Below are 57671 nucleotides of genomic sequence, written 5' to 3' on the forward strand. Positions count from 1 at the left end.
GGCAGAGAGGCTCATATCTCCAATCTCATCTAAAAATAAAGTTCCACCGTTAGCCAGTTCAAATTTACCTATACGTTGCTTAACCGCCGAGGTAAAAGAACCTTTCTCATGTCCGAATAATTCACTTTCAATGAGTTCTGATGGGATCGCTGCACAGTTTACCTCAATTAAAGGGCTATCGGCACGGTTAGATTTTTCGTGTAACCAACGGGCTACGAGTTCCTTACCACTACCATTTGCACCAGTAATCAATACGCGTGCTTCAGTAGGTGCAACTCGCTCAATGGTCTCCTTAATTTTGGAAATGCTTTCCGATTCGCCTAAAATCTCACGGGTTTTGCTGGCTTTACGTTTTAAAACTTTAGTTTCAGTAACTAAATTTCCACGGTCTAAACCATTACGTACGGTAATTAATAAGCGATTCAAATCTGGTGGTTTCGAAATAAAATCGAAAGCTCCTTTTTTGCTGGCTTCAATGGCAGTTTCAACTGTGCCATGGCCGGATATCATAATGAATGGTAAGTCAGGTTTGATAATCTGTGCCTGCTCCAGCACTTCCATACCATCCATTTTATTCATCTTGATATCGCAAAGAACCAAATCGAAATTTCCTTTTTTGATCATTTCGAGGCCGTCGATACCATTATCTATATCTTCAACATCATAATTTTCATACTCCAGAATTTCGCGTAAGGTACTCCTTATCGCACGTTCGTCATCAATTATTAATAATTTAGCCATTAGAGATGTATTCCTTTAATTTTGAAATGCGAATATATTATTTTTTAATTAATGTATAGTTTTTTATACAATAATACGCTATAAACCCTAAATGATGCTAAAGGTTTTAATAAGTATACACTAATTTAAACTTACTTAAATTTGGCTTATGCTTTTTTGGCCTGCTCATCTCAAACTCGTAAATCGTACGCCCCAGGTTTTTCATAAATGGAAAACAAACTGTTTCGTACTCATACTTATTATCGTTAAAAATGCCATCTTCATTGCTTTGTACTACAGCGGTTAAGAAATACTCCATTCCATTCGTGAAATCAACGAAATAAGAATTATCAATGATGTAGCCATAGCTATCACCATATTTATTAAAGATTCTGATGTGGGGTTCTGGTGTTACCTTTTCTCTTCCGTAATACAGCATTTTCGCGTAGGTTGCCCAGAATTCTTTAGGATCATATTTGGGATAATCACTTTCGGTAGGATATTTACTCATGTAAGTATAAATAAGTTTATAATCTTCATGAGTGAGATTAAACCGGTCTTTAGCCGAAAATGCCTCAGGAAAAATCAACTTCTGTATCAGCTTTTGTTGGTCGTTAATGGGGAAAGCGTTTTTGCCGGCTAAGTTAAATGGTTTGTTTACTAACTTATCCGTACTGTCCATATATCCGGTGCCCATCACCACATGGTTCAATTTCAATTCATATTCTTTTGAATCGTACTGAGCAGGCTGCTCATAAACTAATTGATTGCCATTGTAAAAATGAATGGGATTGGTATGTCTGGCAGATTCACCGGCATCACCAATGGCGAGGCGATTTAAAATGCGACTATGATTTAGTCCGTTCGCTTTCAGTTTTTCATTAATTTCTGCCCGGCCAATAAATTCGAATATACGATTGAAGGCATCATTATCACTGGTAAGCAAAATCTTTTTGATGTAGTGTGCTATGGATGGAAGTCCGTTTTTAGCACTTGTATCTGTTGAAACTTTCGTTTGTCCTTTATAAGCACTATCAGTAATCATGGTGCTTTGGGCTGTTAAACCGGTATTTTTTAAGCGGTTTACCTTTTCCAGCGCAAAAATCACTGCGGCAAGTTTAACCGTGCTTGCCGGATAAAAATAATGACTTGGATCTAAATGATAACTAAAGGTTTTAAAGGCAGGCCTATTTTTTACATCGCGGTTAATCTGGGTATAAAGAATCTGAATCTGGTTTTTATCCGGATGGCTGAGCACCGAAGAAAAAAGTTCAGCTTTACTTTCCATTAGCTTCCTAAGGAAAACAGTATCTGTTTTTTGTGCCATTGCGGATAAACTGATTGACATAAATGCTGTAATTAAAATCCTTTTCATGAGCAAAATTTAATTTCTAATTTAGCTTTTTCTGTTAAAATCGCCATTTTCCATCATCCATTTTACATGTTGCTTAATTTTGTTACTTTTGCAGCGCTTTTGGTTTCCGGTTTTACACCCGGAATTAAAAGGGAATACAGTGTAAATCTGTAACTGTCCCGCAGCTGTAAGCTCTATAATGTTTTTTCAATCTATAAGTCACTGCCTAATTAACTACAGGGTGGGAAGGCAGAAAAAACAGGAGCAAGTCAGAAGACCTGCCTTTAGCATTTAATTTCATAGCTTTCGGGGATTGAAGCTAGGATTGAGATATTAACGTTGTTCATATTTTCATTTCCTTTTCTTATCTGTTGGCTGTGGGCAAAACTCACAATCAAATGAACAAAAAAAGTATGCTAACTGTAGCAGGGCTGGGGCTCGCACAGTTAATGATTAGCCAGGTGGCTAATGCGCAAACTCAAGACAGTTTGCAGCTCAAAGATGTTGTCATTTCTGCAACCAAAAATGACCAGAAACAATCACAGACCGGAAAAGTGGTTACCATTATCAGTCGCGAAGTATTGGAACGCAGTAACGGTAAATCATTACCAGAACTTATTAGCGAGCAGGCCGGAATTATCGTGGCAGGTGCAAGCAGCAATCCAGGATTAAACAAATCAGTGTTTTTTAGGGGTGCAGGAAGTGCTTATTCAATAGTATTAATTGATGGTATTGTGCAAAACGATCCTTCAGGAAACGGAGGTGCATTCGACTTAAGATTGATTTCTATTGATCAGATTGATCACATTGAGATTTTAAGAGGCGGACAGTCTACCATTTATGGCTCTGATGCAGTTGCAGGGGTAATCAATATCATCACTAAAAAAGGCGGGCCAAATGGGAATACCATATATGGCGTGGCCAGTGCAGGTAGCTACGAAACATACAAAGGAACCATTGGTTTAAACGGTGGAGTTGAAGGATTTTCTTATAATATTAACTATACGCATCATAAAACGGATGGGATTTCTGAAGCTGCTAATCCAGTGGGAAATGCATCCGTATTTGATAAAGATGGCTTCAAAACCGATGCCTTGAATGCAAACTTCGGAATTAAGCTGGATAATCATTTCTCGGTAAATCCATTTGTACGTTACTATTACGGTAATTACCAGTTCGATGGTGGTGCATTTACCGATGCCAACAATTATTCTATTTTGAAAAACTTTGCCGCCGGTACCAATGCCAAATATGAATTTGCTACCGGTAAAGTAACGTTAAATTATAGCTTCGAAAGTACCCGGAATGACGCACACAGCCAATATCCTAGCGTTAATGAAGGTAGGGTATCGGTATTGGATTTGTTCTACAATCAGAAATTGGGCAATAAACTGGATCTATTGATTGGTATCGATAACCGTGTGATGAAATTATCATCAGCTACTAATAAACCTGAAACCAATATCTTCGCTGCTTATAGTTCATTATTCTTACACGATTTAAGTGTATTTAATCTGGAAGTTGGCGGACGTTACAATAAACACGAACAATATGGCGAAAACTATACTTATTCAATTACTCCAAGTATCAACATCATTAAGGAAATAAAACTGTTCGGAACGGTTTCAACAGCATTCAAGGTGCCAACTTTAAACATGCTTTTTGGTCAGTTTGGTGCTAACTTAGATTTAAAACCAGAAAAATCTCAGAATTATGAAGCAGGTGTTAATTTTAGCTTCGCTGATGATCAATTTAGCTTGCGTTTAGCAGGTTACAAACGTGATTTAACCGATGCCATCATTTATGCTTACCCTAACGGATACATTAATCAGGTAAGTCAAAAAACCAAAGGTTTCGAAGTTGAGCCTGCCGCTAAATTCAGTGTGTTTAACATCAATGGTTATTATGCTTATGTGGAAGGTAACGAATTCAATTTTGTAGATAATGCCATTGCCAATTACCTTTTCCGCAGGCCAAAGCATACATTTGGAATTACTGCAGGTGCACAGGCTACCAGTAATTTATATTTGAGTGCAAATTACCGTTATTTTGGCAAACGCACCGATGGTAATTTTACAACTTACACCGTAGATAATTTACCTGCTTATCAATTGTTAAACGCTTATGCTGAATATGCTTTAGCTAAAAAACGTGTAAAGTTGTTCTTCGATGCTAAAAATATCCTGAATAAAAAATACAATGAGATAATTGGTTATAATAGCCTAGGTTTCAACTTTAATACAGGTGTAATTTTTAATATACACTAATAAAATTTAACTTTGCAGTATATATATTAACCCAAATAAAATGTCTCATTTAAAATTTAATCCACGCACCTTAATATTGCTTTTAATGATATTGGCCTTAACGGCTTTCCGTTTGCTGGTCACTTTCAATTCCGATGAATTACAGTTTGCTAATTTTTCATCGATCGGAGCTGTTGCTTTGTTTGGTGGTGCCTATTTTAAAGATCATCTTAAAGCTTTCGCTTTTCCTATATTGAGTTTGTTTTTAAGCGATTTCATTTTGTCTGTTACTATTTTCAGTAAATACAGCAGTGGCTTTCTTTATGAGGGCTGGTATTGGACTTACATTGCTTTTGCTTTAATGGTATTAGTAGGTAGGGTATTGCTTAAAAAAGTAAATGTGGTAAATTTATTGGCTTCAACATTAAGCATTGTGCTAATTCACTGGTTGGTTACCGACTTAGGCGTTTGGATTAACAACCCGGCATATACCCAGGATTTAGCTGGTTATTGGAGCTGCCTCGTAAAAGCCATTCCGTTTGAAATTAGATTCTTAGAAGGAACCATAATTTATGGCGCATTGCTTTTTGGTGCTTTTGAAATCTTAAAAGCGAAATACCCGGTATTAAAACTGCAAATGCAAAAATTATAATTATTGAGTTGGTGGTTCAGCAACCAGTGGGAAAATAAACAGAAATCCTCTTTTGATTGAATTCAGAAGGGGATTTTTTCTTAAAATTGGTCTTTACACTGAGTAGACGTCTATGATGATCATCAAGAAAATAGTTCACATAAAGATGTTCAAGCTATCGATATTTCATCATATTAAGAAATATAAGACCATATTAGCCTGTATGTTCTTAAATGGCTTAAATGGTCAAAAAGTAATATTGATTACCTGATGCTTTAATCCGCTACTATAAAATAAATATAAACCAGAAAAGGATTTTTTCTAACTTAGAACGTCAATTACATTTTACCTTTACATCAAATGAAAGTTGTTTCCTTTTTACCTGCCGCTACCAAAATGATATACGATATGGGCCTTCAGGATTACCTGCATGGCGTAACCTTCGAATGTCCGAAAGAAGCAGCCGATCAACCAAAAGTTGTGCGCTGTATCCTGGAAGGTAAAAACTATTCGAGTGTAGAAATAGACCGGATTTTTTCGGCTTCCAAAGCCCAGGGTAAAAGCTTGTATTGGGTTGATGATGCACTTTTAGAAAGCATTGCGCCTGATGTGGTTTTCACACAGGACATTTGCGAAGTTTGCAACATTGATACCGTTTGTACCGAAACCGCTGTAATGAAACTGAGTAAGCAGCCAACTTTGGTTCCGCTTTCGCCCAATAATCTGCAGGATGTTTTTGAATGTGCCATTACCATTGCAAAAGCTTTGGGAAAAGAAGAAGTAGCTTTTAGTTACCTGGTAGGCTTACAGCAGAAAACCGATCATATTTTAGATAAACTACGTCAAAATAAATCACCATTGAAGCGGGTGATGCTTATGGAATGGATAGAACCGATCTACAATTGTGGACATTGGATTCCTTTTCAGATTGCTGCTGCCGGTGGGGTAGATATGCTTTCCAACCCTGCAGGCGATTCCATTGTTACCCCATGGGAAAAGATAATTAAGTATAATCCAGAGGTATTGGTTATTGCGCCATGTGGTTTCGACCAAAAAAGAAGCCTGGAAGAAATGGAACTCCTTACATCAAAACCAGGTTGGAATAATTTGGAGGCAGTAAAAAACAACCAGGTTTACATTGCCGATTTTGACATGTTCACACAGCCAAGTATTGGTACTTTGGTAGAAGGTATTGAAGCTTTAGCTTGCATGTTCCATCCCAGTATTTTTAAGGCTGATGAAAATATTGCAAAGAAGTTTATTAATCATGATCAGTTCGTTCAATCATTCCAATCGGTGTAGTATTTATGAAGTTAGTCGTATTAACAGGAGCAGGGATCAGTGCCGAAAGTGGGTTAAAAACATTTAGGGATTCGGATGGTTTGTGGGAAGGTTACAATATACATGATGTAGCCACACCCGAAGCCTGGGAAAGGAATCCGGAATTGGTACAAGGGTTTTATAACGAAAGAAGAAAGCAGGTTTTAGCGGCAAAACCTAACCGGGCACACCAATTATTGGCAGAACTTGAAAACGATTTTGATGTTGAAATCATCACCCAGAATATCGACGATTTGCACGAAAGAGCAGGTTCTACCAAAGTTACCCATCTCCATGGCATAATTATCCGGTCACAATCCGACATTAGGCCTCATTTAACTTATCCCATTACTGGTTCAGAAATAAAAATGGGAGAGCTGTGCGAGTTCGGTTCACAGCTGCGCCCACATGTAGTTTGGTTTGGTGAGGCAGTACCGATGATTGAAGTTGCGGCCAACATTTGCGGAAAAGCTGATTTATTTGTACTGATTGGCACTTCGTTAGCCGTTTATCCGGCAGCCGGACTTATCGATTTCGTGCCTCGTGAAGTGAATAAATACATCATTGATCCAAAAACCCCAGACGTTAAGCGCTACCAAAATGTAATTACGATTGAACAAAATGCTGTGAATGGAATGGCGCAACTGAAAAGTATCTTATTGAATGGATAAAAGAAACTGCATTTTTAACTGGAGTGGTGGTAAAGATAGTACCCTCGCATTACATTATGCTCTTCTGGATCCAACGATTGAAATCCGCTATCTGGTGACTACAGTCACAGAGCAATATAATCGTGTCTCGATGCACGGGGTAAGGGAAGCTTTGCTGATTAAGCAGGCCGAAAGTATTGGTATCCCATTATATCAGATCCGTTTGGGCGAAATGCCCGATATGGAAACATACGACAATACGATGCGTACCCATCTGAATAAATTTAAAGCAGAAGGTATTACCCATTCTATTTTTGGTGATATTTTTCTGGAAGACCTGCGCAAATACCGCGAAAGTAAGCTGGATGAAATCGGTTTGAAAGCCATATTTCCACTCTGGCTTAAAGATACTAGAGATTTAATCAGTGAATTTATTAATCTGCACTATAAAACCATCATTGTATGTACACAAGAGAATCTGAAAGATATTTGTGGAAAAGTAATCAGCGAAGACTTAATTAATCAGCTTCCGCCAGAAATTGATCCCTGTGGTGAAAACGGTGAGTTTCATACTTTTGCCTTCGAAGGGCCGGTTTTTAAAGAGAAAATTGCTTTTTCGGTAGGTGAACAGGTATTCAGAACTTATCATTCACCCTTAAAAACGACATCAATTAATGATGATCCTTGTGCTAAACCTGTGCTTACAGGTTTTTGGTATACTGATTTAATTGAATAATTTTTTGATTCTCAAAACATTTTGGCATCATTTTTTCTTTAGTAGTGATAATTAACTAAATCATATCACAAATGAAACCGTTTAGTGAGGTTAGGTAGCTAAACCGGAAACATATTAAAATTAAAAATTATGAAAAAGATATTGGTAGTAATCGCATTAAGTTCTTCAGTTTTATTTGCTTGTAATAATAAAGCAAAAGAAGAGGCTGCATTAAAACAACAACAAGCTGAAAAGGAATTAGCCATTAAAGCCGTAAAAGATAGTTTACGCTTAGATAGCTTTAAAAAAGCTGAAGTAGCTAAAGTAGAACAAGAGAAAGAAGCTAAACACCAGGCAGAATTGGCAGCTGCAAGAAGATCAAGTACGAGTACCGGTAGCAGAAGATCATATGCCAGCTCTGGTGGAAGTTCAAGCAGTGCATACGGAGGTACTCAACCAACGGCTAAGAAAAAAGGCTGGAGTGATGCAGCTAAAGGTGCTGTAATTGGGGGTGCTGCCGGTGCAGTTGGTGGCGCTTTAATTGATAAGAAAAAAGGAAGAGGTGCTATTATTGGTGGATTGGTTGGAGCCGGTGGCGGTTATTTAATCGGTAGAGGCGAAGATAGAAAATCTGGTCGGGTACAGCCTAAAAACTAATTTTTTTCAAAACATCGAAAAGTCCTGGTTTACATCAGGACTTTTTTTATGTCTAATAAAAAATGATTGATATATTTAAAGAAAAAAGAACCCATGACAGAAATCACTACCGCTGATAAAGGACAGATTCAACACTTTGTAATGTTTTGGTTAAAACCACAATTAACCAGGAACGAAATAGCCGATTTTACCAATTTTTTCGAAAGCTTAAAACCAATTAAATATATTAAAACTTTAAGTTATGGATTGGCTGCGAATACGCCAGTACGACCGGTTACCGATAACTCTTTTACCTATTCGCTAACCATTACATTTGCCAACATAGAAGATCATAATGCTTACCAGGAGGATAAAACGCATTTAGATGCTGTAGAAAAGTTCTCCAAAAACTGGTATAGGGTAGTGGTACACGATACGGTGGTTTCTGTTTAAAACCCATTTGGTTCAGTTCAGTCCCCAACCTATATTTACTGTTTAACCACAGATGCGCACAGATATGGTATATAGCGCTGCTATACCGAGAGGTCAGATTTAGAAAAACAATGAAGATACAATGACTGGTACGGATGGATCATCATGTTGACTGACGCGCAGTCCCTAACATTCGGGAGAGAAATCTTTAAACTGTGGTAAAGATTTTTCCCCGCCTGTGCTGGTAGGCACTGCGGTCGAAATGACGACCTAGGTATGGAATTTTGTTTAAAGATATTAGTTTACAAAGTAAGTCTTCTCAATCTAAAATCACTAAACCTCCCATTTATTTGGCCAAATCAAGCACCAAAATTATATTTTTTGTAAAAATTCAAAAGTCAAAATATCAATCATTTACGGTTACTTATCTTAATAAAAACTATAGGTACCAAATCGGTTTAGCCCCTAAAGCATAAATAAATTCAAAATATAATTTTGAATGTAAAAATAACACCTTGTAAATCAGATTGTTGAAGTAATTATTTTTAATATTGATGCCTGTTATAAGCTAAAGTAAAGTCTGAACGCATCACCTTGAAACGCGAAATAACGGTCTGGATAAATTCTTCGTCGATAATTTCAAAAACATCATTTACGCCACCACCACTTAGGTCTAGTTCTGCAAGCTTATAACTTTGCTCAAAAGTACCCTGTTCAAATTTTACAATGTATTTTTGGTTCATCGAAAAAATGGTAATCTTACATTCCGGATGTGGAAGTTCTGCTACTACTCTCATTTATTATATTTTAATTACAATTCTGTAGATATGCCGTTAAGTGTTCCCCAACTGTCGATGATGGAGAAACGGGCAAAAAGTTCTTCTTTGTACCATTCTCGCGCTCTGGTGAGCTTAATCACATCAGCATGGTCGAAAGTTTTGTAGGCATAGTTTTTTACGCTATCTGCATCTTCCCATATAGAAAAGGTCGCCTGGTCAAAAAATGGATTTTCTCCCATGCCTGCTGATAGAATAAATCCTGGTGAAATGCGCATCGCATCAGCCGCCCGTTTAATGTTATGCCTGAATTCTTTTAGTCGGTTAAATTTAATTGCGGCCCTGGTAATTACAGCGATTTTACCAGAGGATGTTATGATCTTTTTATCAACTTTAAATGGCTGTTCTTTTGACCATAAGCCATGACTGGATAAAGGGTTTAGTAAGATCGTAAAACTTTCAATTCCAAAAAAATTAAACCATTTCATCACTAAAGAATCTCGGTCAAAATGATCATAATCTTTACGGTCATCCCAGGTGGTGAGAATTGCCCAATGTTTATAATCTGGAGGTAAATCAACACTGGCATCTTTGCCGCTACCCATTAATTTCCAAAATTTACACTTTTTATCTAACCATAAAGGCAGCCTTAAAACAGCCATCCCCATAAAAGCAAAAGGAATGGTAAGTCCACGAAATTTAGTAATGGTTAAGGCTACAATCATAAGTACACAATAAAAGATCAAAACTAAGGATTTTAAAGATAGGTTATCATTCAAATTTTTGTCATTATAAACCAATAGGGGCTTGCATTTCGCAATTCATTATTAACTTTGATCAAATAATCAAAAAGAAATGGCAGAAGATTTAGTGATCACAAAAGATGCATCCAAGGAATCACAGTACCAATCCATCATTCCTCAAATTGAAGCTTTATTGTATGGTGAAACAGATTTTGTGGCTAATATGGCAAATGTAGCTGCAGCACTTAAAGAGCAGTTTGGCTGGTTTTGGGTCGGCTTTTACCTGGTAAAGCAAGATGAGCTGGTGCTTGGTCCTTTTCAGGGACCAGTGGCTTGTACAAGAATAAAAAAAGGAAAAGGTGTTTGCGGTACTTCATGGGCACAGGCTAAAACGATCATTGTACCAGATGTGGAGGAATTTCCCGGCCACATTGCCTGTGCATCAGCTTCAAAGTCCGAAATCGTTCTGCCTCTGGTTGTTAATGACGAAGTTATTGGTGTGCTTGATGTTGATAGTGAAATGTTGAACACATTTGACGAAACAGATCTGATTTATTTAGAGCAGGTTATTGCTGTTTTGTTAAACAGGTAATTTAAACAAAATATTGAAATTAAAAGCTGAATATTACCAGAATGAAGATGTTGTAAGTCTCGCAAAAGATTTACTTGGCAAGGTTCTGTATACGAAAATTGGCGATGAAATTACTGCCGGTATTATCGTCGAAACAGAAGCTTATTTTGGAATAAAAGATAAAGCCTCTCATGCTTATGGAGGTCGCCGTACCAATCGTACCGAAATTATGTATAGTGCAGGTGGCATTGCTTATGTTTATCTCTGTTACGGCATGCATCACCTTTTTAATGTGGTCACCTCGGTTAAAGACGATCCTCATGCTGTTCTGATCAGAGGAGTAGAGCCGCTTGTTGGAATAGACATTATTGAGCAGCGGCGGAATATGCTCCATACAAAAGGTGCTATTTCGGCTGGACCTGGTTCAGCAGCAAAGGCATTAGGGATAGATAAAACCTTCAATGCAAAAAATCTTTCCGATGATGAGATTTGGATCGAAGATCATGGAATTCGGTATGCTGAAAAAAATATTGCGGCTACACCACGTGTTGGCATCGCCTACGCTAAAGAGCATGCATTATTGCCCTGGCGCTTCTTTGTTAAGGGCAGCAAATATGTGAGTAAACCAAATAAGGTTTAATTTATAGAAACCTTTTTGAGCGCTTTCTGTTTTTCTCTATAAATAATCAAAAACATGAAAAACGAGAAAAATATAGCTATTTTAAAAGAGATGGCAGAAAGCGTAAGAACCTGTATGTTTACTACATTTTCTTCAGATGATGAACTTGGAAGCAGACCTATGGGAACTGCAAAAATCGAAGATGATGGCAGTTTGTGGTTTTACACCAATGAATATTCTTTAAAATCGAAAGAGATTTCAAAAGAAAATAATGTGCTGCTAGCTTATAGCGATCCATCGAAAAATACGTATTTAACGGTTAAAGGTAAAGCAGAGCTGGTAGATGATAAAGTACGTAAAGAAGCCTATTTTTCTCCATTTATAAAGGCCTGGTTTCCTGATGGAGTGGAGGATCCAAGATTGATCTTGATAAAAGTAACCCCAGAGGAAGCTGAGTACTGGGATTCATCATCATCAAAAATCGTGGTGTTGTTCAGTGTATTGAAAGCAGTTGTAACTGGTGATACGCCAGATCTGGGTAAACACGATACGATGAAATTCTAATAAATTTTAAATAATCGAAAAGCAGGATTGGAAACAATACCTGCTTTTTTTGTAATATTGGCCTGATGAATTTCGAAAATACCCTATCATTTGCTCGGCTACAGGATGAGGCTGATCAGCTCCATCACTTCAGGTCTCAATTCTTATTTCCACAACACAATGGGAGAGATTTTATCTATCTGTGTGGCAATTCGTTAGGTCTTCAGCCTAAAGTGGCAGCAGAAGTTGTGCAAGGGCAGCTTAACAACTGGGCCAACTATGCTGTGGAAGGTTGGTTTGATGGAGACGAACCATGGATGTTCTATCATAAAGCGCTGAAAAAGTTAATGGCTCCAATTGTTGGTGCATTTCCGTCGGAGGTTTGTCCGATGAATACGTTGACTGTAAACCTTCATTTATTAATGGTAAGCTTTTATCAGCCGAAAGGCAGGCGCTTCAAAATCATTATGGAAGGTGGGGCTTTTCCATCCGATCAATATGCAATAGAAAGTCAGGTGAGGTTTCACGGATTCGATCCAAAAGAAGCCATTATAGAGGTTTTTCCAAAGGAGGGTGAGGAAATACTGCATACGGAAGATATTCTAGCTAAAATCAACGAAAATGCCAATGAAATCGCCCTGGTTTTATTTGGGGGAATAAATTATTACACCGGGCAATGGTATGATATGGAAACCATTACCAAAGCAGGACATGAAATAGGTGCAGTAGTAGGCTGGGACCTGGCGCATGCAGCCGGAAATGTTCCTGTAAAACTGCACGATTGGGATGTTGATTTTGCCTGTTGGTGTTCATACAAGTACCAAAATTCAGGTCCGGGTGGAATAAGCGGAATCTTTGTTCATGAAAAACATTTCGGCAACTCCGAACTGAACCGGTTTGCGGGATGGTGGGGTTATCAGGAAAGTAAGCGTTTTAAAATGGAAAAAGGCTTTGTTCCGGAAGCCGGGGCAGACGGTTGGCAGGTAAGTTGTACGCAGGTAATGCCGATGGCACTATATCATGCTTCGCTTCAGATTTTTGAACAAGCAGGTTTTATAGCGCCATTGAGAGAAAAAAGTATCACTTTAACAGCTTATTTAGAATTCATTGTAAACGAAATAAATAAAGAATTAGGGGTAGCGCAATATCAAATTATCACACCGCAATTTTCGAAAGACAGAGGCGCGCAGTTATCCATCATTGCACAGCGTAATGGTAAACAGATTTTCGATGGTTTAGTGGCTAACTACGTTCTGGGCGATTGGCGTGAACCTGATGTAATCCGCCTGAGTGCTGTACCGCTGTATAATTCTTTTGAAGATGTTTATCTGGCCGGACAAGCGCTCTTAAAAGTCAGTAAAGCAGTTTTGCAGTCATAAAGAAAAAGTACCTAATAAATATAAAATTCATTAAATGATCAATTACAATCCCAAAGACTGGAGTACTTTCATTTTTCATATCGATAAAAGCGACACTTTTAGAAAGCTTTGGCCTTTAATGCTTGGGGTAGCTGCATTTTCGGGGCTGGTTGCTTATGCTGAATTAAATTACTTTCAGCTTTCTAAAACGAGCAATGTAACTAATATTGGGATGATGCATAGTTTATTGGGCTTTGTATTGTCGCTTTTATTGGTTTTCAGAACGAATACCGCTTACGACAGGTGGTGGGAAGGCCGGAAATTGCTTGGGTCATTAACTAATGTAAGCCGTAACCTGGCCATAAAGATTAAATCGCTTAAACTGACAGATGAGGATGTCCGCTTTTTTGAATACGGCATCCCTAAATATGCTTTTGCATTAAAAGAACATTTAAGAGAAAAGATGTATTTTGGTAAGAATAGTTTGCTGATAGAAGTGGAGGAAGGTAAACACGTTCCGAACCAGATAGCAGGTAGTTTAACCAACAGATTTTATGGATTGTTAGAAAAAGGTTCGATTTCGCAGGAGCAGTTTATTGTTCTTTCCAGTGACTTTAATCAGTTTACTGATATCTGTGGCGCCTGCGAAAGGATTAAAAACACGCCAATCCCGTTTTCTTACAGCGCATTTATTAAAAAGTTTATTTTTGTTTATGTAATTACTTTACCCTTTGGCTGGGTATTCAGTTTGGGTTATTTTGTGGTACCGATTGTTCCTTTTATCCTCTATGTATTAGCGAGTTTGGAGCTGATAGCTGAAGAAATAGAAAACCCATTTGGTTATGACGCGAATGATCTTCCGGTTGATCAGATCTGTACCAATATCGAAAAACACGTGGGAGAAATTTTAGGCTGATGATCAAAATTGCCTGGCATCCGCTTTACGCGCACCCTTTACCCGAGGGGCACCGTTTTCCGATGCTGAAATATGAATTGATCCCTGAACAGCTTTTGCATGAGGGAACAATAACGCCGCAGAATTTATTTAGTCCAGAGCCTGTTTCAGAAGATATTATTCTTCTTGCTCACCAAAAGGCATATTGGGAACAGCTTAGAGATTTAACACTTCCTGCTAAAGAACAGAGACGGATCGGTTTCCCGCTAAATGCGCAGCTTGTAGAACGTGAACTAAGAATTACCCAGGGCACAATTGATGCAGCTCATTTTGCCATAAAAAATGGTATTGCCTTTAATGTTGCAGGAGGTACACACCATGCAGGTAGTAATTGGGGTGAAGGTTTTTGTTTGTTGAACGATCAGGCAATTACTGCTAATTATTTGTTAAATAAAAATTTAGCTAATCGTATCTTAATTATTGATTTAGATGTTCACCAGGGAAATGGTACTGCAGAAATCTTTCGAAATGAGGCGCGGGTATTTACTTTCTCCATGCATGGCGATAAAAATTTCCCTTTCAGAAAAGAAATTTCCAGTTTGGATGTTCCTTTAGATGATGGCGTAAAGGATGATGCATATCTGTCGGTTTTAAATGTTAATTTGAAAAGAGCTTTCGAAAGCGCCAAACCTGATTTTGTATTTTATTTAGCGGGAGTGGATGTACTTTCTACCGATAAATTGGGTAAACTGGCGTTAAGCAAAACGGCATGTAAGGAACGTGACCGGATAGTGCTGCAGGCCTGCAAAGATAAAAACTTACCCTTACAGGTGAGTATGGGCGGCGGTTATTCTATTGATATCAGGGATATTGTGGATGCACACTGCAATACCTACCGCCTGGCTTTTGATTTATTTGAATGAGCACTTTGCAAAGCCATAATATCCTTATCTTCGCCGCTATATGTTGGAGATCATTTATCAGGACGAAAATCTAATTGCCATTAACAAACCTCATGGATTACTGGTGCATCAGTCTTCTATCGCCAGAGATGCAACGGAGTTCGCCCTTCAGTTGTTAAGAGATCAGGTAGGGAAGCACGTTAGTCCGGTACATAGGTTAGATAGGAAAACAAGCGGAATATTATTGTTTGCTTTTGATAAGATTTCTGAAGTTGCTATGCATCAGCAGTTTATGAATGCAGAAACTGATAAAAAATATTTATCCATTTTACGCGGTTTTACACCAGATGCAATGGATATTGATTATCCCCTGGCTAAAGAAAATGGAACCATGCAAGATGCTTTCACCTCATTTATTACGCTTCAGCGGGCAGAAGTAGCCGTGGCTTTTGGTAAACATCCAACGTCCAGATATTCACTGGTAGAAGCCACGCCTAAAACTGGCAGGATGCATCAATTAAGGAGACACTTCAGTCATATCTTACATCCAATTATTGGTGACAGGACACATGGCTGTAATAAACAAAACAAATTTTTTAAAGAACAATGGGACATGACGACTATGTTGCTCCATGCTTCTGAATTAGCATTTGTCCATCCCATTACAAAAGAAAGAATCCACTTGAAAGCCGGTTTACATGATGAGTTTAAAAGGGTGATGGATTTCATGAAAATGGATCTTTAGCACAATTTTTACCACCAAAATCTGTTTATATAAAATCTATGATTAAATACTTACGTTTTACACTCCCACTTTTAGCACTTTTTGCAGTCGGTTGTTCCTCAGTTTATATGCCAAATGTTCCAAATACACCCATGTTAAGTAAACAGGGTGAATTTAGTGGCGGTGCACACATCTCTTTAAAAGGTAATGCCAGCGTTAATGGCGCTTATGCCGTTTCAGACCATATCGGTGTACTGTTTAGCGGTTCGAGGATGAATAGCGAAAGACGAAGCAAAGATTTCGGTCATAAACTCATTGAAATTGGAGGAGGTTATTTTGACACTTTTGGACCGGATAATAACCGGATAATAGAAGTTTATGCAGGTGTAGGCAAAGGTTGTAGCGATATCACTTACCGTGATTATAAAAATGATATCCTGATCAGTTCTGAACTACAGGAGGTAGATTACAGAAAAACATTCTTGCAGGTAAACTACAGTTCGAAAAAGAAAAATAATTTGCGTTTGTTTGGAACTGATTTTCCCATTAACTATGGTACTGCCTTAAGGATCAGCCATGTTAAAATGGATCGTTTCTTTTTAAATGGTGTAGTGCAGCCTAAAGAAGATAATATTTTCTTTGAGCCGGTATTCTTTACACGCATGGCACTCAGTAAAACTTTCCAGCTTCAATATACCACAAGCAGTAATATTGGCTTAAAAAGCCGTAAATATATGTCTGCCGGAAATTCTATCTTCACCATAGGTGTTGTGGTTAATGTAGGAGGAAAATAATTTAGTTATTCCTCTCTTCTAAAGTCACTTGGTATGACATCGAAGAAACGTCGTTATTGCGAAGAACGACGTAGCAATCTTCCCTTGGATAATTTCTTAGGATAAAGGTTGTTTTGTCGGCTGAAAAGCCTTCTCGCAATGACGGTTTTATCTGAATAAGAAACTACTTAGCCATTAAACTCCTCGTCTTATTCTGAAACCTGAAAAACAGCAGGATAGAGGCCGTTAACAATCCTAATGTTAATCCATACCAAATTCCGTTCACACCTAAGTTGAAATGAAAGCCCAATACATAACCAATGGGGATTCCGACTACCCAATAGGCTAAAAAGGTAATTAAGGTTGGCATGTTAACATCGCCCATGCCACGCAATACGCCTAAGCCAACTACCTGGGTGCCATCAAATAATTGGAAAAATCCGGCTATGATTAATAATTGTGCAGCGATAGGGATAACGGTTGCATCTTCAGTATAGATAAAAGGCATGAGGTTGTTAGCTAAGACGAAAATAACCGCCGTGCAAGACATAAAAAGCAATATTACATGATAGCTGGCGATGGCAGATTTACGTAAGTCGTTAAAATTACTTTTACCAAAGTTATTTCCGGTTTTGATGGTCGCTGCCGAGGCCACGCCACTGGCAATCATGTAGGTCATGGCAGCTAAACTAATTGCAATTTGGTGCGCGGCCTGTTCTACCGCACCAATGGTTCCGATTAATACCGCAGCACCGCTAAAAGCACTGATTTCAAAAGAATACTGCATGGCTACGGGCATTCCGATTTTGGCAATCTTAATTGCCCTCATTTTATCGAAAAATGTTGCCTTAAAACTGGTCAGGTACTTTTTAAAATGCTGAGAACGCAAAACGTAAAAACACATTACCGTAGCCATTAAAATCCTGTCTATCAGCGTGCTTAAACCCACACCGCTAACCCCCATCGATTTGATGCCGAACATGCCTTTCACGAAAATAATTCCCAGGATGATATTGAGTGCATTTCCCCAGATCGAAACAAACATCGCTTGTTTGGTAAAGCCTAAACCTTCGGCAAATTGCTTAAACGTCTGGAAAATCAATAATGGAATAATCGAAACAGATAACAGGTTGAGATAAGGTTTTGCGTAACGTACTACTTCAGGTGTTTGCTCCAGCCGATCGATAACAAAAAATATTCCCAATTGAACCAGAACATATAACAATATGCCGATACAGATATTGATCATTAAACTGTTTGATAAAAGCTTTCCGCATTCATCATGGTTCTGGCGACCATTTTCCTGTGCAATCAATGGTGTTAAACCATAGGAAATGCCCAACCCGATTACGAGGATAAGCATAAATATACTGTTCACTAATGATACAGCCGCCAACTGAATGGTATCGGTAAAATGCCCAACAATAATACTATCAGCCATGTGTACCAGAGTATGCCCCACCTGTGAGCCTACAATTGGCAGTGCCAAATGAAGATTTTCTTTATAATAAGGTTTATACCTGGTGTAAATTTTAGAAAACATAAGTTTGCAAAGATCGGCTTTTTAAACCTCAAAAAATAGGGATGTAGAAAAGTTAATATATAATGGCCAACCTTGTGACTGAAGCACTGTGAATTGGGAAATTTAGAGAGATAGATTTTTCTTCCGAATTTTCTGGATTGTGCTCAGTTAGAATACTTAGCAAGCGGAATCGTCATTCCCAACTCGATTGGGAATCTTAATGCAATAAGCCTAAAGATTAAGATTCCCGCCTGCGCGGGAATGACGACTAACCTAATTAAATCAACCTATAACCATACTTAACTACCATACTTAGCAAGCGGAATCGTCATTCCCAACTCGATTGGGAATCTTAAGGCAATAAGCCTAAAGATTAAGATTCCCGCCTGCGCGGGAATGACGACTAACTTAATTAAATCAACCTATAACCATACTTAACTACCTCACCGCTGTATAATATTCTTCCTTTTCGGTAGTATGCGATTTAATTACATTGGTTAAAATTAAATTAACCAATACTTTTTGGGCTTTGCGGTACGAACTGCGCAACAGTTTGCTAAATTCTTTTAAGGTAATCCTTCCGTTTTGCTCGAGGTATTCGAGCAGTTTTTTTTCATTGTCAGAGTAGGAGATCAGTACGCCATTGTTTTTATATTCCTGTTTAAGTACTTCCAGAATAATCCGGCTGGCTAAAACACTTTTATCATCAATACGAATATAAGCCCACCATTTTTTTTCATGATCAAGTGCATAATGCGGTTTGGTATCACTTTCAGGGATTTCAACTACCAAAACCAGTTTGTCATCCACATAAATTTCTTCAAAGTAAGGTTCAATAGCCGGTTTGCAGAATTGGTGAGCAGCAGTTAAGATCATATATTTCTCTTCTTCTTCTGATTTTACCCCCTTAATTGATCCATCATCTGCCACGCCAATTAATAATTTGCCACCTTTGTTATTGGCAAAAGCGACCAAACTTTTGGCTATCTTCTCGGTACTGGTAATGGTTTTCTTAAAATCGAGCATCACGCCCTCACCCTGCAAAATTAAACTCTTAATACTCGGCATAATCTAAAAATTAATAAGCAACCCGGGGTGTTTCGCCCTGATGCAGGTTTCGGATATACACTTCATTCATTACGGTTGCACACAATTCGCCATTTTTGTTGGTGATCTCCATAGGATAGGCTTTTACAAACTTTCCAATAGTTTTTAAGGCATGCTCTGCTTCATTAAGCATATCATCCGTTACCGTTATGGTAAAGTATAAGGTAGAGCGACCAGGTTTTAGATATTGTATCGAGGCACTCTTTAACCACACACGGACTTTAAAGCCGCGACGTTGCATCAACTGATCGAATAAGAGTGCATAAAACGGGTCAGTAGCCGCATAAATAGTACCTCCAAAAATAGAACCATTGTAATTTTTATTCAGAAAGCTTTTGCTCAGCTTAACCGTACAGCTTCTAAATTCATTTTCAAATCTCTGAACCCAAATGCGTTGAAAAAATAGGGGTGGGTAAAAACGCATTACCCATTTAAGGGTGTTTTGAGAAATAATCATATTTACTAATATCAGAAAGTTTTATCACCTTTTAAAGTTTTGCAGATGTTGTTTTAGTAATATTTCTATAATCTGTAAATATCCTGATTAAGATAACCATAGCTTTAAGGGCTTAGCTATTCTTTGCCGTTGTAATGAAATCAACTGATTTATATGCCTAATTTGCTGAGTTCGATTAATATTTAAAAAATTATTAATCGAACTCAGGTTAATAATAAGAGAAATAGATTTATATCAGTGTTTGTGGGATAAAATCTTGGTCGAGACAGCGTATAAATGCTTAATTATCGGTAGCTATTTAAGAGGAATTATTCTTTTCAAAGAAAAAAATAAAACCAAATGCTTAAAATGTTGTTTGGATGATAGATAACATTTAAAACTATGAAAAAAATAATCTTAAGTCTTGCTTTTGCAGGTTCTCTTATGATAGCCACATCAGCATGCAATTCGTCAAAAAATATGGCTGGCTCTTCAGACAGTACTACAACGGATTCGACAACTACGGCACCGATGGATACAACATCTAAAAAAATGCCAGACACGACAACAAAAATGCCACCTGACACAACAACAAAGAATCCTACTATGTAGGATCTTAAAAGCCACTCTAATGCAGGGTGGCTTTTATTTTTATAAATCTATTTTAAATATTTGTGTTATTACGTACTTTCAGCGTTTAAACCAAATAATTAAATGGAGCATCAAGCAAAAACCAACAGTCGTAATGTAATTTTCTTAGTAATTGTAGCTGCTCTGGGCTATTTCGTTGATATTTACGATCTTGTTCTGTTTTCTGTAGTAAGGGTAAAAAGTTTTACAGACATCGGTATTTCTGCAGCGCATATGCGTACAGAAGGGGAGTATGTTATCAATATGCAGATGTTCGGTTTGTTGCTTGGAGGCTTACTTTGGGGCATAATTGGCGATAAATTCGGCAGGATCAAAGTATTATTTGGATCAATCTTAATGTATTCGCTGGCGAATTTAGCCAATGGTTTTGCTACTGATGTACATACCTATGCGATGATCAGGTTTGTAGCAGGCATTGGTTTAGCGGGCGAATTAGGTGCAGGGATTACCCTTGTTACTGAAACCATGGATAAAGAAAAACGTGGCTACGGTACCATGGTGGTCGCCGGCATCGGTTTACTGGGCGCAGCGGCAGCGGCTACAATTGGTAAACACTTTACCTGGCAAACTTCTTATTTTGTAGGTGGTGGCATGGGCTTACTTTTACTACTTTTGCGTGTAGGCACCTTCGAATCGGGTATGTTTAAACACGCTGAGCAGGATAAAGCGGTTCCAAAAGGAGACTTCTTTATGCTTTTTTCCGATCGCAAAAGATTCTTAAAATACCTGGCCTGTATCTGTTTGGGGCTACCACTATGGTTTATTGTAGGTATTTTAGTTACCCAATCGCCAGAAATAGGTAAAGCATTAGGCGCTAAGGATGCATTAAATGCTGGAACGGGTATTATGTATACTTATTTCGGTATTGCCATTGGCGATGTAGTATGCGGTGTTTTGGCACAAGTATTAAGATCGCGTAAGAAAACGGTGCTTATTTTTCAAAGTTTATCTGTAATTACTGTACTTGTTTATTTAACCAGTACAGGTTTAACCGAAAGTAGTTTTATCCTGATCTGCCTGTTTATGGGCTTTGCAGTTGGCTATTGGGCAACGTTTGTAACCATTGCTGCCGAACAGTTTGGAACAAACATCCGTTCTACGGTTACCACTACAGCGCCAAACTTTGTACGCGGTGCTTTAATTCCGATCACATTTGTTTTCGAATTCTTTGTACACCGTTATAACATCGTTTCTGCAGGTTTTATCGTGATGGGGATTGTAACCGTAATTGCCATGATTTCTGTTGCCTATTTAAAAGAAAGCTTTAATAAAGACCTTAACTATTTAGAACAATAGTTTTAAGACTCTCGACTGAGGACTAAAGACTTCTGGACTAACGGCAATGTCAACCAAATGTACTATCTAAACATAAATCAATATAGCTGCCTGAATAGCTTTAGCTTTGTATAGAAATAGAAAAAATCATCATGTTTAAAGAAGAAGTAGCAGCAAGGTATAAGCAAATACAGGATGAAATTTGCAGGGGATTGGAAATTGCCGATGGCAAAGGGAAGTTTGAGGAAGAGCTTTGGGAACGAAGTGGTGGGGGAGGCGGACGTACCCGGATTATGCAAAATGGTGCAATTATCGAAAAAGGAGGTGTAAATTTTTCTGCTGTACATGGTAAGCTGCCGGAAGCGGTAAAAAAAGCCTTCAGTGTTGAGGAAGATGATTTTTTTGCTACTGGTGTTTCAATCGTGATCCATCCAAATCATCCCTTGGTACCGATTATTCATATGAACATCCGTTATTTTGAACTCAATGAAGAAACGAGATGGTTTGGTGGTGGTATTGATTTAACGCCGCATTATGTTTTCGAAAATGATGCGCGTTTCTTTCACCACAAGTTAAAGCAGGCTTGTGATGATTTCAGCGCTGAATTTTATCCGAAGTTTAAAACACAGGCTGATGATTATTTCTTCATTAAACACCGTGAAGAAACCCGTGGTATTGGCGGCATTTTTTACGATCGTTTAAAACCTGAAAATACCAATCTTTCCTGGGAGCAGATTCTAGATTTCTCCATTAATATCGGCGAAACATTTTTACCGATTTATACGGAATTAATCGACCGTAACCGGGACAAAGAATTTACAGAAGCACATAAAGAATGGCAGTATCAACGCCGTAGCCGTTACGTAGAATTTAATTTGGTATATGATTCCGGGACAAAATTTGGTCTGGAAACCAATGGCCGGATCGAATCTATTTTAATGAGTTTACCACCGCAGGCCAATTGGGGCTATAATGTGCAGCCAGCAGTAGATTCAGAAGAATATAAAACGCTGCAGTTGCTTAAAAAAGGGATTAACTGGATTTAAGTTTATTGTGCCGTCAACCTGATCCGATAGTATTGGATTTGTTTCGGGGGCTTAAGTACAGAAAGATACTGAACAGGTTCTCAGCATGACGAATATGAGTTTAAAACAGAGTCAGTGGTGCAGATACCTGATGAAATCCGGCTTTTAATTTACCGGTCCTAAAATCATTTACAATATCATGAATCAACCGGGTTGGTTCCGGTATCCGGTAATTTCCCACACATTTTTTAATTGCGGCTAATGCCTGTTCAGAAGTAATTAAATGTCCGGCTGAAATATAAACAGGTTTAATATTGTCTTTAGTTCTTAGCGCATAACCCAATATTTCGCCATTACTTTTAATTTCGGTAGTGCTAAATTTAGATTTTTCCGGAAGGTGGTTGTTTCCATATAAAATACTTTTGGCACACCCAATAGTGGGTTGATGAGTAAGTATACCAAAATGAGACGCAACACCCATTCGCCTTGGATGCAAAATGCCATTTCCATCCAATACGACAACATCGGGTTTTACCGGAATCAAATCCCAAACTTTTAAAAGTGCTGGAACTTCTTTAAAGCCCAAATATCCAGGTTGATAAGGAAAAGTTGTTTCATAGGTTTCGAGTGCATATGATTGAACAACCATCTCCGGAAAGCTTAAAAGGACTATCCCTGCATACATGGTTGAACTACCTTTATCGAAAGAAATATCGGCTCCTGCAATGGTTTTTATTTGATCAAGCGGTTGAAACTTTAATTGTTTAGCAAGTTCAATCTGGTAAGCGGTAGCTTCTTCGAAACTGTAATGGTCGTACATAATTATAGTACATTCAGAGCAGTAAACTTGTTTCGATTAATCTCATTGAGAAGGAGCTGGGAGTAACTTCAGGACAAGTTTAGTTGGTGGTAATCAGCTAAATCAACAGCGTGTGTTCTAGGCGAATTTCTCCAGCTTATTGACCGGTTTTTCTTCGATGCCTTAAGATATTGACCATTTGCCTGTTCGGTTAAAAAAGAAAATAAGAAAAGATGATGGTGCGGAAAAACAACTTCCTCATCTTTTATCAGCGGAATTTCATTTAACTCCTTACTGATTTCGCTGATCAAATGAACCGGCTCCGAGCTAAAAATTGGTATGCCCTTAAAATGGAGTAGTTTTGCGCGATCGTCGGCAAAAATCTCGATCAACTGGTCCTTTTTATACTCCATGGATATTCCAGATTCCCTGTACGTATGGGAAATATCGTCCCTTTCGGTGCCAATAGTTTCCTCCAGTGCATCAATTGCAATTTTTAAATCTTCTTCATTGAAAAATTCACTGAACTGTTTAACGGTATCGTGAAAATCCTGTTTACGCTGTTCAAGATTTTCGTTCTCTTCTGCGATAATTTTACCCAAGATTTTGTCATACGGCCGGATAGCTGCTTTATCCATCAACAACTGAATTGGTCCTAAACCTTTTAATGGTAATAATTCCCAAAATGATTGCAAATCTAACTCATCCATATTTAAATGTAGTTAATTATCAGCATACCGTTTTTAATTTTTGCTCAAAGTTTACAATAAATGTGTAATAACTATTAAAGTAGTATTAAATTTCAATACTTTAGCTATTTTAGAAGAATGTACCAGGTTTTGCATTGAAAATGAATAATATAGCCTTTTTTGATATAGAGCTAAGTGTTACAGGCAAGCAATTGCTTGATATTGGCTGTGTTTTATCAGATGGGCTGGGCTTTCATCAAAATCATCCCGAAGAATTTTTACAATTTATCGGACCTTGCGATTTTATTTGTGGACATAATATTATAGCACATGATCTGCGCTACCTGCAAAGACATTTTGGTGATGCTGAATGGGGATTCGACAAGGCTATCGATACTTTATTGCTATCACCTTTATTGTTTCCCAGACTGCCTTATCATCGTCTGTTAAAAGATGATAAGGTTCAAACAGAAGAACGCAATAATCCTTTAAATGATGCTAAAAAAGCTAGGGATCTATTCTACGATGAATTAAGCGCTTTTTCGGTACTTGAAGATCAATTTAAGGTAATTTTGTATGGTCTTTTGCGTGATCAGTGTGGCTTTAATAATTTTTTCAGATATCTTAATTATGCTGTACCTATAAATAAAGAAAAACTGACGAGTAGCATTAGCAGGTTATTTCAAAGTAAAATTTGTAAAAAAAGTGAACTTGAACATTGGATAGATACAGTTCCGGTAGCTTTGGCTTATACCCTGGCTTTACTCCATTGCGATAACCGTTTCTCTATTACACCACCATGGGTATTAAAAAACTACCCTGACGTAGAGCGCTTGCTTTTTCTGATGCGGAACAATCCATGTTTGCAGGGATGCGATTATTGCAGGCTCGCCCATGATCCACTACTGGCTTTAAAAAAGCATTTCGGCTTTTCCGGTTTTCGTAAATATGGCGAAGAGCCGCTACAGGAAAATGCCGTTAGGGCGGCTATACGGGGCGAATCCATTTTGTCCGTATTTCCTACTGGTGGTGGCAAGTCTATTACTTTCCAGGTCCCTGCATTAATGAGTGGCGAAAATGCCAAAGCCTTAACCGTCGTAATTGCACCATTGCAGTCTTTGATGAAAGATCAGGTAGATAACCTGGAAAATAAAGGTATTACAGAGGCGGTTACAATCAATGGATTGTTAGATCCGGTAGATCGGCCAAAGGCCATTGAACGTATAGAAAATGGCCATGCAAGCTTACTATACATTTCTCCTGAGTCGCTCCGTTCAGTTACTATTGAACGGCTGTTGCTCAAAAGAAAGATAGCCAGATTTGTGATCGACGAAGCGCACTGCTTTTCATCCTGGGGGCAGGATTTTCGTGTCGATTACCTATATATCGGCGATTTTATCAAAAATCTGCAGCAAAAGAAAGGACTCGATTATACGATTCCAGTGTCGTGCTTCACGGCTACAGCAAAACAAAAAGTAATCGAAGACATCAGGTTCTATTTTAAGGAGAAATTGCAACTTGACTTAAAGGTTTTCAGGGCCGATACTTCTCGCAACAACTTACACTACCGCGTTTATCAGCGCGATAACGAAGAGGAAAAATACTCCCAGCTTCGTGACATTATTGAGGAAAAGAATTGTCCCACCATTGTTTATGTATCACGGACAAAAAGGGCGAGGAAGTTGACCCAGAAGCTAACCAGTGATGGCTTTATAGCCAGGGCCTATCATGGCAAAATGGAGAAAGGCGAAAAGTCTCAAAATCAAAATGCGTTTATGAGCGGTGAGGTCGACATCATGGTGGCTACTTCTGCCTTTGGCATGGGGGTAGATAAAAGTGATGTTGGTGCAGTTATACATTACGACATTTCTGACTCATTGGAGAATTACGTACAGGAGGCCGGAAGGGCAGGGCGTGATGAGCAGATACAAGCTGATTGTTTCATACTTTTTAGTGAGGAAGACCTGGATAAACATTTCATCTTGCTTAACCAAACCAAAATTAGCAGTAAAGAGATTAACCAGGTATGGAAAGCCATAAAGGAATTAACCAGATCAAGAGATAAAGCATCCAACTCCGCATTGGAAATAGCCAGAAAGGCAGGCTGGGACGATGGCATCAGTGAGATTGAAACAAGGGTGACCACCGCCATTGCTGCATTGGAAGATGCCGGTTATTTAAAGCGCGGGCAAAATATGCCCCGGGTTTTTGCCACCAGCATTCTCAGTAAAAACGCTCAAGAGGCGATAGATTGCATTTACGCATCAGAAAAATTCTCTGAAGAGGAGCGCGAAGGAGCTAAAAGAATTATTAAAAAGCTTTTTTCGAGTAAAAGCAAGCGACTATCTACTGATGAAGTGGCAGAGTCGAGAATAGATTATATATCCGATCAATTGGGTATGTATAAAAAAGATGTGATAAGGGCAATTGAATTGATGCGTGATGAAAAAATATTGGCACATACCAAAGACCTTACAGCTTTTATCAAAAAGACAGAATCAGCCAGCAGATCACTAGCCATTGTAGAAGGTTTTAGAAAACAGGAAGAACTTTTGTTGGCGCAGTTAAAAGACGGTGAAGCAGCTTACTATTTAAAGGAAATTATTGAAGTATTTTTAAGTTCGGGCATCAGAGATAGTTCGCTTAACCAGTTAAAGATCATAATTAATTTTTGGGCGATAAAAAAATGGATCAATCGCCAGAATTTAGAACATACAAAGAACCATGTACAGATAACTTTATTACTGGATAAAGCAGTCTTTATAGAAAAGCAGGAAAAGCGTCATCTTCTTGCCAGGATGATTACCGAATACCTCCATAAAAAAGTATCAGTACTAAGTAAATCGGATAATCAGGAAGAGGAAGAGGTGTTGATTGAATTTTCCGTACAGGAACTCAAGGATATGGTTGAAAAGGAGCAAGGCATGTTCTCTGTGCAGGCTGGTATCGATGATATTGAAGACAGCCTTTTTTACCTGTCGCGCATAGGGGCCATTAAAATCGAAGGTGGGTTCATGGTTGTATATAATAAACTCACTATCGAGCGCATTGAAAAGAATAATCGGATACAATATAAAGAAAGCGACTATGATAAATTAAAACAGTTTTATCAACAAAAAGTACAGCAGATCCATATTGTAGGGGAATACGCCCAAAAAATGATCCGCAACTACAACGAAGCTTTAAAGTTTGTGGACGATTATTTTAAATTAAACTATCCTTCATTTCTCTCTAAATATTTTCCTGGCAGCAGGCAGGATGAAATAAAACGCACCCTTACGCCAACAAAATTTATGAGATTATTTGGCGCGCTTTCACCGACACAATTAAAAATCATTAATGACACCAGCAGCCAGTACATTGTTGTAGCTGCCGGACCAGGCAGTGGTAAAACAAAGTTATTGGTACATAAGCTAGCTTCTTTGCTGATGGCCGAGGATGTAAAACATGAGCAATTGCTCATGCTTACCTTTTCACGTGCAGCGGCCACAGAATTTAAAAAAAGACTAATGGAGCTCATTGGCAACGCTGCCCATTATACCGAAATTAAGACCTTTCACTCCTATTGCTTTGATCTGTTAGGTAGGGTAGGTAGCCTAATGGCTTCTGAAAACATCGTGAAGGTGGCTGTTGAGAAAATTAATGCTGGTGAGATGGAGCCTTTCAGAATCACCAAATCTGTATTGGTGGTAGATGAGGCCCAGGATATTAATAAGGACGAGTATGAACTGCTACAGGCTCTGATGCAGCAAAATGAAGATATGCGGATAATATTGGTTGGTGATGACGATCAGAATATTTATGGTTTTCGTGGGGCAGATGCGGCTTACATGCAGAAGCTTATAACAGAGAAAGATGCAGTTAAATATGAGCTCACATTAAACTATCGTAGCAAAAACAATATTGTATCGTTGGCCAATCAATGGGCGGGAACGATCAGCCAGAGACTCAAAACCGAGCCTTGCTTTGCCAGTCAGCATCAAAATGGACTAATCCATATTACGCAATATGCCCATAATCCCATTATTGTTTCTTTAGCCGGCATTATAAGCAAAGCAGCGTTATCTGGATCTACATGCGTACTCACTCAAACTAATGAAGAAGCGATGTTACTTTGTGGTATGCTTTTGCAACAAGGGGTAAAGGCTAAGCTTATTCAGTCATACGATGGTTTCAACCTCCAAAATCTGTACGAGTTGCGCCGTTTCTCTGATATGATCGATGCCTATACAGACAGCCCACTGGTAACAGATGAAGAATGGAGTGAGGCCAAACGACATTTAATGGATCATATCCAAACCAGTACGCATAAAGAATTTGCCATTGCTGCAATACGAGCATTCGAACAAGTTAATACCGCCAGAAAATATAAAAGTGACTGGAAAGCTTTTCTTTTTGAATCTAAAGTGGAAGACTTCGTGGATATTGATGCTGTAGTGGTATACGTTTCTACTATTCATAAAGCTAAAGGCAAAGAATTTGACAATTTATACCTTTTATTGCAGCATTTTAAACCGCTTAATGATGAGCAGAAGCGGCAATTTTATGTAGCCATTACGAGAGCCAAAACAAAGCTTAGCATACACTACCAAGGGAAATATCTTCAGCCTTTTTATGTAGATGGACTTGTTTACATTGAAGATAATAATCAATATACCGAGCCACAACAAATAACCATGCATCTCACACTTAGAGACGTGCAACTGGGCTATTTCGAATATATACAGAGTCGCATCAGTTTAATTTTTAGTGGTCTGCGTTTGCAGCCATCAGATGAAGGCCTGAAAAATGTTAAGGGTGAGCTCATCGTTAAATACTCACAAAAATTCAAAACTGTTCTGCAGGAGCATTTTGATAAAGGATTTACAATAGCAGCAGCGAAGATAAATTTTATTGTGTACTGGAAAGACGAGGATAAGCAAAAGGAATCAAAGATTGTGTTGCCGTCATTACTACTGAAAAAATTTTAGGAATCTTTTCTAAAGTAAATAGCCCTAATCTATTAAGGACTATTTACTTTAATCAGAAAAATTATTCCGCCCAGGCAATAGGAACGTAGATTGTTACATAACCATCAGCGCCTATCATCTCTGGAGATAAGGTTACGGTGATAGATCCATAACCCGTCCAGTTTCCCTGACCTCTTTCTGCGCTAAACTCGTAGGTTCCTGCAGGTAAACCGTTAATTATACCTGGTAATTGATAAGGTAAAAATGTTCCAAACGATGATGGCCCATTTTCAACGTAATAATCATCACCGCTTTCCTGATTATAAATGGTAAAGCCTGGTGATTCTGTAGACACTGAAGTGGTTACACTACCATCAAGATTTCTGTAACCCAAACGAACATTGTAAGTGGTTACTTTAGCTTTGGTGTCGCTAACTGGTTTTGGTACTTCTGGTGTAGCATATGTTGTTAAGGATACAACACATAATACAAGCATGCAAATTGAAATGATCTTTTTCATAATAAATGGTTTTAGTATAATATAAAGATCCTAAAATATTCTTAGTAATCTGTTAAATCAGTATTATAAAAGTATTAATTATGATATATGTATGTAGATTTAGTATTAAAAATGAAATAGTTATTTCTATATATATAATTGAACTGCCTAAGGCGAAAGAAATAAAGGTAGTGGCAATAGTGAGAAGAGAATTAATGCGATCTCTATAAGAATATTTTAATTTTATAAGAATATAAGTAATTATTCGGGGCGTTATTTGTTGGTAAAAAAGTAAAAATTATGATATAGATAATAATAACTAATAATACTTTTGGTATAATTGGTTCAATATTAATTTAAAAAACATAATTCATGAAAAAACTATTCCCTTCAGCAATTCTTCTAGGTTTTATATTCTTTGGTTTTACTCCCGATGATAATATAACTAAAACAAATACACCTGCTTTATCAAAAGAAATTCGCCATAAAAATAGATTGAATTTTTCTATCCTAAATAGAATTCCTCAAAATGAGGCAGTTGGACCATATTATTTAGGAGCAACAATATGTGTTTCGAATAATGGGGGTTATAAATTAGTCTTGCAATCTGATTACAATTTAGTGCTTTATAACAATTATTCTAATTCGGCTCTCTGGGCATCAAATACAATTGGAATGAATGGAATTCAACGTGCTGATTTTCGGTATGATGGAGAACTATATCTAGCAGGGGGTTACACCTTTTGGCGAGCAAATGTTCCTATAGCTTCCGGTTCATCAACGAGTTTTAGGTGGGTGTTGCAAGATGATGGTAATTTCTGTAGATATACCTATAATGCTAATGGAGAACAATTATCAGCGATAGCATCGACAGATACTCAAGGTGGTCGCAGAAGTCCTCATCAAGGTGAAATTCGATATCATTTTTAAAACGTGAATAATCAAAATAAATAGTCTTAATTAAAGACTATTTATTTTACTTGGAAAATGTTAATAAAACAAATGATGACAGGATATCTAAAAAAAACGGTGTTTATGTTATAAAAGCAAAAAAAGGGCAGTTTAACTGCCCTTCTGTTTAAAAAATAAAAAATTAAACGGTTTCCATCTCATGGATAACGGCTTGCTGGAAATCGTAAGCGGATTGCATATTATGCCACATCTCGCCTCCAGTGCCTAGGGCTTTACCAATCTTAATGGCAAGCGCAGCAGATATATCTCTTTTACCTGCAAAAATAAGGCTTAAATTATTTGGGAAAATACCAATTTGTTCGGCAAATTCTTTCTTAATAAGTTCACGTGCTTCGATCTCGTCAAGCAGAATTTCTCCCGGATGAATCGCCGTGATTTCGATTTCAGCACCTTTAGAATTAAAGACCTGATTGTTCATATCATGAGTTTTTATAATTCCCCCGAAGGGAAAGCACTTCGGGGGAATTTAGTAGTATTTATCTATAGTGGTTATTTATTTCTTCAATAATTAGGACCTCAAGGTTATCTTCCTTATCTAACTGACATATCATTCTATATGCTTTATTTAGACGTATCGAATGCTTACCTTCATATCTCTTTTCCTCCAATTTTTCAAAATGTAGAGAGCCCATTGCTCTCAATGCATTTGAATTAGGGGTCGCCTTTAAAATAGTCAGTTTCTTTTTAAATGATTTGACTACTTCTGCAGGAAATTTTGGTTTACCTACCGGCTTATTCTCTGCAAGCACACCTAGATGCTCGTCCTGAATTATTACCTTCATTTTTTAAGTTTTTAGTTTAATTTTTTCTTCTATTTCCATATCTGCAATTTTGTTTGTTTTTGTTTTTCGCTATACAAATGTAAACGAAAAAATAAACTATCCAAAAATGATAATTATCTAAATGTGATAATTATCTAATTATGATAATTAGATGACGATAAATCATACTTCTTCTTTTAGTATGAATAAACGGTCATTAATTGAGAATTTGGCATATCCTGAGGCTTTCATCGTACATCACGTCCCTAAAACCCTGTATATCAAAGATCCATTTGGTTACTGTATCCTTAATGAAGGTGACAGGAAGATTGAATGCCTGACGTATACCTACCTCGTATAACACGTTTGGGTTTTGGAAGCTCAGATCGCAGATCGCCATATCGCAGTTGCTAATCTGCTTGATGATGTCCAGTGCAATGTAATCCACAAAACAGAAAATGTCTCACTTTAAATCTTTTGAGGGGCAACAAAGACTTCTTTTTTATATTTTGATATAGTGACTTTAACATTTTAATTCAATGATATTTTTATTTATTGCATTGATTTAAAAACACCTTTTGGTAACCTAGGTGATCGATGAATTTTCAGGTTTAATTAAGTATCAAAAATTGTCATCAAATGTTTTATGAACATTTAATCAAATGTTTCAAACAGATCAAATACAAAACTGCGATAATAGATAAAGCTCTTGAGTATTATATATGTCTTATAATTAATATTATGTTAAGTTTTATATTTCAATGATACCCTATTGCCTTAAATTCTTATTCAATTATAATTCCTGAAGTTTTCTATTTAGCTCCTGAGCTTTGTCGGTAGCTTTCTTTCTTGTGTAGATATCAATCAGTAACTGAACAGTTTTTTTATCATTTGGATTAATCTCATTGGCACGTTGCAAAGCAAACTGCGCATGGTTAATCAATCCATTGTATTTAGAAGCTTTATCTGCTTCATTTTTACTAAGCGTTTCGTTAGCTGTATTAATGTAAGCTAAGCTCAATTGATATAGTGCGTCGAAATAATTCTGATCGGTAGATAATGCTTTATCGTAAGCTAAAATTGCTGTGGCATTATTTCCACCAACCTGTTGCAGGTATCCATAAAGAAAATACAATAGTTTATTTCCTTTTTCCACTTTTAAATTGCTTTCGATTAATCCTTGTGCTTTACTGAAATTTTCGGTATCCAACAACAGATTAATATAATCGTTGGTTAAAAAACGGTTAAATGGATTAAGTGCAAGTCCGTCTTCCAGTGTTTTTATCGCAGTTTCACTTTCCGATTTAACCACATACATCTGCGCCATTTTTTGAAAAACAGATGGATTTTTAATTCCGTTTTCTTTAGCACGTTTAAAATAAGTTAATGCGTCATCGTAAGCCTGAATATTTAAGGCACAAATGGCTGTATTTAAGGCTAAAGTAGTATCTGCCGGGAAATTATCGCCTACTTCCTTTAAATCTGCATACGCTTCTTTAAAGTCGTTGTTAAAGAATGCTTCGTTACCTTTTTCTTGTTTTTTAATGAGGATATTGTGGTTGGAAGCCTTAATTAATCCCGAATTGTCATCATAACGGTCAAGTGATTTTGCTTTGGCAACGGCATCAATTGCGTTATCATAATACTTATTGGCATTATTGGGATCGGTATCGATCAAGGTGGCGAACGACATCAGATAAGACTTTATTGACCAGGTTTCGGCCCATTTTTTTGTTTTATTATCTTTTTCTGCAGCTTCAATTGCCTTTAAACCTTCGTTTATAATTTTTAATTGCTTTTTCTCATCTTCTTTATTGGCAATAGATGCTTGTAACTTGCCTACGGCATTCCGGGCAATTAAGATCTGGCTTTTTTGGGCGACAGCATTAAAAGAGACGAAAATTAAGGCGATTAATGATATTTTAAAGCAATTTTGCATGAGCTAAATAATGTGATAAAACCGTAATAAACCATAAAAATAAACATAAAAAAAAGAGCCCCGAAATTTCGGGGCTCTTTTTTTAGATTCGTATCAGAATTATTGTTTAGGCAACGCATCTAAACGCTTTTTGATATCTTCGTAATTTTTAGTGTCATTTCTAAAAGCATAGATCGTTTTCAACGTTTCTAAAGCGCCTTGGTTTTTAGCGTCAGCTTCTAAAGCTTTTTTATAAAAAGGAAGCGATTTATCCAATAATGCATTCATTTTACCCGTTACTTCATTAAATTCTTTTACTTTTTTAGGGTCGATTTTATTTCTGTCGGCCTGTAATTTTAAAGCCTGACTGAAATAGATATTGCCTAATAGAACCTGGTAACTAGGATTGTTTGGCTCTTTTGCGGCCAATGCTGTTAACATCTGCTCTGATTTTGCTGCATCACCCCTATCAATATAAATCTGTGTTTCAGTTTTGATCCAGTCTGTATTTTCAGGAAATTTCGCACTTGCTTCTTTAATTACCGCTAAAGCAGCAGTAGTATCCTTTTGTTTGCTTAAAGTAGCATTAATGATTTCAGAATACAAATCTTTAGCCTGTGGTGAATTTAAAGAGATTACTTTTTTAAATTGAGTAATCATACCTGGATAATCCTCGATATTCCTAGCCGCAATACCCGCATTTAAATACATTGCAGTATCTTGTGGATTAATTACGGTTGCAGCCACAAATTTTTCGTAAGCTGTTTTGTAATCCTTTTTATTATAGGCAATTACACCACCATTTCTAACCGCATTGCTAACATTCGTTTCAGCTAAGCTAATATTATCTTTTTCGCTTCCTTTAGTATCTAATTTCTTCGCTTCAACAATAGCATCCTGAGCAATTTTTAAGTTTGCATCAGCATTTGCAGTACTTGTTGAATCTAAAATTGCTGCAGATGAAGCAAATAAAGCACGGTAAGTCCAGGCTTCAGGCATTACCTTAGATTTTTCATCAGCAATAGCTTTATCTGTATGGGCTAAGCCTTTTGCTAAAGCTTCAAGTTTCTTTGCTAATGGAGTTGTTGCACTAGAATTGGTTAGCTGGAACATGTTCCAATCGTTTTTGGCGGCATTAACTTCACTTTTCTGAGCAAATGCAGCGCTTACCGCACCTGCTAAAACTATACTTAGAAATACTCTTTTCATAATTTTTATTCTAATCTTATTTTTAGTTAATTTTCTTCTTCCGTTTCGTTATCTGATTCGCCCTCTTCTTCTTCAGTATCATCCGCTTCAGCTGTTGTATCCGCTTCCAGTTCTTCGCCGTCTGTAACTACAACATCAGTTAAATCTACTGTTTCTTCTTCATCTTCCTCGTGATCGATTTTAGTTACCGAAGCAATCTCGTCTTCACCTTTTAATGAGATTAAACGAACACCTTGTGTGGCACGGCCCATTACCCTTAGCGCTGAAACCGGAATTCTGATTACAATGCCCGAACGGTTAATGATCATCAAATCTTCGCTATCAGTAACGTCTTTTATAGACACTAATTGTCCGGTTTTTTCGGTAACGTTAATTGTTTTTACTCCTTTACCACCACGGTTGGTTACACGGTAATCTTCAATATCGGTACGTTTACCGTATCCTTTTTCTGATACTACTAACACCGTAACCTCAGGATTGTTTACAGCAATCATGCCAACAACTTCATCCTGATCGTGCGCAAGCCTTACACCACGTACACCGGTAGCAGTTCTACCCATCGGACGAACGGTACTTTCATTGAAACGGATTGCCCTACCTGAGCGTAATGCCATCACAATTTCGCTTTGTCCGTTAGTTAAACAAGCTTCCAACAAGATATCGCCTTCGTTAATGTTGATGGCATTGATACCATTTACACGTGGGCGTGAATACGCTTCAAGAGAAGTTTTCTTAATGGTACCTTTTTTAGTACACATAATAATGAAGTTGTTCTCTAAATATTCCTGATCTTTAAGGTTTTTAACTTTAATATAAGCCTTAATTTTCTCTTCTTTCGGGATGTTGATGATATTCTGTATAGCCCTTCCTTTGCTGGTTCGCGAACCTTCCGGAATTTCGTACACCCTTAACCAGAAACATCTTCCGGCTTCGGTAAAGAATAACATGTAATTGTGGTTGGTGGCAACAAGCATGTGTTCAATAAAATCCTCATTTCTTGAAGTACTGCCTTTAGAACCTTTTCCACCCCTGCCCTGCGCTTTAAATTCGCTTGCCGGAGTACGTTTTACGTAACCTTCATGAGAGATGGTGATTACCACTTCTTCATCATCGATGAAATCTTCCATGCTCATGTCTTCAGCAGAGTGAACGATGGTGGTTTTACGTTCATCGCCAAACTTCTGTCTTATTTCTTCCAGCTCATCTTTGATGATTTTCATCCGTAAACCTTCATCTGCCAGAATAGATTTTAAATATTCGATGGTTTTCATCAATTCGGCATATTCTTCTTTGATCTTATCACGCTCCAGTCCTGTTAAACGACGCAAAGTCATATCCAGAATCGCACGTGCCTGAAGGTCGCTCAGTCCGAATTTCTCCATTAAGCCTAAACGGGCTTCTTCTGGTGTTTCAGACGCACGGATCAATTTAATTACCTCATCCAAATGATCTAAAGCGATTAAATAACCTTCTAAAATGTGTGCACGTTTTTCGGCTTCGGACAATTCGTATTTGGTACGGCGAACAATTACATCATGGCGGTGATCCACAAAATGTACAATTAAATCTTTTAGATTTAACATTTGCGGACGGCCTTTTACCAATGCAATGTTGTTTACACTGAAAGAGGTTTGTAAAGCAGTATACTTATATAGGTTGTTTAAAACAATAGAAGCATTGGCATCACGTTTAATTTCGTACACGATACGGATACCATCTTTGTTCGATTCGTCTTTTATATTGGAGATACCTTCCAGTTTTTTCTCGCCTACCAACTCAGCAGTACGCTCAATCATCTGGGCTTTGTTAACCTGGTAAGGAATCTCGGTAACAATAATTACTTCACGGTCTTTAATGCTTTCAATTTCAGCTTTTGCACGCATAACAATACGTCCACGGCCGGTTTCAAAAGCTTCTTTTACGCCAGTATAACCATAAATGATACCACCCGTAGGGAAATCCGGAGCTTTTACAAACTTCATTAATTCCTCTATGGTAATATCTCTGTTATCAATATAATTTACAACCCCATCAATCACTTCCGTTAAATTATGTGGCGCCATATTGGTGGCCATACCTACCGCGATACCGGAAGATCCGTTCACCAATAAGTTAGGGATTTTTGCAGGTAAAACAGTTGGCTCCTGTAAAGTATCATCAAAGTTTAACTGAAAATCTACCGTATCTTTATTGATATCAGCAAGCATTTCTTCCGCAATTTTAGAAAAACGCGCCTCGGTATAACGCATCGCCGCCGGAGAGTCTCCATCAATGTGGCCAAAGTTTCCCTGACCATCAACCATTGGGTAGCGTAAGCTCCAATCCTGAGCCATACGAACCATGGTAAAATATACAGATGCATCACCATGCGGGTGATACTTACCCAGAACCTCCCCTACAATACGGGCAGATTTTTTATGTGGTTTATTACTGGTTACACCAAGATCAAGCATACCATATAAAACACGGCGGTGTACCGGTTTTAATCCATCGCGTACATCGGGCAAGGCCCTCGATACAATAACCGACATTGAGTAATCAATGTAGGCCGATTTCATCTGCTCTTCTATGTTAATTGGAATGATTTTGTCGTTCTGCTGATTTTCTAAATCTTCTGCCATAAATTATTATTCTCGCTACTTAAAAACGATATTAAAAAAGGGTGTTACTATAACCTTGCGAATTTAGCAAAATTTAGCCGGATTAAGGCATTGTGGAAAATTTTTGACCTTTGTGATAGGTTTTTGATATCTGAAGGATTTTTAATTTGTTGGAAGCCCGTTTAACGCATTTCGCATAGCGCAGGTAATCGAGATTGTAAGTTTTTTTTTGGAAATGTAGGGTGCTGTGTTAGTGGCGGTCTGCAGCCCTGCTACCGCTGCAAGTCCTCCCCGATGAAAAAATCGGGATGCGGGCTTTCCGCTATATCAGGTTTATGAACAGGGGTGCTGTATGAAATACTGAGTTAGACCTCTCCGTTTTGTAAAACTAAAATTCACATTTTTAAGTAATTCTGATACTTTTGTTTTTCAACCTTTTGAAGATGGCAAACGAGAAGAAATCTGCAATGAGTTTTATTATGGTAACCCTCCTGATCGATTTTACAGGCTTTGGGCTAATCATTCCGGTATTACCTAAACTTATACAGGATTTTACCGGTGGCGGTTTCGGCTTGGCAGCAGAATATGGTGGCTGGCTTACGCTGGCCTATGCAACAGTACAGTTTATATTTTCTCCGGTTATCGGCGCCATGAGCGATCGGTATGGAAGGAGGCCTATATTATTAAGTTCTTTGTTTGGTCTAGGTATCGATTATATCTTTTTAGCCTTTGCCCCTTCCATTATATGGCTATTTGTAGGGCGTATCATTGCAGGGATTACAGGTGCCAGTTTTACAACGGCTCAAGCTTACATTGCAGATGTTTCGCCTCCTGAAAAACGGGCACAGAACTTCGGTCTGGTTGGCGCGGCATTCGGTGTTGGCTTTATTTTGGGTCCAGTTTTAGGCGGTATTTTTAGCCATTTTGGTACCCGGGTTCCTTTTATGGTTGCTGCAGGTTTATCATTAATTAACTGGCTTTATGGTTACTTTATATTGCCAGAATCTTTACCAGTAGAAAAACGCAGGGCTTTTGACTGGAAGAGAGCGAATCCAATCGGCTCACTGCGGAGTATCGGTAAATACCCGGCATTGGCGGGTCTGATGGCGACATTATTCTTATTGTATTTTTCCAGTCACTCCGTGCAATCTAACTGGACTTTTTACACCATGGAAAAATTTAACTGGGATGCAGCATGGGTGGGTTATTCGCTAGGTTTTGTAGGGTTGGTTATTGGAATTGTACAGGGGGGATTGATCAGGGTAATTTTACCTAAAATAGGCGAAAAGAAAGCCGTTTACTTTGGTCTTATATTATATATAATCGGCTTTATAGCCTTTGCATTTGCATCTAAAGGCTGGATGATGTTTGCCTTTATGCTCCCTTACGGTTTGGCCGGAATTGGCGGACCTGCTATGCAGGGACTCATTTCCAATCAGGTGCCAGCTAATGCGCAGGGCGAAATGCAAGGTGTTTTAACTGGTTTACAAAGTTTAGCTGCCATATTTGCGCCCTGGGTAATGACACATATTTTCGCTTATTTTATAGAAGGAAAAGCACCTGTTTATTTCCCTGGGGCACCGTTTATATTGAGCGCGGTGTTAACGTTGGCCGGCTTGTTTATTTGTTTGAGAAGTTTGAAGAAATATCATTAATTCCAAATGAGGCTGTATCTCTATAATAAAGGTCGTCATCTCGACTGAAGCGCAGCGGAATGGAGAGATCTACCTTCGAGATAGATTTAGCTTCGCTGAGCCTTCGGGTTCTCGACTTCGTTACACTCCGCTCGAAATGACGATCACTTGGTTGGGAGTAGAAATATTACAACAACTCATTAGCCAAATTGGCCAGTTCGCTCCGCTCCCCTTTTTGTAAAGTAATATGTGCATAAAGCGGATGGTTTTTCGCATTTTCTATCAGGTACGAAAGTCCATTACTTTCCGAATCGAGGTACGGGGTATCAATTTGATAAATATCGCCTGTAAAAACAATTTTGGTATGCTCCCCTGCCCTTGAAATGATAGTTTTTACCTCGTGTGGTGTTAAGTTTTGTGCTTCATCAATGATGAAAAAGATTTTGGTGAGGGTTCTGCCTCTAATAAAAGCCAACGGAGCAATGGCTATTTTCTCGGTCGTAATCAGTTCATCAATCTTTTCCGACATTTTATCGTCGCCAATAAATTGCTCTTTAATAAAGCGTAAATTATCCCAAATGGGCGCCATAAAAGGATCGGTTTTCGATTTTGCATCACCTGGAAGGAAGCCAATATCTTTATTGCTTAAAGAAACAATTGGCCTGGTAACATAAATCTGCCTAAAATTTTTACGCTGTTCTAAAGCGCTGGCTACTGCCAGCAAGGTTTTGCCGGTTCCGGCATTTCCCTGAATGCTCACCAGCTTAATCTCCGGATCTAACAGTGCGTGGATGGCAAATGCCTGTTCGATATTTTTAGGTTTGATTTTAAATATCGCATCAGTAGAAACTGCCGAAATGGTTTTTAAGTTATTATTGTAAAATACGTTGGCCGTTTTCCTTTTATTTTTTAAAACGTAAAAATGATTGCCATTTTTGGGCGGCAGTGTTATTTCAGTCGCATCAATAAATGATTGTTTTTTTACCCTCTCTATAATTTCAACCGGAAAATCTGTTATTTCGGTTGTTCCGGCATAGAGTTCATCTACGTTTTTGATCTTGCCTGTTTCGTAATCTTCTGCATTTAAATCCAAAGCTTTTGCTTTTAACCTCAGGCAAATGTCTTTAGATACCAGTACTACTTTTTGATCTGGATATTCTTCTTTTAAACTTAATGCTGCGTTTAAAATCTTATGGTCGGTTTTGCCTTTACCATACACTTCTTCAGCATTTATAGTTAAGGGTTTTTCATTTAAAATCACCTTAAATTTTCCTGATTCTGGACTTTTTAGTGAGACCCAATCGCTGATGAGTTTTTGTTTGGAAGTTTCATCAATGAGTCGGATAAAACTTCTGGCTTCAAAATTTCGGGTATCATTACCGCTTTTAAAATGATCAAGCTCTTCTAAAACCTGGATCGGAATGGCTACATCGTGTTCATGAAAGTTATTGATCGCATCATGATCATATAAAATAACCGAGGTATCTAAAACAAATATCTTTTTTGAAGGACTGGAGATTGATTTACCTTTTTTGGCCATTGGGTAAATTTAATATTTTAAGGATAAAATATGGTGATTTTTTTAAATGTTTGGGGATTTGTGATGTTAATTGGCGCGATCGTCATGCTGATCCGATAGTGATCGGATTTATTTTACAAGTTAAATAGTGTTTTCAGTTGCCTTGTAGCTACTACGTAGTCAGCATCTTCATATATATAGACCTGAAATAAATCCGATCGCTAGCTATCGGATCAGGGTGACGACTGCAGTTGTAGGACTAAAATTTTAAGCAAAATAAAACGGGGATCTTCTTCTTTCGATTTAGTTTCCCCGTTTTAACTTTAAAATAACCGTAGTTAAATTTAAAGCATCAAATCTTGTTACTTTGATCTTTCCGTTTTCGTTAGGTTTTGCAACTTTTACGATTCGTGAAAATTTATTTCCAGCTCATCCGTCCGTAAACTTTGTAGCTTTCTATAAGTTCTGTTTGGGCCTGTTCGATTTTCTTATCGTCCAATCTTTCGATGGTTATATATATTCTTACTCGGTTTAACCCTTTCAGAAATTAATCGTTTTCCCTGTAAACGTTCCGAAAAATTCCCCTTTCGGTTCCTTATTTCTTTTGGTTCGTTTTATCAGAATTCAAAGTACTTCGTATTTGATATCATCTAATTTAGTGTATAAATGTTTATTTGTCAAGCATAAAGTAAATATTTTTATAAACAAAGTTATTCACTCAAAAATACTGTTTATCAACAGGTTGAGTTTGAAAAAAACTTCCTTTTTGATCGCCTGTTGAGCTATGATTTAAGTTTATTAACAATAATGGACTATATACTTATCAACATTCATGCAGGTGTTTAATAATCAGTTTGTTATCTTTTTTCTGCGTAAGACTAAGAAAAAACCAAAAAACTTAATTTTAATCCCAACAAAAACATCGCTATTATGTTATTTTTGTAACATGCAGATCAGGCAACCCATTAGAAATATACAAGACTTTTTATTGAGTACCTATTTTGCCGATGGGCTCCGTATTACCATAGGTGTACTGCTCCCCTCTCTGATTTTTGCGCAATTTGGCTTGTTAAAGTACGGCATGACTTTATCTTTAGGCGCTTTATGTGTAAGTGTGGTAGATAGTCCGGGGCCAATGGTTCACCGAAGAAACGCCATGCTGATTACCACGGCGCTTATATTTACTTTCTCCATCATCACCGGCCTAACCAACAGAAACCATTATTTTATCGGCTTTTTATTGGCTGTATCCAGCTTTGTTTTCTCGATGTTTTATATCTATGGCGTCAGGGCAGCATCAGTAGGTACTGCTGTTTTGTTGATCATGGTGTTGAGTATTGATGATGTTCGCCCATGGCAGGTGGTGTTGTTACATGCTGCTTTCGTGCTGGCCGGTAGCCTCTGGTATACGGGATTAAGCTATTTTGTGTATCGCTTACGTCCTTTTCGTTTGGTACAGCAATCGTTAAGTGATTCTATTTTGGAGGTAGCAGAATTTCTAAGAGAAAAAGCTAAATTTTATCATCAGAATAACAACTACGATAAAACATATTCTGAACTGTTACAACTTCAGGTTTCTGTTCACGAAAAACAAGATGCTGTAAGAGAGCTTTTATTCAGAACCCGCGAAATTGTAAGAGATTCTACTCCTGAGGGACGATTTCTGTTATTGGTATTTGTAGATATGGTTGATCTGTTTGAGCAGGTAATGTCTACCTATTATAATTACCAGCAGTTACACGATCAGTTTGATAAAGCAGGTATCTTATCAGATTATGAAATGGCCATAAAGCGGATCTCGTATGCCCTTGATGATATTGCATTTGCCCTAAAAAGCGGAGGCATACCCGTTATTTCAAAACGTTTATTGATTGAGATCGAAAGGTTAAAGATTAAAATCAACAATCTGGAAAAAAACAATCAAAATCAGGAATACAATACCCTGGGCATTATTGCCTTAAAAAATATTGAGGTGAACATCGAAAATATCCTGGCCAGGGTTAAAACTATTTTCAGTTATTTTAAAATCAGAAACAGCAAGGATATTGTAAAGGCTGATGTAGATACCGAGAAATTTATCACCAGGCAGAAATTCGATTTCAAACTGTTTACGGAGAATTTAACCTATACTTCTTCTACTTTCAGGCATTCATTACGGGTTACTGTTGTGATGCTTTTGGGTTTTATAGTGGCTCAGATTCTCGATTTCTCGCATAGTTACTGGATTCTTCTTACCATTCTCGTTATTTCAAAGCCTGGATTTAGTTTAACCAAGGAACGTAATTATCAGCGTTTAATTGGTACCACAGTTGGGGCGTTTATTGGCATGGGCGTTATTACCTATATCCACGATCGGAATACCTTGTTTGTAATCCTGTTATTCTGCATGATTGGCTGTTATAGTTTCCAAAGGAAAAATTATGTAGTTAGCGTACTCTTTATGACGCCTTATATCTTAATCCTGTTCGATTTTCTGGGGATGGGATCGATAGCACTGGCACGTGAGCGGATTTATGACACCTTTATAGGCTCTGGTATTGCTTTATTGGCTAGTTATTCTTTATTCCCAACTTGGGAATATGAAAAGCTAAAAGAGGCTATGATCAACATGCTAAAGGCAAACAAAGCTTATTTTGAACAAGTGGTTAAATTATATTTTGAGAAAAATTACAACAGAACGGAATACAAGCTGGCCCGTAAAGAAGTGTATGTAAGCACAGCAAATTTAGCTTCGCTTTTTCAAAGAATGTTCTCCGAGCCAAAAAGTAAACAGCTATTTATTAAGGAAGTGCATCAGTTTACAGCGCTAAGCCATTTATTATCATCTTATGTGGCCACGCTTTCACTCTATAATAAAGAACATCAATTTATATTTGAGAGTTTCGAAAATTTAAAACCGATCGCCAATAATACCGACTATTTACTGGATACCTCAATTAATAACCTGGAGCAAGGGAAAGATACAATAGATAACGTACCCTTAATCAGGTTAAATGATAATGGTTTAGCAATAAAAAAAGGTGAAGATTTGGTTCCAGAACAATTCGATCTGATCCAAAAAGTGGCTTACGATATTTACAAACTATCGGTAAAAATAAAACTTTAGTCCATAAAAGGCACTCTAAATTCAGCTCAAGGCAATTATAGCTTTAAAACTATTGCGTTGTAGATGAACGAAAATTCGTAAGTGCGTGGGTACAACACTCATTGATTTACTTCCTTAAAATACGCAAAATATACTTCCAGTTCAACCACATCCCTAGCAGTATAATCAGGTTGTCTTCGTGGATGCAAAAAAAACAAAGACCATTATAATTTGTTAAACTTAAAATCAATTCATAAAAGATCATGGAAAAGCTATATACAGCTGAAGTTACAGCTACAGGAGGAAGAGACGGACACGTTAAGTCGGGTGATGGAATTTTAGATTTCGATTTAAGAAAACCAAAGGAACTTGGTGGGCAGGGAGGTGCTACAAACCCGGAAGAGTTATTTGCAGCAGCCTGGGGGCCATGTTATTTGGGCGCTTTAGGCTCAGTTGCAGAACGTGAAGGTGTTGATGTGAGCGAAGCAAATGTGAAAGTATTGGTTTCGTTTAATAAAGACGGAAACTCTTTTGTACTTTCTGCTGATCTGGATGTTCACATTCCAGGGATTTCTCATGAGGAAGCACAAGCGCTGGCTGATAAGGCACATAGAGCCTGTCCATACTCGAAAGCAACTAAAGGAAATATAGAGGTAAGGGTAACGGCAGTTTAATTTTCGTCGTGCTGTCAGATGTTACCATCTGACATTGCAAATATGATAAAACAAGAAAGTCCCGGATTTAATCCGGGACTTTCTTGTTTATAACCCTATGGGTTGAAAGCTATCTACCTTTCGGTTGGAAACAACTGACAGCAGTGATATTATAAATCTATAATTACAATGCTAAGCTTGTCGAAGGACCTCTAATAATTTATATAAAGGCGTTTCGACAGGCTCAACTTAACAAATTAATGATGAAATTTAATCAATGATATAACCTCTTTTTGTAAATATATTTATGTTAAACAGCTTCCTGTTCCATTATCGTATTTGCAGGTCTGCCGTTTTTAAAGGCATCGCGGGTTTTTAAACCCAATAATTCAAACATGGCCATATCATCTATAAATGCTGGATTTGGTGTGGTCAATAATTTATCACCTGCAAAAATAGAACTTGCACCAGCCATAAAGCAAAAAGCCTGCTCCAGTGTGCTCATTTCATTTCTACCAGCTGATAAACGTACTACCGAATTTGGCATCACGATACGTGCTGTTGCAATCATCCTTACCATATCCCAGATCGGAACACGTGGCTGATTTTCCAAAGGCGTTCCTTTTACCGGTACCAAAGCATTAACCGGAACCGATTCAGGATGTTTTTCCATATTCGATAAGGTCTGTAACATGGAAACGCGATCTTCTACCGTTTCACCTAAACCGATAATACCACCACTACATACCGTTAATTTCGCTTTACGCACATTTTTAATGGTATTTAAACGGTCATCATAAGTTCTGGTTGATATAATCCGTTTATAATCGTCTTCAGAAGTATCAATATTATGGTTGTACGCATATAAACCAGCATCAGCTAAACGTTGTGCCTGGTTTTCGGTAAGCATACCTAAAGTACAGCAAACTTCCATATCCATATCGTTCACGGCCTTAACCATTTCAATCACACGGTCAAAATCGCGGTTATCGCGTACTTCGCGCCATGCGGCTCCCATGCATAAACGAGATGCCCCACCCTCTTTGGCTTTAACGGCAGCACTAACTACCTGACTTACCTGCATTAAGGGCTGTACTTCTAAATCAGTATGGTAGCGGGCCGCCTGCGGGCAATAGCTACAATCTTCGGCACAGCCACCAGTTTTGATGGAAATTAATGAACTGACCTGAACTTCATTGTAATCTTTATTTTCCCGGTGAATGGTTGCCGCTTCGTAAACCAGATCCAAAAACGGTCTATTATAAATTTCGTATATTTCTTCTTTTGTCCAATCGTGTCTTGTTGTTTGCATCGGGGATCAGATTTTGCAGATTTAATTTTTGTAGTCTTAGTTAATTAACAGGTACACCGATTTAGCTTTGTAAGCCCAAGGCTTAATGGGCTAAATCTTATAACCTGGTTTATAGTAAAAGTTTGCTGGCCAATCCTAAAATTAATAGGAATCCAAAAACATCGGTAAAAGTAGTAATAATTATAGATGATGCAATGGCAGGATCAATACCTACACGTTTTAAAATAAGTGGAATACCTGCGCCTGTTATACCTGCGATGACCAGGTTGCCTGTCATAGCCAGGAAGATAACCAAACCGAGCATGGGGTTTCCATCAAAAAAGAAAGCAAAAATAAATACAATTAAACCATTGGCTGCACCGTTAATTAAGCCAACTGTAAATTCTTTCAAAACCGTTCTATAAGCCTGCTTATCGGTCAAGTCGTACAGCGAAATACGCCTTACCGTTACCGCAAGTGCTTGGGTAGCCGCATTTCCGCCCATACCAGCAATAATAGTCATGTAAGCTGCCAAAGAAGGGATCAGTTTAATAGTCGGATCGAAATAACGCACTACTGATGATGCCAGAAAAGCCGTGCCCAGGTTGATGATTAACCAAGGTAAACGTGATTTTACTGCTTCTACCCAGTTACCGCTCAGCTCCTCATCTTCCGATACCCCCGAAATTTTTAAGATATCTTCGGTGCTTTCTGCTTCCATTACATCGATCACATCATCAAAAGTTACCCTTCCCAGTAATTTCTGATGTTGATCTATCACCGGAATACTGGTTAAATTATACTGCGAAATTAAGTTGGCTACTTCTTCCTGGTCGGTATCGGGATGTACATAAACCGCATCTATTTTTACCAGTTCGGTTATTTTGGCGTTATGTTTTGCCTTGATGATATCTTTTAACGAAACTATGCCTTTAAAAACTTCGTCGTCATCTACCACATAAATGGTATAAAACTCTTCCATTTCTTCGCTCTGGCGGATAATCTCGTCAATTGCATCTTTTTTGGTGAGATTAATGTTTACACAGATCAGTTCTGTGTTCATCAAACCACCGGCGGTTTTTTCGTTGTAGGTTAAAAGATTCCGGATTTCTGAAGCATGATCTTCGGTAAGGTCTTCCAGAATTTCTTTCTGCTCATGATCTTCCAGTTGAGAAATAATATCCGTCGCATCATCATAATCCAGTTCTTCGACAATCTCGGTACGTTTATCGGGGTGAAGTTCAAAGAGTAGATTCTCCGGGTGGGATTCTTCATCCATTTCCGAGATGATCTCTGAAGCGATCTCAGTAGGAAGAAGATTTATAATATGCCGTTGTTCGGATTTATCCAAACGTTCGAACAAAATTGCTATTTCTGAGGCATGGTATTCCTCTAAAACTATTTTTAAAGTCTCATCACCAGCTAAAATTGCATTTTTAACCTTGAATACGTCGCTTTTATCTATCTCGAATGACTGCATCTATAACCTAACCAAAACGCCTTAAAGCTACAAATATTAAAAATTGATTTTAGCACCTATTCAAATTTATTCCAATCTTTTATTATCCTATTAAGAACCAAAAAGTACTTCTATAAAATCGTCATCTCGACCGGAACGAAGTGGAATGGAGAGATCTACATAGATAGATTTAGTTTCGCTGAGCACTCCGTGGTTCTCGACTGCGTTGCACTTCGCCCGAAATGACGGTAACTTGAGGAAAGTTTTTCATGCAAGCCTTATTTAAACCATCCTTTTCGCCAAAAATAGATCACCTGTATAACAGCAATCACCGCCATTACTATCCATGTGTACAAATAGCCGTGCTCTGCATACAATTCGGGCATATTATCTTTCAATATTTTTCCTGTTGCCGGATCTTCCCTGCTGAAGTTCATTCCATAAATCCCTGCAATAAAGGTTAGCGGAATAAATATGGACGAAATGATGGTCAATACCTTCATGATTTCGTTCATTCTGTTACTGATGATGGATAAGTTCATATCAATATTGGCAGATGCAATCTCTTTTAAAGATTCGATAAAATCTATAATCTGGATGCAATGGTCGTAAGCATCTTTCATATAGGTTTTAGTAAGATCGGATATTAAAGGGCTGTCTGTGCGGATAATATCGTTTAATTTATCCCTTTCCGGCCAGGCTACTTTCCTAATGGTAATCAATGATCTTTTGATGGCCTGTGTATCATACATGATCCTTTTATCAGGATGATCATATAAGCGGTCTTCAATTGCGTCTAATTCTTCACCCCAAAAATTTAAAAGGCTAAAGTAATTATCTACAATCACATCCATAATGGCGTACATTAAATAACTGCTGCCACCAATGCGGATATTGCCCTTCCCTATCTCTAAACGTTTTCTCACCGGTTCAAAACAATCTGCATAGGTTTCCTGGAAGGTAATTAATGTCCGTTCTGATAAAATAAAAGAGATCTGATCATTACAGAGCACATGATCATCACTTAAGTATAAATGCCTGCTTACCGAAAAAATGTATTTGTCGTTGTCATATTCATCCAGTTTAGGCCGTTGAAAAGAACTGGTAATATCTTCCAGTACAAGCCTGCTGATATCGAGTTTAGTATATAAGGTTTCAAATATATTGGGATCAGCCAGGCCTTTGATATCAAACCAATAAAAAAAATCTTTATTCTCGATCAGTTTATCGATGTTATTAATGTTTTCCAGTTCGGTTTTCTGATAACTCTTATCATTATAAGTATGCAATACAATAAGTGGCTTTAACGCATCTTCATCAATAGCATATAAACCCGGACTAGTGCCCGGAGTTGGAACCTTATAGTGTTTATGTCGGTTACGTGGCTTGTTTTTTCCCATATGTTATAAATATAGCCGGGCTTGCGGACCCTGGTTAAATAACAGATCAACAATACTTAAGTTGGGTAAAAATTGATGTTTATCTTCAAAAACCTGATAATATGGTTTATTGTTTACTATGTCTGCCGGTTTTTTCGGGTTCATCGCTGAACGGTAATCTAATTCAGGTTGGATGTCATCAAAATATTCGCCGGTTACCTCAAAGCGTTTGTTTAATTTTAGCTTTTTATTCAGCCATTCTAAAAGCTCGAGGTTGTAATCGAACAGAAATTCAAATTTATTGGTATAGAAACGACTAAGCTCATCTTCGTAAAACTCGAAATAAGCAGAACTCCGGTAACAGCTTTCTAAACTTAACCAATGTAAACGTTGCCAGTTAAAATCGTAGCTAATCCGGACATCCTTCATTTTCGTATGTGTTTTAGCACCTTTAACTACAGGAACAGTGATGTCTAGTTTGCCATTTGGCGAATAAATACTTGCCCGGTTTCGATAAGTCTGTTTAGCTAAATGTTCATGTTTTTCAATTAAAAAATCTTCTCCCAGTTTTTGCAATAAACTAAAATAACCTACCGGCGGAAGATAAAATAATGGAAGTATAGCTGTATTCTGCATTTGAAAATTTATGTTTGTAGCTGAAACGTTTTAAAAAAAAATGATTAAGAAAGGGATTGCGCATGTTGGCGTATTTTTTTTATACCTGTTATCGCTGCTCCCCCTGCCTTTGCTGTTTTTTTTTGCAAGATTACTATATTATCTGCTTTATTACGTAATTGGCTATAGAAAAAAAGTTGTCAGGCAAAATTTAACCCAGTCTTTTCCCGAAAAATCTGCTGCTGAAGTAAAGTCTATAGAGAAAAAATTCTTCCTATACCTGGCTGAACTTATTTTTGAAATCATCAAAATGACCAGTATTTCTAAGGCAGAAACCTTAAAGCGGGTAAAGTTTACTGGTTTGGAACAGTTGGAGAGGCATTTTAAAGCGGGTGAAAGTGTACTGGCCTGTACCGGTCATTATGGCAACTGGGAACTGGGGACCTTGGCGCTCGGATTAAGCATATCGGTTAAAACCCTGGTTATTTTTAAACCCATCAAAAATAAAATTTTCGAAACCTGGTTTGATTGCATGCGAACCAAGTATGGAAATGTTTTTATTGCTATGCGCCAAACCTTGCGGGGAATAGCTGCTTATAAAAACGAACCTACACTATTATGTTTTGCGAGCGACCAATCACCCACCAGGGAAGAAACCAAATATTTTACAGATTTCTTAAATCAGCCGACAGCAGCACTTTTAGGCGTCGAAAAAATTGCCAAATCGACTAAAAGACCCATATACTATTTCAAAGTAAATGTAGTTAAAAGAGGTTATTACCATGTAGAAGTATTGCCGATGTGTCTGGATCCGGAAAGCATACGCGAATTTGGGATTACAGATCTGCATTTTAAATTTTTAGAAAATATTATTAGAGAACAGCCTCAGTACTGGCTCTGGAGCCATAAACGCTGGAAATTTAAACCCGAATAAAAAGAATGAACCCATCAGTAGCCGTTGTAATTTTAAACTGGAATGGAAAAGCGTATTTAAAACAGTTTTTACCCGGAATTTTGCGCTCCGAATATGATAACCTGCAAATCGTTGTAGGTGATAATGCCTCTACCGATGATTCTGTTTCATTTTTGCGAGAAAACTTTCCTACCGTTAAAATTATTCAGAACGACCAGAATTATGGTTTTGCTGGAGGCTATAATAAAGTTTTAGAACGTGTGGAAGCAGACTTTTTTGTGCTGCTTAATTCTGATGTAGAAGTAACGCCGAATTGGATCAAACCGGTGATTGATTTGATGGAAGGTGACGCGTATATTGCTGCTGCTCAACCTAAAATTAAATGGCAGTTAAACAAAAAACAATTTGAGTATGCAGGCGCTGCGGGAGGCTACCTTGATATTTATTCTTTTCCTTTCTGTCGCGGCAGGTTGTTTAATGTTTACGAGTTTGACGATGGCCAGTATAATGATGCAACAGAAGTTTTTTGGGCAAGTGGAGCGGCTTTTTTTGTTAAAAGCAAATGCTGGATAGAAGCCGGTGGTTTAGATGCCGATCTTTTTGCACATATGGAGGAAATAGATCTTTGCTGGCGTTTAAAAAACCTCAATTATAAGATTATGTATTGTCCGGATGCTGAAGTATACCATGTAGGCGGCGGAACTTTACAAACTGAAAATCCGTTTAAAACTTATCTTAATTTTAGGAATAACCTGATTATTATGCAAAAAAACCTCCCAATAGGTGATGCTATTTTCAGGATTACCATCCGAATGTTTATTGATTTTATTGCCTGGTGGCATTTTTTACTGACCGGGAAGCCTAAATTTACGATGGCTGTAACCAAAGGTCATTGGCATTTCCTTAAATCGCTTTTAAAAACCAGCAAAAAACGGAAAGCGTTTCAGAAAGATTATGTTAAACATACCGGGGTGTATAATAACAGTATTGTTTGGGCATTTTTTATTAAGAAAGTTAAATATTTTTCGGAGTTGAAATAGCTCTAGCCTCGTTTTGAGGCTGTATCTCACTTTGAATTTGTCACGCTTAGCCTGTCGAAACACCTTGTAAGACATTTTTAACAGGTCCTTCAAAAAGCTCATGATGACAATATTTATAAGACAGCCTGCGGAAAAAAATAGGACCTTTTTAAAAGATTCACGATTAGGTTATATACTTCTCGAATCAGGACCTTTAGGGCAAACTACTTTAAAGATTCATTGATTGATTTTTCTACCCAGTATATGGTATTGGAAGCTAAACCCAATGTACTAAAGGCGATATAACCTTTTTTGTCAACCACAACATGAGTTGGGTAACCTTTAACGCCATATTTGTTGGCTATATACCTCCCGCCGTCTACAATGTTATAATCAAAGGCTGTAGATTTAAGAAAACTTTTCAGATCATATTTTTCATCCAAAGCAATGCCCAGGAAAACAACATCTTTATTGTCTTTATATTTCGCTACCAGTTCATTTAACTGTGGAATTTCTTTTTTACATGGGGGACAATTGATAAACCAGAAATTAAGCACAAAAATTTTTCCGGTACTATCTCTTAAATCGTATTTATTGCCATTCATATCGGTAATTCTTAAGCCATTAAACAGATCGCCTTCCCTAAAAGACTCGCTCGTTCTTGGTTTTGGAATCTTATCCATATAAGCCGATTTCTGATCAGCCGATAGCTCATAAATCAAATATTCTGGATGACCGCTCTCGGTAAAAGTCTTCCGGTTTTTAATGCCGTACCTGCCCGTTTGCATCAATTTTTTCCAGGCATTAAACGGATACACCAGACCATCTTCTCCCCTAACAACCGATTGTTCGTTCAATACATTTTTCTTGATGGGATTTTCTTGCGCATAACTAAAAAGAGCAGTAAATAAAAGAGCGATAATGATTAGATTTTTGAACATTTTATGATAATTTAAACCAACAAACTTTCTATTGCCAGGCGGTAACCCTTCATTCCAAACCCGGTTAAAACTCCTTGACAGTTTTTTCCCGTCAATGATACATGGCGATAATCTTCACGGGCATATATGTTTGAAACATGAACCTCAACCACTGGCGTTTTAATGGCGGCGATGGCATCGGCAATGGCTACAGAGGTGTGTGTGTAACCGCCTGCATTTAGCACTACCCCATCATAATTGAAACCAACCTCGTGTAGTTTATTTATAATTTCGCCCTCCACATTACTCTGGTAATACTGGATTTCGATATTTGGGTAAACCGTTTTTAATTCTTCAATATAATCTTCAATGCTGGTATTTCCATAGATAGACGGTTCCCGTACGCCTAATAGGTTTAAATTTGGACCGTTAATAATTTGTATTTTCATCATATAATGTTGTAACGTTGCAATGTTATAAAAAATCTCAAATAAAAGCATGCTTTGGTCATCATATATTAAAGGCTTTAAATCATATTTAAAACTGGAACGGTCTTTATCCGTGAACTCTATTGATGCCTATCTAAACGATATCAATAAACTGATCCAGTATTTTGAATCGTTGAATGCAGAACCTAAACTTGCAGAGATTACCATAATCCAGTTAAAATCTTTCATCTCATGGTTAAACGAAATGGGGATGCTGCCGAGTACGCAAGCCCGGGTAATATCGGGTTTAAAGGCTTTCTTCGCCTATTTGACGATAGAAGATCTGATTTCAAACGATCCAACAGCATTACTGGAAGCGCCGAAACTCAGCAGAAAGCTACCTGATATGCTGAATATTTATGAAATTAATGAACTTATAGCTACTATAGATGCTTCAAAACCTGACGGAATGCGCAATAAAGCCATTATAGAGGTTTTGTACGGCTGTGGTTTAAGGGTAACTGAATTAACCGAATTACGAATATCAAATCTGTTCCCAAAGATTGAATTTATAAAGATTATTGGTAAAGGAAATAAAGAGCGTTTGGTACCTATAGGTAGTGTTGCGCTTAAACTACTTGACATTTATATTAACGAAGTTAGGGTACATGCCAATATTAAAAAAGGACATGAAGATTTTATCTTTCTAAACCGTTTTGGTGCTAAACTTTCCCGTATTTCTATCTTTAACTTAATTAAAAGCCTCGCTAGCTCTGCAGGAATAAAAAAAACGATCAGTCCGCATACATTAAGGCATTCGTTCGCAACACATTTAATTGAAGGTGGTGCTGATTTGCGTGCAGTACAGGAAATGTTGGGCCACTCGAGTATTACCACTACAGAGATTTACACGCATATAGACCGCGATTATTTAAGAGAGGTGATTACCCAGTTTCATCCGAGAGCTTAATTTTAAACAAATTTAAATATGATTAATGTTACAGTTCCATTTGACAAAAGCATTTTCATTAAAAGTAATAAACTCAAATTTAGATTAGAATATAAACAGAGTTATATAAAATTGCTCATTTATGTTATGCTAACAATGGGATTAATAATTTTAATTATTACAGATAAAGGACCATCCTCATCGTTTTATGGGATAGCTGGAATGATACTTTTCATATTGACTTTAAATTATATCTTAAGAATGATAAATGTACGAACACTTTTTTTTAGAGAAATGGATGCCCTGTGTGAGAAACATGAGCAACAGAATTTCATTTATACTTACGAATTTACTAATGATGAGTTTAGTTATTCTGATAATGAAAAAAGATTTCATTTTAATTGGGGAGCCTTCTCAAATTATTCGGTTATCAATGACTTCTTTATATTGTTGATTGACAAAAGAATATTTTTCATGCTGCATAAATCTGAAACAAGTGAGTCACAATTTAATGATATCATTGAATTAACTAATTCAAAGCTGAGTTTTAAAAAAGTTTAATCATCCTAGTCTTACCCAAAACAGCTAATTTTCCATGCATCCGTGAATAATTTTAACAACAAAGGCACAAAGTTGAATTATAGTTTTTTCGCTGGTCTATGTCTCCAGACCTTTGGACACCTGACTTGGTGATATCTTCCTTACCATTAAGAAGTTGAGGACATTAAGAATTCTCCGTGAGTCCTATAGCGGCAGAAATTGATCATTGTTTATCAGTTTAGATTCCATCATCCATTTTCAGTCGTACTTCTTCCATCAAACCCCTGCTTTTATCATCCTATCTTTACCTTGCATATCTTGCCTTAACTCAATGTTTATAAAGCCTTTATCTGTTAGCATTTTAATGGTTTCTTTGCCCAAATATTCGTTAATTTCAAAGTAGAGCTGTCCGTTTGGTTTTAAGTTTGTTTTCGCAAAATCTGCGATGGCTTTATAAAATAACAAAGGGTTCTCATCAGTTACAAATAATGCCAGATGTGGCTCATGTAACAGCACATTATGATGCATTTCTGATTTTTCTAAATCTCTGATATAAGGGGGGTTACTGACGATGATGTCAAATTTTTCTTCATATTTAAAATGTAATATATCTGCCTCTATAAAATTGATTTCAACACCAATTTGTCTCGCATTCTGTTTAGCGACGGCGATAGCTTCAGGAGAAATATCCAAGCTAGATACCTTTGCGTTTGGCAGATATTTTTTTAGGGTTATGGGGATGCATCCAGATCCGGTTCCAATATCCAGGATGCTTAGCTTTTTGGGAGGGGTCAAACTGTCAACTGTAAACTGCATATTGCAAACTGATATGATCCACTCTACCAGTTCCTCTGTTTCAGGCCTGGGTATCAATACATTTTCATTTACGTTAAAAACCAGTCCATAAAAATGTGCTTCCGCTAAAATATGCTGAATTGGTTTTCCAATCTGCAAATCGTTAAGGATACTCAACAATTTTTGCGTATCGATATAACTGATATCGAGATCTTTTTGCATGATCAGTTTACCTGAAGATATGGCTAAAACTTTTTCGGCGGCAATACTAAACAGTGTTTTAGCCTCGCTACTATCATAAAGTGGCTCAAGTTCAAGTGCGTAGTGTGCCGCTAGTTCTCCTATCTTCATATTTGCAAAATTACTTATTTGAGATGATAACCGCATTCTTTTGATAAGGCCATGACTCTTTTTTTGCTACTTTTGCGCTAATGAGTGATGAATTTTATATCAACCGATGTCTTGATCTTGCAGCCCTGGCTATGGGGAATGTTAGCCCTAATCCGATGGTTGGTTGTGTGATTGTCTTAGACGGTAAAATTATCGGCGAAGGCTATCACCACGAATATGGAAAAGCACATGCGGAGCCTACTGCAATCAAAGCTGTATTTGATGCTTATGGCAATGAGGCCGAAAATCTACTGAAACAGGCTACCGCCTATGTTAATCTGGAACCTTGTGCACATTTCGGGAAAACGCCTCCGTGTGCCGATTTATTGGTCAAACATCGCTTAAAAAAAGTAGTTATTGGCAATAGAGATCCTTTTTCAGGTGTTGATGGAAAAGGGATAGAAAAACTCAAAAATGCAGGTATTGAAGTGGTAAGCGGGATTTTGGATGATAAATGCCGTTATTTTAACAGAAGATTTTTTACCAGGATACAAAAACAAAGACCTTATATTATTTTAAAGTGGGCTGAAACCGCCAATGGATACTTTGCAACAAAAGATGGCCATCAGAAGTGGATTAGCGGTGCGTTGGCTAAGCGTTTGGCACACCGGTGGCGGACCGAAGAGGACGCCATCCTGATTGGCAAACAGACCGCGATCATGGATAATCCACAGTTAACCTCGCGTGAATGGCCGGGCAAAAATCCTATCCGTTTGGTAATCGATAAAAACCTGCAGGTGCCGTTATCTAATCATATTTTTAATACTGAAGCCAAAACCATCATATTTAACGAAATTAAAACCGATGTAGTTGGGGACATCCATTATATCCAGATGGAAGACATGCATTTTTATCTGGCGCAAAAAATCGCTTTTCAGCTTTACCTGATGGATGTACAATCGGTTATTGTTGAGGGTGGTGCCAATATTTTGAATCAATTTTTAAACACTAATTTATGGGATGAAGCGCGTATTTTTACCTCTTCTACCAGTTGGAGCGATGGGGTTTCTTCTCCAAATATTAATGGAAGCCTGCAGGAAACCCTACAGATCGGAAATGACAAACTCTCTATCTATCTAAACAACATCGAATAATGATTTATATTATTTTAAGCATTTGCTGCAGTGTTACGGTGGCTGTTTTATTAAAACTGTCGAAACGATACCAGATTAGTGTGATCCAGGCCGTCACAATCAATTATCTTATTGCATTATGCTTATGTTTTCTTTTTTTTAAGCCAGATGTTAAAGCGATTACTGCCAGCGCACCATGGCCTATATATATTTCACTAGCCGTTCTATTGCCCTCCATATTTTTATTTCTTGCGGCATCGGTAAAAAAACTTGGCATTGTTAAAACCGATATCGCTCAACGTTTATCGCTATTTATCCCTATCCTGGCGGCTTATTTTATTTTTAAGGAAGACTTTAATAACCTAAAAATTATTGGTTTGGTAATTGGTTTTGTTGCTATTGTCTTAACTTTTCTCCGAAAATCTGATCATCAGAAGACCGGAAAAGAAAATCTCCTCTACCCCATTATGGTTTTTATTGGTTTTGGCGTTATAGATGTACTTTTTAAACAAATTGCGCTGTATAAAGAACTGCCCTATACTTTCTCCCTCTTTACCGTTTTTGGTCTGTCCTTTATAGTTTCTTTACTACTGGTAATTATTATGGCGGTGGCTGGCAAAATAAAAATACAATTGGTAAATGTGGTTTGCGGATTCATTTTAGGCTTGTTCAATTTTGGGAATATCCTTTTTTATATGAAAGCGCACAAAGCCTTGGCAGAAAACCCTTCTACCGTTTTCGCAGCAATGAACCTGGGGGTAATTATTGTAGGTACCTTAATTGGTATAATGGTGTTTAAAGAAAAGCTGAGCAAATTAAATTACGCAGGCATCATTTTGGCCATTGCGGCTGTTATCTTCATTACATTATCACAACATGCTGTTCGATGATTCGTATAAAACAATCGAAAATGCTTCAGAAGGCATATTTCGAGATAAGGGAAGTAAATTTATTGCTTACGCCTACCCCATTAGTAGCGAAGGAGAAGTAAAGCCGATTATCATGAACCTGCGGTCTGCAAATGCAAAGGCTAATCATTTTTGTTATGCATACCGCTTAACACCTAACAGGTCGGTTTTTAGGGTAAATGATGATGGCGAACCCTCAGGTACTGCCGGACGGCCCATATTGAACTGTCTGTTATCAGAAGATCTTACCAATATACTCATTGTAGTGGTACGTTATTTTGGAGGTACTTTATTGGGTGTTCCTGGTTTAATTAACGCTTATAAAAATGCTAGCATAACAGCCATTAAAGCTTCAAAGATTATTAATAAAACCGTTAATGATGTATATGAAGCCCATTTCGAGTACCTACAGATGAATGATGTCATGAAATTGAGCAAAGAGGAAAATCTGCAGATTTTGGCACAGCAGTTTGATACCAACTGCATATTGAAATTTGAAGTGAGAAAAGCCCAACTTAATCAGGTTTTAAGTAAATTTGATAAAATTGAAGGTGTTAAATTAAAATATCTACATACCATTTAACAATTACATAGTTCAGTGATTTTCGCATGAAATAATTAGAACGAGCGCAAAAACAATCAATATGAAAATATCAGAAAGCGATCTAATCATCAATCCCGATGGCAGCATATACCACCTCAATCTTTTACCTGGAGATATTGCCGATACTGTGATAACCGTTGGAGATCCTGACCGTGTTGGCGAGGTAAGTAAATACTTTGATGAAATAGAATTTAAAAAAGGAAAACGCGAATTTATTACGCACACCGGTTATGTAGGCAAAAAACGCATTACTGTACTTTCAACAGGAATTGGAACAGACAACATTGATATTGTTTTTAATGAGTTGGATGCGCTTGTTAATATTGATTTCGAAACCCGTGAGATTAAAAAATCACTTACTTCATTAAATATTATCAGAGTGGGTACCTCCGGAGCTGTCCAGCCAGACATTCCGATGGGCACCATTTTGGCTTCATCTTATGGTTTAGGGATGGATGCTTTAATGAATTATTATCT

54 protein-coding genes and 1 riboswitch (2 of these 55 only partly in view) are annotated in these 57671 nt (G+C 37.6%); of the genes, 31 read left to right on the plus strand and 23 right to left on the minus strand.

Features of this window, described 5'->3' with window-relative positions; translation table 11 throughout:
* A protein-coding gene (locus tag BLR60_RS01330; protein WP_090496253.1) for a sigma-54-dependent transcriptional regulator crosses the window boundary here: on the minus strand, positions 1–741 show its 5' portion. 666 nt of this gene lie to the left of the window's left edge; only the first 741 of its 1407 coding nucleotides appear in the window; the start codon lies at positions 739–741; the stop codon falls past the left edge of the window.
* A 106-nt stretch (positions 742–847) separates the two neighbouring features.
* Positions 848–2095 carry a serine hydrolase gene (locus BLR60_RS01335; RefSeq protein ID WP_244155559.1) on the minus strand — a complete coding sequence of 416 codons (1248 nt, stop codon included), beginning with the start codon at positions 2093–2095 and terminating at the stop codon, positions 848–850.
* 83 nt (positions 2096–2178) lie between these two features.
* A riboswitch (cobalamin riboswitch) is annotated at positions 2179–2374 on the plus strand.
* Positions 2375–2472: 98 nt separating this feature from the next.
* On the opposite strand from BLR60_RS01335, the gene BLR60_RS01340 reads away from it, so the two are divergent.
* The 7 genes from BLR60_RS01340 to BLR60_RS01370 all read left to right on the plus strand — a co-directional run bounded on the left by BLR60_RS01340 (position 2473) and on the right by BLR60_RS01370 (position 8725).
* Complete coding sequence (locus BLR60_RS01340) at positions 2473–4341, plus strand: TonB-dependent receptor plug domain-containing protein (RefSeq protein WP_090496254.1); 1869 nt, start codon at positions 2473–2475, stop codon at positions 4339–4341.
* A 40-nt stretch (positions 4342–4381) separates the two neighbouring features.
* The gene (locus BLR60_RS01345) at positions 4382–4972 is read left to right on the plus strand and encodes a DUF6580 family putative transport protein (protein WP_090496255.1); all 591 of its coding nucleotides are present in this window, start codon (positions 4382–4384) and stop codon (positions 4970–4972) included.
* Positions 4973–5311: 339 nt separating this feature from the next.
* Positions 5312–6253: an ABC transporter substrate-binding protein gene (locus BLR60_RS01350; protein WP_090496256.1), complete on the plus strand. Its 942-nt coding sequence runs from the start codon at positions 5312–5314 to the stop codon at positions 6251–6253.
* 5 nt (positions 6254–6258) lie between these two features.
* A complete protein-coding gene (locus BLR60_RS01355; protein ID WP_090496257.1) occupies positions 6259–6942 on the plus strand; it encodes an SIR2 family NAD-dependent protein deacylase in 684 nt (227 codons plus the stop codon).
* Positions 6935–7657, plus strand: coding sequence for a Dph6-related ATP pyrophosphatase (locus tag BLR60_RS01360; protein ID WP_090496258.1), 723 nt, complete (start codon positions 6935–6937; stop codon positions 7655–7657). Before BLR60_RS01355 ends, BLR60_RS01360 begins: the two co-directional genes overlap by 8 nt.
* A gap of 129 nt (positions 7658–7786) precedes the next feature.
* Entirely contained in the window at positions 7787–8293 is a 507-nt protein-coding gene (locus tag BLR60_RS01365; protein WP_090496259.1) for a YMGG-like glycine zipper-containing protein, read from the plus strand.
* Positions 8294–8386: 93 nt separating this feature from the next.
* On the plus strand, positions 8387–8725 hold the full coding sequence (locus BLR60_RS01370; protein WP_090496260.1) for a Dabb family protein: 339 nt from the start codon (positions 8387–8389) through the stop codon (positions 8723–8725).
* A 524-nt stretch (positions 8726–9249) separates the two neighbouring features.
* On the opposite strand, the gene BLR60_RS01375 is transcribed toward BLR60_RS01370, so the two are convergent.
* Together BLR60_RS01375 and BLR60_RS01380 are read right to left on the minus strand one after the other, a co-directional pair.
* Positions 9250–9501 (minus strand): hypothetical protein, encoded by a 252-nt coding sequence (locus BLR60_RS01375; RefSeq protein WP_090496261.1) that lies wholly within the window; start codon positions 9499–9501, stop codon positions 9250–9252.
* A gap of 14 nt (positions 9502–9515) precedes the next feature.
* Positions 9516–10205, minus strand: coding sequence for a DUF3291 domain-containing protein (locus tag BLR60_RS01380; RefSeq protein ID WP_090496262.1), 690 nt, complete (start codon positions 10203–10205; stop codon positions 9516–9518).
* Positions 10206–10335: 130 nt separating this feature from the next.
* Between BLR60_RS01380 and BLR60_RS01385 the strand changes: the two genes are divergently transcribed.
* From BLR60_RS01385 to BLR60_RS01420, 8 genes are all read left to right on the plus strand, one after another.
* Positions 10336–10815, plus strand: coding sequence for a GAF domain-containing protein (locus BLR60_RS01385; protein WP_090496263.1), 480 nt, complete (start codon positions 10336–10338; stop codon positions 10813–10815).
* Positions 10816–10828: 13 nt separating this feature from the next.
* Positions 10829–11434 (plus strand): DNA-3-methyladenine glycosylase, encoded by a 606-nt coding sequence (locus BLR60_RS01390; RefSeq protein ID WP_090496264.1) that lies wholly within the window; start codon positions 10829–10831, stop codon positions 11432–11434.
* Between the two features lie 54 nt (positions 11435–11488).
* Positions 11489–11977 carry a pyridoxamine 5'-phosphate oxidase family protein gene (locus tag BLR60_RS01395; protein WP_090496265.1) on the plus strand — a complete coding sequence of 163 codons (489 nt, stop codon included), beginning with the start codon at positions 11489–11491 and terminating at the stop codon, positions 11975–11977.
* A gap of 65 nt (positions 11978–12042) precedes the next feature.
* Positions 12043–13335, plus strand: a complete 1293-nt coding sequence (gene kynU / locus BLR60_RS01400; protein ID WP_090496266.1) for a kynureninase — start codon at positions 12043–12045, stop codon at positions 13333–13335.
* Between the two features lie 34 nt (positions 13336–13369).
* Positions 13370–14230: a bestrophin family protein gene (locus tag BLR60_RS01405; protein WP_090496267.1), complete on the plus strand. Its 861-nt coding sequence runs from the start codon at positions 13370–13372 to the stop codon at positions 14228–14230.
* Complete coding sequence (locus BLR60_RS01410) at positions 14230–15132, plus strand: histone deacetylase family protein (RefSeq protein WP_090496268.1); 903 nt, start codon at positions 14230–14232, stop codon at positions 15130–15132. Before BLR60_RS01405 ends, BLR60_RS01410 begins: the two co-directional genes overlap by 1 nt.
* Before the next feature lie 40 nt (positions 15133–15172).
* Positions 15173–15856 (plus strand): pseudouridine synthase, encoded by a 684-nt coding sequence (locus tag BLR60_RS01415; RefSeq protein WP_090496269.1) that lies wholly within the window; start codon positions 15173–15175, stop codon positions 15854–15856.
* 38 nt (positions 15857–15894) lie between these two features.
* Positions 15895–16629 (plus strand): hypothetical protein, encoded by a 735-nt coding sequence (locus BLR60_RS01420; RefSeq protein WP_090496270.1) that lies wholly within the window; start codon positions 15895–15897, stop codon positions 16627–16629.
* 163 nt (positions 16630–16792) lie between these two features.
* Here BLR60_RS01420 and BLR60_RS01425 read toward each other — a convergent pair whose 3' ends face one another.
* From BLR60_RS01425 to BLR60_RS01435, 3 genes are all read right to left on the minus strand, one after another.
* Complete coding sequence (locus BLR60_RS01425) at positions 16793–18151, minus strand: MATE family efflux transporter (protein ID WP_090496271.1); 1359 nt, start codon at positions 18149–18151, stop codon at positions 16793–16795.
* A gap of 417 nt (positions 18152–18568) precedes the next feature.
* Positions 18569–19198, minus strand: coding sequence for an AlbA family DNA-binding domain-containing protein (locus tag BLR60_RS01430; RefSeq protein WP_090496272.1), 630 nt, complete (start codon positions 19196–19198; stop codon positions 18569–18571).
* 10 nt (positions 19199–19208) lie between these two features.
* Positions 19209–19694 carry a DUF4442 domain-containing protein gene (locus BLR60_RS01435; RefSeq protein WP_090496273.1) on the minus strand — a complete coding sequence of 162 codons (486 nt, stop codon included), beginning with the start codon at positions 19692–19694 and terminating at the stop codon, positions 19209–19211.
* A 381-nt stretch (positions 19695–20075) separates the two neighbouring features.
* Here BLR60_RS01435 and BLR60_RS01440 point away from each other — a divergent pair, with 381 nt between their 5' ends.
* The 3 genes from BLR60_RS01440 (at position 20076) to hemF (ending at position 22645) form a co-directional block, all read left to right on the plus strand.
* Positions 20076–20285, plus strand: a complete 210-nt coding sequence (locus BLR60_RS01440) for a coproporphyrinogen III oxidase (RefSeq protein ID WP_090496274.1) — start codon at positions 20076–20078, stop codon at positions 20283–20285.
* 102 nt (positions 20286–20387) lie between these two features.
* Positions 20388–21620: an MFS transporter gene (locus tag BLR60_RS01445; RefSeq protein WP_090496275.1), complete on the plus strand. Its 1233-nt coding sequence runs from the start codon at positions 20388–20390 to the stop codon at positions 21618–21620.
* 131 nt (positions 21621–21751) lie between these two features.
* Complete coding sequence (hemF, locus tag BLR60_RS01450; RefSeq protein ID WP_090496276.1) at positions 21752–22645, plus strand: oxygen-dependent coproporphyrinogen oxidase; 894 nt, start codon at positions 21752–21754, stop codon at positions 22643–22645.
* Between the two features lie 100 nt (positions 22646–22745).
* Here the strand turns inward: hemF and BLR60_RS01455 are convergent, their stop codons facing one another.
* Both BLR60_RS01455 and BLR60_RS01460 read right to left on the minus strand, forming a co-directional pair.
* Positions 22746–23444: an endonuclease V gene (locus BLR60_RS01455; RefSeq protein WP_090496277.1), complete on the minus strand. Its 699-nt coding sequence runs from the start codon at positions 23442–23444 to the stop codon at positions 22746–22748.
* A 68-nt stretch (positions 23445–23512) separates the two neighbouring features.
* Positions 23513–24133: a hypothetical protein gene (locus tag BLR60_RS01460; RefSeq protein ID WP_090496278.1), complete on the minus strand. Its 621-nt coding sequence runs from the start codon at positions 24131–24133 to the stop codon at positions 23513–23515.
* A gap of 140 nt (positions 24134–24273) precedes the next feature.
* Between BLR60_RS01460 and BLR60_RS01465 the strand changes: the two genes are divergently transcribed.
* Positions 24274–29082, plus strand: coding sequence for a RecQ family ATP-dependent DNA helicase (locus BLR60_RS01465; RefSeq protein WP_090496279.1), 4809 nt, complete (start codon positions 24274–24276; stop codon positions 29080–29082).
* A gap of 61 nt (positions 29083–29143) precedes the next feature.
* Here BLR60_RS01465 and BLR60_RS01470 read toward each other — a convergent pair whose 3' ends face one another.
* Positions 29144–29581, minus strand: coding sequence for a hypothetical protein (locus tag BLR60_RS01470; RefSeq protein WP_090496280.1), 438 nt, complete (start codon positions 29579–29581; stop codon positions 29144–29146).
* A gap of 351 nt (positions 29582–29932) precedes the next feature.
* Between BLR60_RS01470 and BLR60_RS01475 the strand changes: the two genes are divergently transcribed.
* A complete protein-coding gene (locus BLR60_RS01475; RefSeq protein WP_090496281.1) occupies positions 29933–30490 on the plus strand; it encodes a hypothetical protein in 558 nt (185 codons plus the stop codon).
* Between the two features lie 163 nt (positions 30491–30653).
* On the opposite strand, the gene BLR60_RS01480 is transcribed toward BLR60_RS01475, so the two are convergent.
* The 5 genes from BLR60_RS01480 to gyrA form a co-directional block, all read right to left on the minus strand.
* Positions 30654–30950 (minus strand): HigA family addiction module antitoxin, encoded by a 297-nt coding sequence (locus BLR60_RS01480; RefSeq protein ID WP_090496282.1) that lies wholly within the window; start codon positions 30948–30950, stop codon positions 30654–30656.
* A 58-nt stretch (positions 30951–31008) separates the two neighbouring features.
* On the minus strand, positions 31009–31314 hold the full coding sequence (locus tag BLR60_RS01485) for a type II toxin-antitoxin system RelE/ParE family toxin (RefSeq protein WP_090496283.1): 306 nt from the start codon (positions 31312–31314) through the stop codon (positions 31009–31011).
* Between the two features lie 772 nt (positions 31315–32086).
* On the minus strand, positions 32087–33232 hold the full coding sequence (locus BLR60_RS01495) for a tetratricopeptide repeat protein (RefSeq protein ID WP_090496285.1): 1146 nt from the start codon (positions 33230–33232) through the stop codon (positions 32087–32089).
* 99 nt (positions 33233–33331) lie between these two features.
* Complete coding sequence (locus BLR60_RS01500) at positions 33332–34420, minus strand: tetratricopeptide repeat protein (protein WP_090496286.1); 1089 nt, start codon at positions 34418–34420, stop codon at positions 33332–33334.
* A gap of 26 nt (positions 34421–34446) precedes the next feature.
* On the minus strand, positions 34447–37041 hold the full coding sequence (gene gyrA, locus BLR60_RS01505) for a DNA gyrase subunit A (protein WP_090496287.1): 2595 nt from the start codon (positions 37039–37041) through the stop codon (positions 34447–34449).
* A gap of 422 nt (positions 37042–37463) precedes the next feature.
* On the opposite strand from gyrA, the gene BLR60_RS01510 reads away from it, so the two are divergent.
* The gene (locus BLR60_RS01510) at positions 37464–38675 is read left to right on the plus strand and encodes a TCR/Tet family MFS transporter (RefSeq protein WP_090496288.1); all 1212 of its coding nucleotides are present in this window, start codon (positions 37464–37466) and stop codon (positions 38673–38675) included.
* Positions 38676–38841: 166 nt separating this feature from the next.
* Here BLR60_RS01510 and BLR60_RS01515 read toward each other — a convergent pair whose 3' ends face one another.
* Positions 38842–40194 (minus strand): PhoH family protein, encoded by a 1353-nt coding sequence (locus tag BLR60_RS01515; protein WP_090496289.1) that lies wholly within the window; start codon positions 40192–40194, stop codon positions 38842–38844.
* Positions 40195–41119: 925 nt separating this feature from the next.
* On the opposite strand from BLR60_RS01515, the gene BLR60_RS01520 reads away from it, so the two are divergent.
* The gene (locus BLR60_RS01520) at positions 41120–43279 is read left to right on the plus strand and encodes an FUSC family protein (RefSeq protein WP_090496685.1); all 2160 of its coding nucleotides are present in this window, start codon (positions 41120–41122) and stop codon (positions 43277–43279) included.
* Positions 43280–43521: 242 nt separating this feature from the next.
* Positions 43522–43932, plus strand: coding sequence for an organic hydroperoxide resistance protein (locus BLR60_RS01525; RefSeq protein ID WP_090496290.1), 411 nt, complete (start codon positions 43522–43524; stop codon positions 43930–43932).
* A gap of 289 nt (positions 43933–44221) precedes the next feature.
* On the opposite strand, the gene bioB is transcribed toward BLR60_RS01525, so the two are convergent.
* From bioB to BLR60_RS01545, 4 genes are all read right to left on the minus strand, one after another.
* Entirely contained in the window at positions 44222–45223 is a 1002-nt protein-coding gene (gene bioB, locus BLR60_RS01530) for a biotin synthase BioB (RefSeq protein ID WP_090496291.1), read from the minus strand.
* Positions 45224–45332: 109 nt separating this feature from the next.
* Positions 45333–46682, minus strand: coding sequence for a magnesium transporter (gene mgtE, locus BLR60_RS01535; protein WP_090496292.1), 1350 nt, complete (start codon positions 46680–46682; stop codon positions 45333–45335).
* Positions 46683–46939: 257 nt separating this feature from the next.
* Positions 46940–48061, minus strand: coding sequence for a magnesium/cobalt transporter CorA (gene corA / locus BLR60_RS01540; RefSeq protein WP_167354661.1), 1122 nt, complete (start codon positions 48059–48061; stop codon positions 46940–46942).
* A gap of 3 nt (positions 48062–48064) precedes the next feature.
* On the minus strand, positions 48065–48676 hold the full coding sequence (locus BLR60_RS01545; RefSeq protein ID WP_090496293.1) for a WbqC family protein: 612 nt from the start codon (positions 48674–48676) through the stop codon (positions 48065–48067).
* A 40-nt stretch (positions 48677–48716) separates the two neighbouring features.
* Here BLR60_RS01545 and BLR60_RS01550 point away from each other — a divergent pair, with 40 nt between their 5' ends.
* The gene (locus BLR60_RS01550) at positions 48717–49589 is read left to right on the plus strand and encodes a lysophospholipid acyltransferase family protein (protein ID WP_090496294.1); all 873 of its coding nucleotides are present in this window, start codon (positions 48717–48719) and stop codon (positions 49587–49589) included.
* A gap of 5 nt (positions 49590–49594) precedes the next feature.
* Positions 49595–50608, plus strand: a complete 1014-nt coding sequence (locus BLR60_RS01555) for a glycosyltransferase family 2 protein (protein WP_090496295.1) — start codon at positions 49595–49597, stop codon at positions 50606–50608.
* 203 nt (positions 50609–50811) lie between these two features.
* Here BLR60_RS01555 and BLR60_RS01560 read toward each other — a convergent pair whose 3' ends face one another.
* Both BLR60_RS01560 and aroQ read right to left on the minus strand, forming a co-directional pair.
* Complete coding sequence (locus tag BLR60_RS01560) at positions 50812–51528, minus strand: TlpA family protein disulfide reductase (protein WP_090496296.1); 717 nt, start codon at positions 51526–51528, stop codon at positions 50812–50814.
* Positions 51529–51539: 11 nt separating this feature from the next.
* Positions 51540–51956, minus strand: a complete 417-nt coding sequence (gene aroQ, locus BLR60_RS01565; protein WP_208600557.1) for a type II 3-dehydroquinate dehydratase — start codon at positions 51954–51956, stop codon at positions 51540–51542.
* A 49-nt stretch (positions 51957–52005) separates the two neighbouring features.
* On the opposite strand from aroQ, the gene xerD reads away from it, so the two are divergent.
* On the plus strand, positions 52006–52905 hold the full coding sequence (gene xerD / locus BLR60_RS01570; RefSeq protein ID WP_090496297.1) for a site-specific tyrosine recombinase XerD: 900 nt from the start codon (positions 52006–52008) through the stop codon (positions 52903–52905).
* A gap of 18 nt (positions 52906–52923) precedes the next feature.
* A complete protein-coding gene (locus BLR60_RS01575; RefSeq protein ID WP_090496298.1) occupies positions 52924–53445 on the plus strand; it encodes a YcxB family protein in 522 nt (173 codons plus the stop codon).
* A gap of 255 nt (positions 53446–53700) precedes the next feature.
* Here the strand turns inward: BLR60_RS01575 and prmC are convergent, their stop codons facing one another.
* Entirely contained in the window at positions 53701–54570 is an 870-nt protein-coding gene (prmC, locus tag BLR60_RS01580) for a peptide chain release factor N(5)-glutamine methyltransferase (RefSeq protein WP_090496299.1), read from the minus strand.
* 80 nt (positions 54571–54650) lie between these two features.
* Here prmC and ribD point away from each other — a divergent pair, with 80 nt between their 5' ends.
* The 4 genes from ribD to BLR60_RS01600 all read left to right on the plus strand — a co-directional run.
* The gene (ribD, locus tag BLR60_RS01585; RefSeq protein ID WP_090496300.1) at positions 54651–55703 is read left to right on the plus strand and encodes a bifunctional diaminohydroxyphosphoribosylaminopyrimidine deaminase/5-amino-6-(5-phosphoribosylamino)uracil reductase RibD; all 1053 of its coding nucleotides are present in this window, start codon (positions 54651–54653) and stop codon (positions 55701–55703) included.
* A complete protein-coding gene (locus BLR60_RS01590) occupies positions 55703–56572 on the plus strand; it encodes a DMT family transporter (RefSeq protein ID WP_090496301.1) in 870 nt (289 codons plus the stop codon). Before ribD ends, BLR60_RS01590 begins: the two co-directional genes overlap by 1 nt.
* Positions 56559–57173, plus strand: a complete 615-nt coding sequence (locus BLR60_RS01595; RefSeq protein ID WP_090496302.1) for an IMPACT family protein — start codon at positions 56559–56561, stop codon at positions 57171–57173. Before BLR60_RS01590 ends, BLR60_RS01595 begins: the two co-directional genes overlap by 14 nt.
* A 61-nt stretch (positions 57174–57234) precedes the next feature.
* On the plus strand, positions 57235–57671 hold the 5' portion of the coding sequence (locus BLR60_RS01600; RefSeq protein WP_090496303.1) for a nucleoside phosphorylase. Its footprint extends 424 nt past the window's final position; only the first 437 of its 861 coding nucleotides appear in the window; the start codon lies at positions 57235–57237; its stop codon lies beyond the right edge, outside the window.

The sequence above is a fragment of the Pedobacter terrae genome, assembly GCF_900100705.1.
Classification (GTDB): domain Bacteria; phylum Bacteroidota; class Bacteroidia; order Sphingobacteriales; family Sphingobacteriaceae; genus Pedobacter; species Pedobacter terrae.

Bases quoted from the DNA above. Each gene is read 5' to 3' on its own strand.
- BLR60_RS01350 (WP_090496256.1), top strand. From the start codon at position 5,312: ATGAAAGTTGTTTCCTTTTTACCTGCCGCTACCAAAATGATATACGAT.
- gyrA (WP_090496287.1), bottom strand. From the start codon at position 37,041: ATGGCAGAAGATTTAGAAAATCAGCAGAACGACAAAATCATTCCAATT.
- bioB (WP_090496291.1), bottom strand. From the start codon at position 45,223: ATGCAAACAACAAGACACGATTGGACAAAAGAAGAAATATACGAAATT.
- ribD (WP_090496300.1), top strand. From the start codon at position 54,651: ATGAGTGATGAATTTTATATCAACCGATGTCTTGATCTTGCAGCCCTG.
- BLR60_RS01440 (WP_090496274.1), top strand. From the start codon at position 20,076: ATGAAAAAAATAATCTTAAGTCTTGCTTTTGCAGGTTCTCTTATGATA.
- kynU (WP_090496266.1), top strand. From the start codon at position 12,043: ATGAATTTCGAAAATACCCTATCATTTGCTCGGCTACAGGATGAGGCT.
- BLR60_RS01460 (WP_090496278.1), bottom strand. From the start codon at position 24,133: ATGGATGAGTTAGATTTGCAATCATTTTGGGAATTATTACCATTAAAA.
- BLR60_RS01560 (WP_090496296.1), bottom strand. From the start codon at position 51,528: ATGTTCAAAAATCTAATCATTATCGCTCTTTTATTTACTGCTCTTTTT.
- BLR60_RS01375 (WP_090496261.1), bottom strand. From the start codon at position 9,501: ATGAGAGTAGTAGCAGAACTTCCACATCCGGAATGTAAGATTACCATT.
- BLR60_RS01340 (WP_090496254.1), top strand. From the start codon at position 2,473: ATGAACAAAAAAAGTATGCTAACTGTAGCAGGGCTGGGGCTCGCACAG.
- BLR60_RS01380 (WP_090496262.1), bottom strand. From the start codon at position 10,205: ATGATTGTAGCCTTAACCATTACTAAATTTCGTGGACTTACCATTCCT.
- BLR60_RS01355 (WP_090496257.1), top strand. From the start codon at position 6,259: ATGAAGTTAGTCGTATTAACAGGAGCAGGGATCAGTGCCGAAAGTGGG.
- BLR60_RS01420 (WP_090496270.1), top strand. From the start codon at position 15,895: ATGATTAAATACTTACGTTTTACACTCCCACTTTTAGCACTTTTTGCA.
- BLR60_RS01465 (WP_090496279.1), top strand. From the start codon at position 24,274: ATGAATAATATAGCCTTTTTTGATATAGAGCTAAGTGTTACAGGCAAG.
- aroQ (WP_208600557.1), bottom strand. From the start codon at position 51,956: ATGAAAATACAAATTATTAACGGTCCAAATTTAAACCTATTAGGCGTA.
- BLR60_RS01475 (WP_090496281.1), top strand. From the start codon at position 29,933: ATGAAAAAACTATTCCCTTCAGCAATTCTTCTAGGTTTTATATTCTTT.
- BLR60_RS01370 (WP_090496260.1), top strand. From the start codon at position 8,387: ATGACAGAAATCACTACCGCTGATAAAGGACAGATTCAACACTTTGTA.
- BLR60_RS01525 (WP_090496290.1), top strand. From the start codon at position 43,522: ATGGAAAAGCTATATACAGCTGAAGTTACAGCTACAGGAGGAAGAGAC.
- BLR60_RS01435 (WP_090496273.1), bottom strand. From the start codon at position 19,694: ATGATTATTTCTCAAAACACCCTTAAATGGGTAATGCGTTTTTACCCA.
- BLR60_RS01335 (WP_244155559.1), bottom strand. From the start codon at position 2,095: ATGAAAAGGATTTTAATTACAGCATTTATGTCAATCAGTTTATCCGCA.
- BLR60_RS01405 (WP_090496267.1), top strand. From the start codon at position 13,370: ATGATCAATTACAATCCCAAAGACTGGAGTACTTTCATTTTTCATATC.
- BLR60_RS01445 (WP_090496275.1), top strand. From the start codon at position 20,388: ATGGAGCATCAAGCAAAAACCAACAGTCGTAATGTAATTTTCTTAGTA.
- BLR60_RS01410 (WP_090496268.1), top strand. From the start codon at position 14,230: ATGATCAAAATTGCCTGGCATCCGCTTTACGCGCACCCTTTACCCGAG.
- BLR60_RS01550 (WP_090496294.1), top strand. From the start codon at position 48,717: ATGATTAAGAAAGGGATTGCGCATGTTGGCGTATTTTTTTTATACCTG.
- BLR60_RS01385 (WP_090496263.1), top strand. From the start codon at position 10,336: ATGGCAGAAGATTTAGTGATCACAAAAGATGCATCCAAGGAATCACAG.
- BLR60_RS01480 (WP_090496282.1), bottom strand. From the start codon at position 30,950: ATGAACAATCAGGTCTTTAATTCTAAAGGTGCTGAAATCGAAATCACG.
- BLR60_RS01455 (WP_090496277.1), bottom strand. From the start codon at position 23,444: ATGTACGACCATTACAGTTTCGAAGAAGCTACCGCTTACCAGATTGAA.
- xerD (WP_090496297.1), top strand. From the start codon at position 52,006: ATGCTTTGGTCATCATATATTAAAGGCTTTAAATCATATTTAAAACTG.
- hemF (WP_090496276.1), top strand. From the start codon at position 21,752: ATGTTTAAAGAAGAAGTAGCAGCAAGGTATAAGCAAATACAGGATGAA.
- mgtE (WP_090496292.1), bottom strand. From the start codon at position 46,682: ATGCAGTCATTCGAGATAGATAAAAGCGACGTATTCAAGGTTAAAAAT.
- BLR60_RS01575 (WP_090496298.1), top strand. From the start codon at position 52,924: ATGATTAATGTTACAGTTCCATTTGACAAAAGCATTTTCATTAAAAGT.
- BLR60_RS01470 (WP_090496280.1), bottom strand. From the start codon at position 29,581: ATGAAAAAGATCATTTCAATTTGCATGCTTGTATTATGTGTTGTATCC.
- BLR60_RS01545 (WP_090496293.1), bottom strand. From the start codon at position 48,676: ATGCAGAATACAGCTATACTTCCATTATTTTATCTTCCGCCGGTAGGT.
- BLR60_RS01345 (WP_090496255.1), top strand. From the start codon at position 4,382: ATGTCTCATTTAAAATTTAATCCACGCACCTTAATATTGCTTTTAATG.
- BLR60_RS01500 (WP_090496286.1), bottom strand. From the start codon at position 34,420: ATGAAAAGAGTATTTCTAAGTATAGTTTTAGCAGGTGCGGTAAGCGCT.
- BLR60_RS01395 (WP_090496265.1), top strand. From the start codon at position 11,489: ATGAAAAACGAGAAAAATATAGCTATTTTAAAAGAGATGGCAGAAAGC.
- BLR60_RS01555 (WP_090496295.1), top strand. From the start codon at position 49,595: ATGAACCCATCAGTAGCCGTTGTAATTTTAAACTGGAATGGAAAAGCG.
- BLR60_RS01430 (WP_090496272.1), bottom strand. From the start codon at position 19,198: ATGCCGAGTATTAAGAGTTTAATTTTGCAGGGTGAGGGCGTGATGCTC.
- BLR60_RS01365 (WP_090496259.1), top strand. From the start codon at position 7,787: ATGAAAAAGATATTGGTAGTAATCGCATTAAGTTCTTCAGTTTTATTT.
- BLR60_RS01520 (WP_090496685.1), top strand. From the start codon at position 41,120: ATGCAGATCAGGCAACCCATTAGAAATATACAAGACTTTTTATTGAGT.
- BLR60_RS01590 (WP_090496301.1), top strand. From the start codon at position 55,703: ATGATTTATATTATTTTAAGCATTTGCTGCAGTGTTACGGTGGCTGTT.
- BLR60_RS01495 (WP_090496285.1), bottom strand. From the start codon at position 33,232: ATGCAAAATTGCTTTAAAATATCATTAATCGCCTTAATTTTCGTCTCT.
- BLR60_RS01485 (WP_090496283.1), bottom strand. From the start codon at position 31,314: ATGAAGGTAATAATTCAGGACGAGCATCTAGGTGTGCTTGCAGAGAAT.
- corA (WP_167354661.1), bottom strand. From the start codon at position 48,061: ATGGGAAAAAACAAGCCACGTAACCGACATAAACACTATAAGGTTCCA.
- BLR60_RS01510 (WP_090496288.1), top strand. From the start codon at position 37,464: ATGGCAAACGAGAAGAAATCTGCAATGAGTTTTATTATGGTAACCCTC.
- prmC (WP_090496299.1), bottom strand. From the start codon at position 54,570: ATGAAGATAGGAGAACTAGCGGCACACTACGCACTTGAACTTGAGCCA.
- BLR60_RS01360 (WP_090496258.1), top strand. From the start codon at position 6,935: ATGGATAAAAGAAACTGCATTTTTAACTGGAGTGGTGGTAAAGATAGT.
- BLR60_RS01515 (WP_090496289.1), bottom strand. From the start codon at position 40,194: ATGGCCAAAAAAGGTAAATCAATCTCCAGTCCTTCAAAAAAGATATTT.
- BLR60_RS01415 (WP_090496269.1), top strand. From the start codon at position 15,173: ATGTTGGAGATCATTTATCAGGACGAAAATCTAATTGCCATTAACAAA.
- BLR60_RS01425 (WP_090496271.1), bottom strand. From the start codon at position 18,151: ATGTTTTCTAAAATTTACACCAGGTATAAACCTTATTATAAAGAAAAT.
- BLR60_RS01595 (WP_090496302.1), top strand. From the start codon at position 56,559: ATGCTGTTCGATGATTCGTATAAAACAATCGAAAATGCTTCAGAAGGC.